The sequence below is a fragment of the Polaribacter sp. KT25b genome (assembly GCF_900105145.1).
GTDB lineage: Bacteria > Bacteroidota > Bacteroidia > Flavobacteriales > Flavobacteriaceae > Polaribacter.
The window spans coordinates 3,203,529-3,261,199 of sequence record NZ_LT629752.1 but is presented as its reverse complement, the minus strand read 5'-3'; the positions used below and the strand labels follow the sequence as shown (position 1 = coordinate 3,261,199).

Genomic DNA, 57,671 nt, shown 5'->3' with positions numbered 1-57,671 from the left:
ATATTTATACCAAATAGTTTGAATTCTAATAACTTAAAAATTAAAAATTCGGTATTTAGAAATAACTACTCTAATGGCTATTTACTTAAAATTAGAAAATTTAATCAAGGATTACTTATTGAAAACACCAAGTTTATTAATAATACAATTGTAAACATGGGATTGGTTTATATACAATCTGATAGTACAAACCGTTATATTTTTACACGTTGGGCAAATGTTTTGGTAGCAGATAACGATATTAATCTTTCAGCACTAGACATTTACAGAGATGATTTTAACAATGGAAATACTTTAGATGTTGTTATAAATAATAGTACTTTTATAAATAACAACTACAATAATACTTTTGGTAATTCTATTTCGGCCTCAGGTGATGGAAGTGTAAACCTTAATATTAATAACTCTATCTTTTGGAAGAATACAATAAATGGTTCAGTGGCAACTAGAGATATTTCTAACGGTATGAATTCTACTTACGATGTGTTTATTAAAAATACTATCGCAGCAGTACCTTCAAACGCTGGAACTTCCGGAACGTTTAGTACAACAAACGTAACGACATTAAATTCCACAACTGATAATTTGAATTTAGATGCGAATTATAAACCAACATCAGCTTCAAATTATATTAAAGATCAAGGAGATAATACGCTTTACAATGTAAATCTATTTGGTAGTTTAGACTTATCTGGGAATGATAGAATTTTTAACACAACCATAGATTTGGGTGTTTACGAGTACAACTCTACCTTAGGAATGGAAGATGAAACTTTTATGTCAGAATTAAAGTTATACCCTAATCCTGTAAGTGATAGGTTGTTTGTTAGCACAATAGATCCGGTTGAAAGTATTGTTATTTATAACATAAACGGGCAATTAGTGAAGCAAGTTAATGTAATAAAGAATGGAGTAGATGTGTCTGAATTACCAGTTGGAGTGTATCTGGTAAAAATACAAACAAATACTAGTAATATTAATCAAAAACTTTTTAAAAAATAGGTTTATAGAATCCTACTTTACAACAAATAGCCCATTGTAAAAAAGTGGGCTATTTTTTATTTTTAAGATTAAAAAAAACTCAAAATTGAATTCAATTTTGAGTTTTTTAACTTAAACACTTTCTGTTATGTTTATAATGAATTTTTTATCAGCCTTCTTTTATTTAAATGTTTAGTTTCTATCCTCTATATCTACTTCTACGTTGTGGTTCAAACTTTTTACCTGAGTTTCCTAAACTATTAAATTTCCAAGTAAAACTTAACATTGCATATTGATTTAAAACAGTACTTGAAGAATCTTGAATATAATCTTCTGTTGCAACTCTTCTAGCATTTGTATTTTGATCTAAAATGTCATAAATCTTTAAACTTATTGCGCCATTATCTTTTAAAATAGAGTAACGCAAAGTTGTGTTCCAGAACCAAGCACTTTTTTGAAAACCATCTGCTATATTTGGATTGTAATTATAATTTACATCATTTAACCATTCAAATTTCTTTAAAAAATTGGTTGAAGTTGCAATTGTAACATCATGATTTGTAAAATCTTTATTACTAAAACTATCTATATCATAGGTGTTTTTACTGAAAGAAATAGTATAAGAAGGTCTTATTTGTAAAATATCATCCCAAGAAAAATCAAAGCCAATATTTGGAGAAATAGATACAATTTTACTAGAATATTGTACATCATTATTAAAGTTGATATTTTTACTATAGTCTGCAAAAACTCTAAATTCTGTTTTTAAGCTTCCAAAATCTTCCCATTTTTTTGTAGAACTATAACTTCCACCAGCTCGAGCGCTTATAAATCCATCTACGTTTGCGTATGTGGTTTCTCTAATTAATGTACTTGTATTAATTGTCGTTTTAGCAACAACTCTATCATTAGTAAAAGAAATGTTAGCGTAAGACCAAAAACCAGTTCTATTTTGCCAGTTAAAATTAGCAGCACCAAATCTTAAACTATGAGTTTTAGAAGGCGATAAAGCAGGGTTACCAGTAACTATATTAAGTGGGTTTGATTCATCTCTAAAAGGTTGTAATTGAGATAGACTAGGAGTTGAATTTCTAAAATTATATCTTAATCTATAGCTATTTGCTCTACTTTTTCTAAATCGAACATTCAAACCATATTCTAAATTATTAAATTCTCTTTCTAAATTTGTTTCAGGTCTTAGATAATCGGTGTTTTCAAGTGTTCTATTATTAAGAGCTATTTCTGTTGATGCAGACCATTTTTCATTTCTAAATTCTAACTCTAGACTTGGTCTACTTATTTTATCAGAATATTTAAAATCTGTACTTAAAAGTTCGCTAAAATCACTATAATCATTAGTGTTATCATCAAAATCGAATGTGCTTCGTTTATTTGTTGTTTTTGTGTTTCCAATAGTATATGCAGCATCTAAAAATAAGTTATTTGCTATAATAGGAAAACGATAGGTAATTTCACTAGCTAGTTCTTTAACGTTAGAACTACCATCTGAATATTGATCTCTTATGATTTGTTCTGAATCTGATCCATAGATATTAGTTTCAGATTTCACAAAATCATCAGTCAATGTTTTACTTAAATTAGCTGTTAATTCTACTCTTAAAAAGGCACCTTTGCTACCAAATCTTTTGGTTAAATTAATTTCATTATTAAAAGTTTCTTTGTCAGAATCTGCTATAGACCCAATTTGAGAATCATTGGTTAAAATTTTACTGTTGTCTAAGGTTTCTGATATGCTATTATATCTATTCGTATTTAAATTTTTATTAAAGTCACTTTCAATATCAATTCTAAAAGTACTATCAATTTCAACTTCAAAATCGATACTAGCATCATGACTATCACTATCGTTTAAAGAAGTGTTTTCTGAATTTCTATAAAAGCTAGTTCCATCAGATAAAAAAGTTTCTCTATCAGAGGTAGATTTATTATCCGAAGAACTGTTTTTGTAAAAATAATCTCCAGAAAACTCAAATATTTTTCCAAATGAATTTATATAGTTTGCGCCATAATTATTAGATGTTACAATACCTTGACCTCCACCAAAACTTCTATTATTACCGCCAAATTGTAATCTTTGATTACCAAAACTAAAACCTGGAGAATTAATATTATTTCCACCGGCTAAAAGTCCTATTCGTTCGCTTTGTTTAAAACGAGTAATCATTCCTGCATATTCATTTCTGTCATCTGTACCAGCGCCTGCAGCAACTTTACCAAAATATCCTTTGTTGTTTTCTTTTTTGATGGTAAGATTTATGGTTTTGTTTTCTCCATCAGAATCTTCTCCAGAAAAAGCTTGTGCGTTTGTTTTTGTATCAGAAATTTGAATTTTCTCAATAATATCTTTCGTTAAATTTCTGGTAGTAATTGTTGGGTCGTTTCCAAAAAAAGGTTTCCCATTTACTAAAATTTTATTAACAGATTTTCCGTTTACAGTAATGGCTCCTTCATCATCTACTTCTACGCCTGGTAATTTTTTAAGTAAATCTTCAACATTTGCATCTGCTTTTGTTTTAAACGATTTTACATTAAATTCTAGAGTGTCTTTTTTAATAGTTATTGGCGCGCTAGATTTTATTACAACACCATCTAAAACATTAGACCCTGTTAAAAGTAAAGAGCCAACATTTTGATTTTTAACATCAATAATTTTCGAGTATGGTTTAAAACCTATAAAAGAAACTACTAGTTTTATTTTAGAGTCTGATGTTTCTCCTTCTAGATTAAAAGCACCTTTTTCATTGCTAATTGTATACGAAACGATGCTACTATCTTTTAATCTTTCTAAGTGAACGGTTGCAGATTCTAGTAGTTCTTTATCGTCTTCGGATTTAATAATACCAGAGATTGTAAATTTTTTAGTTTGCGAAAAAGCAATTGTGCTTATAAATAAACAGCTTAAAAATAAAATTTTCTTCATTGTAAGTTTCATATAGTTAAGAGGTTGTTAAACCATTTTAGCAAAGGTTTAATTAAAAATGAAACCATGAATACCCTTTAACAGAACTTTGTGAATTATTTAACGTGGAATAGAGTTCTCTTTTTTTGTGATATTTTCTGTATAAACATTTTTTTTGTATTAAATTCTAAAAATTAAGTGTATTTTTTTTGGGTATATGTAAAAAAAGAGCATCAATTTTAATTGATGCTCTTTTCGTTGTTTTTAAAGATTAACTTTTATTTAAAATACACTTATGCTGTTTTTCTACATAATGGATCTGCCCCAATTGTGCCAATTAACGTTTCTAAATAAGTATCTGAATTTACATCAGCAAATAACTCTTTTACTTTTTCTAGACGGTCATTAATTTGCATTTCAGAAACTAAAAATTTGTTGTTTGAGTTTGCTATAAAATTTTCTAAATATTTAATTTGATTACCATAAAAAGCAACGTCAATTTGTTGTTTAATTTTTAATCTTTCTTTATACCAATCGCTATTTATAACATAATCTCTATTAAAATATTTACGTAATTCTGGATCACTAATATGTTTTCCTTCATAATTACCATAAGCCATTATGTGTAAAAGAATTTTTAAAGGCGGAATTGCAGCTTCTATACTACCATCTTTAAAGTAGTTTAAAGCAACTTTTTGTTGTGCTTCAACAATGTTTTTAATTCCGTCTACATAATCTTCTAAACCTTGTAATTCTGGTTTTAGCATTCTTTCGCTAAAAACAGCAGTAGGTTCATCAAAAATTCTATTTAAACATCTGTAAGAAAAAGTTTTTGTAATTCTATAACCTAATCTACTTGCTAAAATTGTTTCTCCTTCATATTCGAAGTCTTCAATTTTTTCTAAAGAACCATTTGCAATTAAGTTTGCTGGATTTCTATCTGCAGGTTCTAATCTTGCCCAAATTTCTGGAATTAACAAACTTACATCGTGGTCAATTTTATTTTCTGCACCAACATAACCAGCCGCTGTGCTAAATCCGTTAGATTCTGTTAAAATATGCGATAATAAAGCATTGTTTAAATCTGTTGTTGGCGTTAGCATATTAAAAGGTGCTTTTGTTAATGCACCTTCTGTTCCTGCTCCTGTTGTTGATGGAGATTTACCTGTTAAACTACAGATAAAATCCATAAATAATTCTGGTGCTTCTTGATAGTGAATGGGGTTGTAAACTGCCAAAGGTCTAATTCCTGCAGCTTTATCTACCGGATTATTTCTTCTACCTGGTAAAACAGCATTTACAACATGATGTACAGGTTCGTCTAATTTAATTCTTCTAACCAAACGAACTCCAATATCAGCTAAATAAGTAGCTTCGGTTTCGTTTACATTTAAACTTGGTTCTAAATAACGTGGGTTTTTTGTAGGTTCTCCATCTACAATTCTTGTATGAGAAGGAACTACGAAAAACTCTTCTTCTTTATCGCTTTTAACAATACTTTCTATAAAATCTTTAACAGGTTTTGTGTATTTGTCAAAGTTGATAGTATCTTCATACAATGCAATTGCGTCTGCTTTTTTTAGTAACTCGTAATTTGTTAAAAAACGACCTTCAGTAACCAAATCTAATTCAGCATTTTTATCATAACCTCTAACAACAGCTTCATCTGGTCTTTGAAATAAATGCGCTTCGCAATTGGTTAATAATTTTAAACTTTTATTGGTAAATTCTGGATTTAAATTTGATAATTCTGTTCTTGGCAACGTAATCGAAGCGGTAATATCATCTTCTGTTTGAATTTTTTCTGATGGAGAAAAATCTGAACGTAATTTATTCAACATCCAGTTTCCTTTTTCATTAAACCCAATACGAACATAGCTACCAACAACAGGCGTATTATTATAAAGTAAACCTGTACCTTTTTTACCGTTTATGATTTCTACAGACATGTAATCTTTCCAATTTAAATTACCATGAGCTTGTCTAAATAAACGTTTTACAAACAATACTAAAGAACGTATGTGAACAGGAATGTTGTTTAACATTTCATTAAATTCATCTGAATTTTGATCAGAAGGAGTTAATAATCTTACAGCAGAACTTAAAGTTCTTTCTTCACTTAAAAAAGATCTTGATATTGGTCTGTTTGGGTCTTTAATTTTCCAACGATTAGAATATACAAATTCTATAATTTCGTCTGCTTTTTTAAAATCTTCATCAATATTATGAATGTTAAAACTACTATACGTAATTGCATTCTGCATCGATTTAGAAATTTCAGATTTTCCACCACCAGAAACTGTACAAGGTTTATGGCAAAAAACACCTTCTGCAAACGTTTCTATAATTCGCCATAAATCGATAGATTTATGTTTTTCTAACTTTAATTTACTTCCTGTTGGATGTACATACGTTTTGTAAGGAGAAATCGTTAATTTTTGTTCTTTACCATTATGCATCCAAGTAATACTGTTTGTATTGGTATTTATATATGATGATTCGGGAATATAAATAATGTTTGGATATTTCTTATCTACCGCATAATTTTCTGGTTTTACATCAATTGTATCACCTAAAAGTTCTTTTACACCTTCGAAAGTATGCATAAAGTTATGAAATTCTGAATAATCTTTACCATCTACGGTATCTCCCATAACTCTTCTAGCAAATGCAATTGCGCCACCAGCATGCTCTTCTTCTACTAAACCAAATAAATTTGCAGAATAACTAATTTGAGTTTTAATTTCTTTTTTAGAATATCCGTAGTAATTATCAGCAATTAAAGTAATCACAACACCTCTGTCGTCTCTACATGTAATTTTAAAAGCGCCACCATTATTATATAATTCGTTTTCATCTGTCCAGCACATTCCGTCTGCTTTTTGACGTTCTGTTGCGTCATCAAAATGAGGTAAGCCAACATCTTTCTTTTTTAACTCTTTTAATTGCGGAGCTAAAATGATACATCCTGTGTGTCCTGTCCAATGTTCTGTGTCTAAAGCAGCATCATTATGCGCTAAATTAGGATCGCCGGCATTACCAAAAATAGATTCTACAAAATCTAAATTACTTACTAAATTTCCAGGAACAAAAAAGCGTACTTCCAAGGATTTTTCTGTAACAACACCTTTAACTTCGGGGCAAACTTTAGGTCTTAATAGCATTGAAGCCATTACTTTCGCTTGTTCTTCCTGGCTTGATGTAAATGGTAAAATTTTTAAATCTTCTGATGGATTAAAAGCTGCATTTAAAAAATGAGCAAAAGTTACTTTTGGTACTTCAAATTTATCTAACGGAACAGGTAAGTCGCCTTCCACAATATGAAAAGTTCCTTTTGTAGTTCTTTTATCGTTTAAAGGATTGTTTAAAATTCCTTGTTTTACTCTATTTGTAGTAACTAAATCACTTTTAAAAGAATTACCATCTGGAGGTAAACTAACTTCTCTTGCTTGTCCTTTTTTTGATAAAATTAAAGTGTTATTTGGTAAAACTATTGATTTGTTTATAGAAATATCTTTTAAATAATCATCTATAAATGCTTGTATTCTTGCGTCTACAGGAGAATGGTGATTTGCTAATAATCTCGATTTTTCTTGTAAACTTTTTATAAGTCCGTTTGTTAATTCTTCAAATTTTGGATTTAAAAATTTTTCAGAATTTTCGGGTTTATCTTTAAAAGTAGGTTGCCCTAATGAGGCTAACTGTAAGTTAATAAACTGGATAATGTCATTTCTTGTTTCTTGCATGGTTGTTGTTTTGTTTGGCTATAAAAATAATGTACAATTTTTACAGCTAAGTTGTTGAAATACTACGTATTTACAGTTTGTTAAAAATAGATCGTTTTAGTTAATTTTTGTTATAATTTCAACACTGTTTAAACGTTTAACCAAATGTAAGGAAAATTATTTAAATGCACTTAATCCTGTTACATCAAAACCAGTAATTAATAAATGAATATCGTGTGTGCCTTCGTAGGTAATTACACTTTCTAAATTCATCATGTGGCGCATAATAGAATATTCGCCAGTAATTCCCATTCCGCCTAACATTTGTCTTGCTTCTCTAGCAATATGTATTGCCATATCTACATTATTGCGTTTTGCCATAGAAATTTGTGCAGAAGTAGCTTTGTCTTCATTTCTTAAATTTCCTAATCTCCAAGCTAACAGTTGTGCTTTGGTAATTTCGGTAATCATTTCTGCTAATTTTTTTTGCTGTAATTGAAATTGACCAATAGGTTTGCCAAACTGTTCGCGTTCTTTACAATAACGCAAAGCGGTGTCATAACAATCCATTGCAGCACCAATTGCTCCCCAAGCAATTCCAAAACGAGCAGAATCTAAACATCCTAAAGGTGCACCTAATCCAGATTTATTTGGCAATAAATTTTCTTTTGGCACTTTTACGTTATCAAAAATAAGTTCCCCAGTTGCGGATGCGCGAAGTGACCATTTATTATGAGTTGTTGGTGTTGAGAAACCTTCCATTCCGCGTTCTACAATTAATCCGTGAATTCTACCTTCCTCATTCTTTGCCCAAACTACTGCAATTTGTGCAAAAGGAGCATTTGAAATCCACATTTTTGCGCCGTTTAAAAGATAATGATCTCCCATATCTTTAAACTTAGTTTCCATTCCTGCCGGATTTGAGCCATGATTTGGTTCTGTTAATCCGAAGCAACCCATCCATTCGCCAGAAGCTAATTTAGGTAAGTATTTTTTACGTTGTTCTTCATTTCCATATTTAAAAATTGGGTACATTACTAATGAAGATTGCACAGAAGCAGTTGAGCGAACACCAGAATCTCCACGTTCTATTTCTTGCATAATCAATCCATAGGAAATTTGATCTAAACCTGCGCCACCATATTCTTCTGGAATATAAGGTCCGAAAGCACCAATTTCTGCCAAACCACCAATAATTTGTTTTGGAAATTCTGCTTTTTGAGCATATTCTTCAATTATTGGTGAGACATCACGTTTTACCCAATCACGCGCTGCCTCACGAATTAATTTGTGTTCTTCGGTAAGTAAATCGTCTAAATTATAATAATCTGGAGCTTGAAATAAATCAGGTTTCATATAGTTTGTCTGTTTAAAATTGTTGTTTTTAAAAATTTAGAATCTTTATATTTGTATGATTTTTAACAAATTTATCAAACATTGTTTAATTTTATAACATTGTGTCAATTAAATAAAAGAATTAAATTTTATTAAAAATACATAATTTTTGAAGTTCGGTATGGTAAAGGATAGAAAATTAATTCTTTTCTACTAGATTTGTGGCAATGAAGCATACTTTAGGAAAAGAAGAGCGATTAAAAAGCAGAAAGTTGATTGGAAGGTTATATGCAGAAGGGAATTCTGTAAAAGCTTTTCCGTTAAGAATGATGTATTTGCAAACAGCACATACTTCTAATTTTCCTGCACAGGTTGGAGTTTCTGTTGCTAAAAGAAACTTTAAAAAAGCACCTGATAGAAATCGTTTAAAAAGATTGATGCGAGAAACCTATCGTTTACAAAAAGAAATTGTGTACGATAATCTTGAGAATCCGTATGTTTTTATGATTTCTTATATTGGCAGAGAAGAAAGACCGTATGAAGAACTCTTTACTAAAATGAATAAATTACTACATACATTTATTAAAGAAGTAAAAAATAAATCAGATGAAAAAATTTAAAACTAAAAAGACACTATTTGTAATTTTATTAGTTGGAACGATTTTTTTATCATTTTCATTTCAGTCTAAATTTTTTGAAGTTGCAAAACAAATAGAAATCTACAATACACTTTTTAAGGAATTAAACATGTATTATGTAGATGAAATAAATCCTGCAGAATTAACAACTAAAGCCATAAAAAACACCTTAAAAGATTTAGATCCATATACTAATTTTTACAACGAACAAGATGTAGAAAATGCTAAAATTAGAAGAGAAGGAGAATATGCAGGAATTGGAGTTGGCGTTTATTACACTAAAAACGGAATTGAAATAAGTGAGGTTTACAGAGGGTTTTCTGCGGATAAAGTTGGCTTAAAAGCGGGTGATATTATTGTTTCTGCCGAAGGACAATCGCTTAAAAATATGGAAAGAGATCAACTTTCTATGTTTTTAAAAGGAACTCCTGGTACAAAAATAGCTGTAGAAATTGAACGTCAAGGAAAAATCCTAAAAAAGGAAATTGCAAGAGAAAATGTAGAAATTAATCCGGTGCCTTTTTATGAAATGATTGATGAAGAAACAGGATATATTACCTTAACTCAGTTTAATGAAAAAGCTTCATCCGAAGTAAAAAAAGCATTTAGAGAATTAAAGAAAAAAGGGATGACAAAACTGGTTTTTGATTTACGCTCAAATCCCGGTGGTTCTTTGCAAGAAGCTATTAATATTTCAAACTTTTTTATTCCGAAAGGAAAAGTAATTGTTACCACAAAAGCGAAGATTAAAAAATGGAGTAACACGTATAAAACTGCAAATGAACCTTTAGATTTAGAAATTCCTGTAGTGGTTTTAGTGAATGGACGTTCTGCATCAGCATCCGAAATTGTAAGCGGTTCTTTGCAAGATTACGACAGAGCTGTAATTATGGGGCAACGTTCTTTTGGAAAAGGATTGGTGCAACGTTACAGAACTTTAACTTACGGAACACAATTAAAATTGACAATTTCTAAATATTACACGCCAAGTGGAAGATGTATTCAAGAGTTAGATTACACAAATAGAGACGATAAAACTGGGGTGATTCCTAAATTTTCTGATAAAGGAGTTAATGCTTTTAAAACGGAAAATGGAAGAACTGTTTTTGATGGTGGAGGTGTGTTGCCAGATGTAGAAATTAAAACATCAGAAAAAACAGAAGCTACAGATAATTTACTAAAATCTAAAGCTATTTTTAATTTTGCAATTGATTATTTTTATAAAAATTTAGAAATAGATAAGGTAGAAGATTATCAATTTTCAAATGCTGATTTTAAGAGTTTTACAAATTATTTGAAGATAGATACTACATTTGTTACAAAACAAGAGCGTTTGTTTGATGCTGCATTTTTATCCGCAGAAAATAAAGATATTTCTAAAGAATATCAGAAAATAAAAGAAAAATTATTTGAAGCTAAAATTTCTGAAGTTTCTAAAAATCAAGATATTATAAGTGTATTCTTAGAAGATGAAATTCTTGAAAAATACTATTACAAAGAAGGTGTTTATCAGCATCATTTAAAAAACGATTTAATAATAAAAGAGGCTGTTAAGTTGCTTGAAAACCAAGATAAGTACAAACAGGTTTTATCGGGGAAATAATTTTATATTTGTACTTCAAAAAAAAATATGTTAGAAACCAAAAATATAGAAAGAACAAGAGCGCAAGAGTCTACTAATGCTATAGAAAAATTATACATTTCTATGCGTCATTTATTTAGTAGAGGCTTTTATAAGCCAATGGGAGTTTCTGGTGAAACTTTACGAAAATCTCTTTTACAACTAAGACCAGAAATTTATGGTTCTATTGCAGAAGATAGAACAGAATTAAATGGGTTAGCGTACGTTATAGAAAGGCTTCCGGAAGGAATTGAAGAATGCCAGTTTATAAATTTAACGGCAGATGAAGGGTATAAAAACTCTCATTTTGAAGCAATAATTCCGCCAAAAAGAAGAAGAAATTGCTACAGAATAGACAAAGATCAAATGAATATTGAGATTACTAGAGGAAGATCTGAAATCTATGATATATTAACACATTTAACTTTTTTGTTTATAGAATCGCATAAAATTCAGGCGAGAGTTTCTCTAAATGAAGGAGAAGATTTTATACGAGAATGGAAATATTTAGAGGAAATTGTTCTAAATAAAAAACCAATATCAGAAAAAGATAAAGAGGTTTTAATTGTTCATTTAGGTAATATTTTAGGAAGAACTTTTGATGAAGTAGCTAGAATTTATAATGCTTTTAGTACAGGAACAAATCCACATAAATTTTTTAATTTAATTTATTGGTTAGGTAATTTAGCTATAAAAGAAGTTTTTGAAGACAAGAAAAGAACTGTAACTTTTAGTACTGTTTTAATAGAGGAAATTGGTCATCATATTTATGGAGAAATTTGGGCAAATGAGATTAAAAGCACATTAAAAAAACATAACTTATTAAAAAGACCTATACACATAATTAGTGCAAATATGCATAGTGTATTAAACTCAATTTATGCAAAAGGGGCTTTACCTAAAGAAGCAAAAAACCTTAAAGGTTTTGAATTGTTTCAATTATTAAGTAATGCCGATAGTAAACCATTACAGAAAAAAGTAAAAAATTATGCATCTGATAATGGCTTAATTTATATAGAAGATACATCTGGAACCAATATTAATGTGCAGATTATTGATACTGATAAAATAAATTTTGATGCTTCATCGTTTAAAAAAGAGCATTCTTTAAAAGAACACGCTGTAATTGTAGTGATGGATTATGCCTTTGGTGAACAAGCATATGAAACTATGGACGAATTATTGAAACCTTATGACGCAGAGGATGAGAAAGTTTTTTTAGACGTAAAGTCGGTTTCAGTTATGGGTAAAGCAGGTATTTTAGAAGGTGGCAAAGGAGATATTATGATACCAGATGCACATATTTTTGAAGGAACAGCAGATAATTATCCTTTTAAAAATGAACTTTCTAAAGAAGATTTAGAAGGTTTTGGTGTAAAAGCTTTTGATGGATCGATGATTTCTGTTTTAGGAACTTCATTACAAAACAAAGATCTTTTAAAGTTCTTTCACGATTCTACTTGGCATGTTATAGGTTTAGAAATGGAAGGAGCACATTATCAAAAAGCAATACAATCTGCTTCTAGAATTAGAGGAAATATATCAGAAAACGTAAAAGTACGTTATGCGTATTATGCATCAGATAATCCTTTAGAAACTGGAGCAACTTTAGCTTCTGGAGGTTTAGGGATGACAGGTGTTACACCAACGTATGCTATTACACAAAGAATATTAGAACAAATTTTTTAACAATAATTATTGATTTTTCAACCAAACTAAAATAATGTCAACAAATCATAAGAATAACGAAGAAGAAGTAGATTTAGGCTCCTTATTTGTAATTATAGGAAAAGGTTTTTCTAAGTTTTTTAATTTTATAGGAACTATTATTAAAAGAATATTTGATTTTATAATCTCTACTTTAATTTTCTTAAAGCAAAATATTATAAAAATTAGTATTGCAGGAATCATTGGATTGGTTGCTGGTGTTTTTTTAGAAGTAAAGACTCCAACAAGATTTGGATCTGATTTACTTTTAGAACCAAATTTTAAAAGTGCAAGACAACTTTATAATAATATTAATTATTATAACGATCTTGTTAAGCAAAAAGATACTTTAACACTTCAAAAAACATTTAATATAGATAAAGCTTCAGCAGCTTCTATTAAAAAGTTTGAAATTGTACCTTTAAAAGTAGATGGTGATTTAATCGATGCTTATAATAACTTAATATTATCTGTAGATACATTAACTATAAAAAGTTATGAGTATGCAGATTTTAAAGAAGCCTTTACAGATTATGATTATAAAGTGCATAAAGTAACGGTTATTGCAGAAAAAAATAATGTTTTTGATAAATTAGATAGTGTTATAATTTCTTCTGTTGTTAATAATAAATACTTTAATAGAATTAAAGTTTTAACAAATGAGAATTTAAACAGAACAGATTCTTTATATCGGGAGAATCTAACACAAATAGATTCCTTAAGAAGAGTTTACATGCAAGTTATGGTTGAGGAGGCAAAGAAATCTGTTACAGGAACAAGTATAGATTTAGGTAGTCAAAAAAAAACTACAAAAGAGCTAGAGTTATTTGATACGAATAGAAAAATAAATTATGATCTAGGAGTAATAGCTAATGAAAAATCTCAAAAATATGATGTTATTAATGTAATTTCTAATTTTCAGCCAATAGGATATAAAATAAAAGGGATAACAAAAAATTATGCTTTTTTATTAGCAATTTTAGCAGCAGGATTTATGATATTATTTTTACTTTTAATTAAGTTGAATACATTTCTTGAAAACTATAAAAAATAAAAGCAATGCAAACGGTTCTCATAACTGGAGGCGCAGGTTTTATTGGCTCTAATTTTATTCCTTTTTTTCTTGAAAAAAATCAAGAATTAAAAATTGTAAATTTAGATTTATTAACTTATGCAGGGAATTTATCTAATTTAAAAGAAGTAGAAAATACAGGTAGATACACTTTTGTAAAAGGAGATGTTTGTGATAGAGTTTTAGTAGAACAACTTTTTATTGAACATAATTTCTCTAGTGTTATACATTTTGCAGCAGAATCTCATGTAGACAATTCAATTAAAAATCCTGATACTTTTGTGAGAACAAATGTTTTTGGAACATTTAATTTAATAGATATTGCCAAGAACTATTGGATGAAAGAACCATTCAAATTTAAAAAAGGTTTTGAAACATCTCTGTTTCATCATATTTCTACAGATGAAGTTTATGGTTCTTTAGCAGAAACAGGATTGTTTACAGAGCAAACTTCATATGCACCAAATAGTCCTTATAGTGCATCAAAAGCATCATCAGATTTTTTTGTAAGAAGTTATTTTCATACATACGGATTAAATGTTGTTACTACAAATTGCTCTAATAATTATGGACCAAAACAACATGACGAAAAGTTGATTCCTACAATAATAAGAAAAGCAATTTCTAATGAAAATATTCCTATTTATGGTGATGGGAAAAATATTAGAGATTGGTTATATGTATTAGATCATTGTAAAGGGATTGAATTAGTTTTTAAAAACGGTAAAAAAGGAGAAACTTATAATATTGGAGGTAAAAACGAACGTAATAATTTATATATCGCAAATGTTATTTGCGAAATTTTAGATGAAATAAAACCTAAAGAAAAATCTTACAAAGAACAAATTAACTTTGTAAAAGATAGACCCGGTCACGATTTTAGATATGCTATTGATGCTTCAAAAATAGAAAAACGATTAGGATGGAAAGCAGAAGAAGATTTTGAATCAGGGATTAGAAAAACAATTAAGTGGTATTTAAAAAAATACAAAAAATAATGAAAGGAATAGTTTTAGCAGGTGGTTCTGGTACAAGATTGCATCCACTTACCTTGTCGGTAAGTAAGCAATTAATGCCTGTATATGACAAACCTATGATTTACTATCCTTTATCAACATTGATATCAGCAGGGATTAAAGATATTTTAATTATCTCAACCCCTCAAGATTTACCCTTATTTAAAAAATTATTAGGAAATGGAAATCAGATTGGATGTGATTTTCAATATGAAGTTCAAGAAGACCCAAATGGATTAGCAGAGGCTTTTTTAATTGGAGAGGATTTTATAGGAGATGATAATGTAGCGCTTATTTTGGGTGATAATATTTTTTATGGTTCAGGTTTGTCTAAATTATTAAAAGAAAATAATAATCCAGATGGAGGAATTGTATATGCCTATCATGTAAATGACCCAGAAAGATATGGTGTTGTTGAGTTTGATGAACATCAAAATGCAATTTCTATAGAAGAAAAACCTTTAAGACCAAAATCTAGCTTTGCAGTTCCTGGTATTTATTTTTATGATAATTCTGTGGTTGAAAAAGCTAAAAAATTACAACCAAGTAAAAGAGGAGAATTAGAAATTACCGACATAAATAAAGCTTATTTAAAAGAAAATAAATTATCTGTTAGAATTTTAGATAGAGGAACAGCTTGGCTAGATACGGGAACTTTTAAATCTTTAATGCAAGCAAGTAATTTTGTTGAGGTTATTGAAGAAAGACAGGGCTTAAAAGTAGGTTCTATAGAAGAAGCTGCTTTTTCGAGTGGCTTTATTACTCAAAAAGAATTAAAAGAACTAGCAAAACCATTTTTGAAAAGTGGTTATGGTAAAAACTTATTAGATATTAAATGACAGTAAAAGAAAGTCCTTTAAGAGGTTGTTTTATATTAGAACCAAATATTTTTGCTGATGATAGAGGAAGTTTTTTTGAAAGCTTTAATCAGAAAATATTTGAAGAGAAAATTGGGATGAAAATTAATTTTGTTCAAGATAACCAGTCAATTTCTAATAAAGGTACTTTAAGAGGTTTACATTTTCAAAAAGGTAAGTTTGCACAAACTAAATTAGTGAGAGTAATTCAAGGAAAAGTATTAGACGTTGTAGTTGATGTAAGAAAAGAATCAGAAACCTTTGGGCAAACTTTTTCTTGTATTTTAACTGGAGATAATAATAAACAATTATTTATTCCTAAAGGGTTTTTACATGGTTTTTCTGTGTTAGAGGATCAAACTATTTTTGCTTATAAATGCGACGCTTATTATAATAAAGCATCAGAAGATGGTGTAATTTATAATGATACAGATTTAAATATCGATTGGATGTTAAAAGATAAAGAAGTTGTTTTATCTAAAAAGGATTGTAAATTAAAAACTTTTAAAGAATATTTATGCTTGAAAGAACAGGAATTATAATACAGGCAAGAATTTCATCTACAAGATTGCCTAAAAAAATTATTTTAGAGATAGATGAGCAAATTACTTTTTTAGATATTCTTTTAGGTAAATTAAAAAAATTAAAGACTAATTTTCCTATAATTTTGGCTACTTCTAATTTATCAGTAGATGATGTTTTAGTTGAATTTGCCAGTAAGCATAAAATACAATTTTATAGAGGCTCAGAAGAAAATGTATTAAAAAGGTTTATTGATTGTGCAGAAGAAAATAATCTTAATACTATTGTAAGAGTTTGTTCAGATAATCCTTTTATAGATTTAAATTATATCCAAAAAATTATTACAAATTATAAAGGTGAAGATTATTTATCATATAAAATTAATAACTCACCTTCCATTTTAACACATTTTGGTTTTTTTACTGAGATTGTAAGCTTAAACGCTTTAAAAAAAATAGCTTCTAAAAAAGATAATCAATGTATTGAGCATGTTACAAATTGTATTTATAAAAATCCAAACCATTTTAATGTTCGTTTTTTAGAAGAAAATATTTTGAACAATGATATTAGGTGCACGTTAGATACTAAAGGAGATTTTGAAATACTTAAAGATATTTATTTTAATTTTATAAAAGAAAATCCAAATGCTGGATATTTAGAAATTATTAAATATATAGAAACCAGGAACGATTTGTTAGTTGCAATGAAAAAAATTATAAAAGAAAATACAAAATGACATATATAATTGGTGAAATAGGACAGAATCATAATGGATCTGTAGATTTATGTAAATTACTTGTAGATGTAGCTGCAAGACCTGTAAAAGATGATCTATTTGGTAATGATTTAAAGCAAATGGATGCTGTTAAACTTACTAAAAGAGATTTATCTCAAGAGTTATCTTCTACGCAAATGAAAAGCCTATATAATTCGCCACATTCTTTTGGTGAAACTTATGGGGAACACAGAGCTTTTTTAGAATTAAATGATGAAGAACATTTTGAAGTTTATAAATACACAAAAGAAAAAGGATTAGATTTTGTAGAAACTTTATGTGCTATAGGATGTTTAAGCCTTCTTAAACTTTTTACACCAGATAGGTTAAAAGTTGCCTCTAGAGATTTAACTAATTTACCGCTACTTTCAGCTTTAGCAGAAACTAAAATTCCTATTATTGTTTCTACAGGAATGTCTGGAGTAAAAGAGTTGGATCTTGCTTTGCAAACCATTAATAAATATCATAATAATATCTCGATTTTGCATTGCGTTTCAGAGTATCCTACTAGGTATGAAAATGTTAACTTAAAAACGATAACCTATTTAAAAAAACAATATCCACAGTATTCAATTGGATATTCAGATCATACTATTGGTATTTCTACTCCAATTGCAGCTGTTGCTATGGGAGCAGAAATCATAGAGAAACATATTACATTAGATAGAAATTTAAAAGGAACAGATCAAAAAGGTTCTTTGGCTATTGAAGGTATTTATAGAATGGTTAGAGATATTAGAAATTTAGACGCTTCTATGGGTGAAGAGAAAATGGAAATTGTAAATTCTGTTGAAAGCGCTAGAAACAAATTAGAAAGATCTATAGCTACCAATAAAAACTTAAAAAAAGGAAGCATAATTACAGAAGAAGATATTCATTTATTAAGTCCAGGAAATGGTGTTAAATGGGTTGATAAAAACCATGTTTTAGGAAAAGAGCTGATTAGCGACATTCAAAAAGATGAAATTATTTATTTAAAAAACATAAAATAATATGTTGCCTAAACTTATTTTAACTGATATTGATGGTGTTTGGACAGATTGTGGAATGTACTATGATGAAAAAGGAAATGAGCTTAAAAAATTTAATACCTATGATAGTGCAGGTGTTTTATTCTGCAAACTTTTAGATATTCCTTTTGGTATAATTACAGGAGAAAACGTAAAATCAGTAGAAAGAAGAGCTAAAAAACTAAAAGTAGATTATCTTTTTTTAGGGGCTAATAATAAGTTAGAAATTGTTAAAAAATTGACTAAGGAATTAAATATACAACTATCTGATGTTGCTTATATTGGTGACGATATAAATGATTATTTACTTTTAAAAAGTGTGGGTATTAGTGCTGTGCCCAAAAGTGCGCCAGTTTATATGAAAGAGATTGTAAATTGGCAACTAGAAAAAAAAGGAGGAGAAGGAGTTTTTAGAGAATTTGTTGAAAAAATATTGGCTGAAAATAACATAAATGTAATTGATCTTCTTAAGGAAAGTAATTTTATTAATGAATTTAATCAATAATAAAAGTTTTATTAAATAATGTTTAAAACTAGTCTTTTTTTTAAGCTATTAAATGTTTTTTTAAGAATAGGAGGTATTGGTACAAAGTTTCTGATCATTACTTTAATGTCTAAATATTTTGATGTTGATGTTTTTGGTAATTATGGGTTAATAACATCAATTATTACACTTTTAATATTTATTTTAGGTTTAGATTTTTACAATTTTAGTGTTAGAGATATTTTAAAGACAAATGATAAACAAGAAATTGTAAATAAAGTAATTCTAACATTTATTTTATATATAGTAGTTTATTTACTGTTTATTATATTAGGTTATTTTATTCTTGGTAATTTAAGCTATATAAAACCATATCTTTTTTTAGTGCTTTTTCTAGCTATAACAGAACATTTATCTCAAGAAATTTATAGGTTACTAATTGGTTTTAAAAAAGTATTGTTAGCAAATATTATATTATTCTTTAGAACCGTAAGTTGGAGTGCTATTATTACATTTTATTATTACAATAATAGTTTAATTACTATTGAAAAGATTTTTAATTTATGGTTGATTGCTAATGTTTTAACAATTGTTTATGTGCTTGTTTTTTCAATAGGTAAGAATTATGATAGTATATTAAAATTGAATTTAGATTTTTTTTGGCTTAAAAAAGGCTTAAAAATAAGTTCTGTTTTTTTTATAGCAACAATAAGTCTTAAGTCTATGGAATACGCAAATAGATTTATTGTAGATTTTTTTATGGGCGAAAAACTAGCAGGTATTTTCCTGTTTTATTCTAACATATCAATTTTAATTACAGTGTATGTAAATACAATTGTAATATCTTTTGAGTTGCCAGAACTTATTAAATCTATACGTTTACCTAATATAGATTTGCTTCTGAAAAAATTTAAGAAATCGCTGATAATACATGTTTTTATTTCATCTTTATTTATACTTTTAATTATTAAGCCATTATTATTATGGCAAAATAAGGTTGAGTTTGAAAACTATTTGCCGCTAATCTATTTTTTAATAATTGGTGCTGGATTGATGAATTACTCCTTACTTTATCACTTTAAACTTTATATTTATCATAAAGACAAAGCATTGTTAAAATCAATGGTTATTTCGGCTGTTTTAAGTTTGTTATTAACCATTAGTTTAACGTACTTTTACGGCATTTATGGAACAGCAACAGCTTTTGTAATTTCATCAATTATATTATTTTATATGAGATATTATGAAGCAAAAAAAATGAAATATGATTAATATTTATATAGGTTTGTCTAAAAATCAAATTTCTTCTTACGAATCAATTATAAGAGAAAAAAAAAAGACAAACTGTCAAAATATCTTAATATCTAATAAAACATTAAACAATGATGTAGAATGTTGGGATAAAGTTGTGTACGCAAAAGAATCATTCAATAATCAATCTTCTGGAAAATTATCCGCATTTACCAACATAACTCTTAAGATAAAACAATATAAAGAAATTATAAAAGAACTTACAATTTACAAAACAGAACAAAATATTACTTTATATTTTACCTACATAGAGGATATTTTAACCAATTTTTTACTTTTTTCTTTTAATAAAAATATGAGAGGTATTGTAGTAGAAGATGGTACTTTAAACTATTATCCTCATACAATAAAGTCTTTGTCACAAAAAAAAGTGATTTTAAAATGGATGTTGAGTAATTTATATAATGTTAGATTTAAATTTTATAAAGGGCATTCAAGTGGAATAGAATACGAAAATGTTGTAAAACAATATGTTAGGGTTCCTGAATTATCTCAGTTTCCAGAAAAATCTGTAAAACTAATTTATCCAACTAGAAAATTAAATGTAACAGATACCATTTTAATTATTGGCCAAGAAGGTTATATAAACCAATTAGGAGAAAGTAGATATATCAATAATTTAAAAGATTTAGGGAAGTTAATTCAATCAAAAAAATATTATTCTCAAATTGAAAAAATATATTACAAGCCTCATCGAAATGGAAAAAGAATAGATTTAGAACAATTAAAATCTCTTTTTTTAACTAAACAAGTAATTTATTTAGAGTCAGATGAGCCTTTAGAAGATTTGTATTTTAATAAATTAGGATCCAAATACATTTATTCATTTGATTCTAGTGCATTAATAAATATATATTTAGAATCAGAAGATGTTATTAAAAAGGAACTTAATTTTAATGTACTTTTAAGATATAATAATTTATTGAAACCTATTTTTCAAAAATTTAATTTTAATATTTATAAATGATTATTGCTTTTAACATACTAATTACACTTATAGCAATAATTATAATGTTATATCTTCTAGAAAAAGATCTCGGTCTTTTTTTATTGTCGATAATGATATTTGTTCAATATATTTGGATGTTTTTTTCATTAACAGTTATAGAATCTGGTATACATGTAGTTGAGCAAGGTAGAAACGGATACTTTGTTTTTAGTACTTTGGTTTTGTTGCTTTTTTTTATTACAACAATAATATCTTTAGTCTTTTTTAAAAAAATATTTACTCAATTATTTAAGAAAATTAACATTACTAAAATTAAATATGGAAAAATAAAAGAGCATCAAATAACAAGAGTAATTATAGGTTTTGTTCTTTTTCTTGCTTTTTTAAACCTATTTCTATCTCCTATACCTGTTTTTTCAGATAGTGTAACAAAGTTTAACTTTTGGGAATATGCAAAATTTCCTTTTTTAAAATCTATAGTTGGTAATGTAATGGCTTTTGTAGCCTTTGGGTCTGCTATTTTATATAGATATTATAAAAAAACCTCTATTTTTTTCTTTTTTCTTTATATTGTTTACTTATTGTTAATTGGACAAAAGTTTACAGGGTTTTTTATTGGTATTTCAGGAGCTTTAATTGCCTTTTATTTTTCATCAGAAGATAAAATAAAATTTAAACTGAAATGGATTTTTAATAAATATTTATGGATTTTTATTGGGGTTATATTTTTTTTAGCTTTATATAAGTATAGTATTGATAATCCTTTTAGAAATTTAAAAATGACTGCTTTAGAGGCAGTTTTTTATCGATTTTTTGGGTTACAAGGTCATGTTTTTTGGGGTGTAACAGATCAGTATATTTATCAGGGTAAAGCCAATACTTGGAATGTTTTAGAACTTTGGAAAGGAATGCATCATTTAATGTTAGAATTTTGGCCATGGAGATATCAAGACTTTATTTCTGTAACGACAAGAGGTGTAAGTTGGACAAATGCTTATCCATCAATTTTAATTAGAATTTTTCCTTTACCCTTAGCACTTTTTGCAAATTTTATTTTGATGTCTTTTGTTGCTCTCATGCAAACTTTGTTAACAGTTTTTATTAAAAGAAAATCCTTATTTGTAAGTCTTATTTTATTTCAGTTATTAATCTGGACGAGTTATGCATACACCATGGCGTATTTTAGTAAACTAACAATACCTGTTTTTTTTATTTTAGCCTTTTTTACATATAAATATTTGGTAATGAGAACAAAAAATGAGCAACAATGAAAAAAGAATTGATTTTAAAATTATCAAGTTATTTTTATTTTTTAATGATGTTTTTTTTACCAATATCATTATTATTGGATAATATTTTTTTAGGCTTATTGTTTCTAAGTGTTATATTAAATTCAAAAAAAACAATAAAAAACAATATCTTATATTACCTGTTTGCTTTTTTTACATTTACTGTTTTAAATGGTGTTTTAAATAGTTTTTTTGTAGTTGAAAAAGAAAATTATTTAAGATTATTGCCTTTGTTACTTATTCCTTTTAGTTTAGGAAATATCGATAATACTACAAAGTTAAAAGGACTTTTTTTTCTATCACTTGGCATTGTAATTATTCAATTAAACTCGGTTTATGGTATAATTAATTATTATTATTTTACCGAAGGTAAAAAATATGCTTTAAGAAATTATTATAAAGTTAATGAAATATTAAATTACGAAAGACCTTACCTTGGTTTCTTTTCTGCAATCAATATTATTATCTGTTTACATTATTTTGTTACTTATAAAAGAAAAATTTTAAGCATTGTAGTAGCGTTATTTTCTTTAATATTGATTATCGTTATTTCTGCAAGACTTGCTATTATTGTTGTAGCTTTAACAGGTTTAATAACAGTTTTTAAAATTTTTAAAACAAAAAATATTATAAAACCGTTACTTATTTTATTCGGAATACTATTTTTAGTACTCTTGAGTAAGAGTTCGTTAAAATATAGGTTTTTACAAATAACAAAAGATGCTAGACTTGTTACCTGGACAGGAGCTTCGGATATTTTTTTTAAAAATTCGTATTATATTTTTGGCTCTGGAAGCGAACAACAAACAAGAGATAATCTTTTAGAGCATTATAAAGATTATGATGGTTTTGATAGTGAGGCAGAACAAAACAGGTTTATTACTAAAAATTACAATACTCATAACCAATATATAAATGAATTATTACGAGGCGGGTTCGTTGGTTTATTTTTATTAGTAATTCCTCAAGTAATACTTTTGTACTCTAATTTTAAAAAAAATAATGATATTGCATTAATGTTCCTTTTTGCTATTATAAGTTTTAGTTTTGTAGAAAATATTTTAGATAGACAGGTAGGGGTTTATTTATATGCTTTACTTTTGTGCTTAACAGGAATTAATTACAAAGTAAAAGAATAAATGGTAAAAATTTTACATATTGCAAGACCTATTGCAGGTATAGGTGTTTATGTTTCTTTGCTTTCTAAATATTTAGATAGCTCAAAATTTTCAAATACTATTATATGTAATACTAATGAAGATATCATTGATATTGTTAATGACAATGGTGTAAAAATTGATCATTTTCATTGCGAGCTAAAAAGAGAGATTCGTTTTATATATGATATAAAATGCTTGATTGGGATTTTTAAAATTGTAAAGAAATTAAAGCCAGATATTATTCATTGTCATAGCTCTAAAAGTGGTATTTTAGGAAGAATTATAGGTTTTATCACAAATACTAAAACTTTATACACACCAAATGCATATTCTTATTTAAGTGCAGACGCAAAAAGTAAACGCTTTTTATTAAAAAGTATTGAACGTTTTTTTGGTCTTTTACCTGTTAAAACTCTAGCTTGTTCAACATCAGAATTAAATAGAGCTATTGTTGATTTATCAATAAAAAAAGATAACGTTACACTTTGGAATAACTCTATAGAAAATGAAATAATAACAAAAAATAGCGAATATTTATCTAAGCTTCCAAAAGATTTTATTTGTTCTATCGGAAGGCCTTCATATCAGAAACATACAGAACTCTTAATTAAAGCTGTTTTAAAAATTAAAGAAACTCAAAAAAACATTCATTTGGTTATTTTAGGAGTTGGATTTTATTCGCCAACATTAAATAAAATAAAGAAAAGCATTCTTTCAAATAATCTTTCCGAAAATATTACGTTAGTACCTTGGTTAGAAAGAAGTGAAGGTTTGGGGATATTAGATAAAAGTTTAATTTTTGTTTCTTCCTCAAGGTATGAAGGTTTACCTTATGCTGTTTTAGAAGCTTTGTCTTTAAGTAAACCATGCGTTTTAACAAATGTTGATGGAAATAAAGATCTTGTAAAAAATAATTATAATGGATTTTTAGTTGATGAAAATGCAGATGAACTAGCCCAAAAAATTGATAAGATTTTATCTGACACTGTTTTAAGAAAAGATATGGAAAAAAATGCTAGAAAAGAATTTGAAAGTTTTTATGATATTAAAAAAAATATAAAAACACTAGAAAAAATATATCTCTCTTTTATAAAGTAATTCTAAAAAAAAATAAAATTCATAAAATGATTTTGTAATTTTTTTGAATAATGCAATATATTTGCCTCCACAATAAAAAAAAGTTTGAAAAAAAGATATTCCTACTTAATAAAACCTTTCCAATTAATTATAGATTTAATAATCATTAACTTGGTTTTTTATTTTATTTATGATGCAGAATATCTAAACCTATTTTTTTTAGTTTATATATCATTTTTTTGGATAATTTCTTCTTATTTATTAGGTTTCTATAAAGTATTTAGATTTACCAGACTTTTAAGAGTGTTGAGTCTTTTAGTTAAACAATTTTTTGTTTTTATATTAGGGTATTTTGCTTTTTTTGGAATCTTTAGAGAAGGTCAAGTTGTAGATTATCAGTTTTTAGTTTTAGTAAGTATAATTATAAGTATATCAGTCATTAAGATACTTTGGCTGTTTCTGTTAAAAAAATATAGATCTTTTGGAAACAATCTAAGAACAACTATAGTTTTAGGATTTGATCAATCAGCTAAAAATATTATTAAACTATTTAAGAGTAAATCTAATTTAGGATATAATTATCTTGGTTTTTTTTCAAACAAAGAATACAAGAACAAAGAATATTTAGGTGATTTAGAAGATGTTTTTATTTATGCAAAGAAAAATGAAGTTGATGAGATTTATTGCTCTTTACCAGTTTTAACAAAAGAGCAAATTAAAAAAATAAATAAGTTTGCGACAGAACAAAATATAACATTAAAGTTAATTCCAGATTCAATAGAATTATATTCAAAAAACCAGAGTGTAGAGTATTATGATGATGCTTTAATGGTTTTAAATGTAAACAGACTTCCTTTCGAGTTTTCAGAAAATTTTTATATTAAAAGGATATTTGATATAATATTTTCTTTACTTGTGTCTATACTAATACTCTCTTGGTTAATACCAATTCTTTGGGTTTTAGTAAAATTAGAATCTAAAGGTCCATTAATTTTTAAACAAGACAGAGAAGGCTTAAATGGAGATCATTTTATATGTTATAAATTTAGGTCTATGAGAATTAATGATTTATCTCATAAGGTACACGCAACAAAAAATGATGAAAGAGTAACCAAAATTGGTGCATTTTTAAGAAAAACAAGTATGGATGAGTTGCCTCAATTCTTTAATGTTTTACTTGGTAATATGAGTGTAGTTGGGCCTAGACCACACATAGAAAGTCTTTCTTTAGAATATCAAAAGGAAGTAGAAGATTATTTAAAAAGGCATATTGTAAAGCCAGGTATAACTGGTTTAGCGCAAATTAGTGGTTATAGAGGAGAGGTGCAAAAAAGATCAGATATTAAAAACAGAGTGCGTTTAGATATTTTTTATATAGAAAACTGGTCTTTTCTTTTAGATATTAAAATAATTATTAAAACAATACTTAACGCTTTTAAAGGAGATGAAAAGGCATATTAATAAATGAAAGAAATACTCGATTTATCAGCGTCAATTGTATTATACAATGAGAATTTAGAAGAACTAACAAGTACTATTAATGCTTTTTTAAATGTGCCATTAAAAAAGAAACTCTACTTAATAGATAACACAAATAAAAAGCGTTTTCAAAATATTTTTAATCAAAAGGATGTAGAATATATTGCTGTTGGTAAAAATATTGGTTTCGGTGCAGGTCATAATATAGTTATAGATAGAATTAAAAATAATTCAAATTATCACTTAGTATTAAATCCTGATGTTAATTTTGAGAAAACTGTTATCCCTAATTTAATTTTAGAATTAAGTAAAGATGAAAGTCTTTCAATGATTGCCCCAAAAGTTTTGTTTCCAAGCGGAGAACATCAATATTCATGTAGAAGATATCCTCATTTTTTAGAATTGGTAGCTAGAAGATTTCCTTTTGTAAAGCCATTGTTTAAGCCAGCTGTTTTTAAGGGTCAATATAAAGATAAAGATTTAACAAATTCATTTTTTGCCGAGTACCTTGCTGGTTGTTTCCAACTATATAGAACCGACGATTTTGTTAAAATAAAAGGATTTGATGAACGTTATTTTTTATACATGGAAGATGTAGATATTTGTAGAAAAATTGATCAATTAGATAAAAAGAAACTTTACTATCCAGAGGAAGTAATTTTTCATGTTTTAAAACAAGGTTCAGCAAAAGACTTAAAATTATTTTTAAGACATTCTTCATCAGTAATTAAATATTTTGTTAAGTGGGGTTTTTAGCTTTTTTATTGTACAAAATAATTACTTAATTTTAAATAAAAAAGAATTTAGTAGCTTCAATTTTACATTTTAAGCCTTTATTTGTCTTAAAATAAAAGGAAAACATATTTTTAATTATTCTTTAAATAATTTCGAACTCATATTGGGTTTTTCTAATTTGGATGTAATTATAATACGTGTTTTTGTTGTTGGTTTTATCATTTTCTCTAAAATTTGGTGAATAATTTTATAGATTATTTTTTATTTCACTTTATAATTCTCATATTAGTAGTCTGTTTAACAGAAACATTTCTTTTGCTATGAAGAAAAGTTTCTAGTAGTTTTTATTACTATTTAGAAAAGAAAGAATTTTGAATTTGAAACATAAAAAATCCATATTTATAAGAGCTTTAATAATCTTAATTGATTTGCTAGTACTTAATGTTGTAGTATATTCAGTTTCTGATGAAAAGTATTTAAATTTTTCTTTTCTTCTTTATATTTCAATTTCTTGGTTAATAATATCTTATTACACTAAATTTTATAAAGTTTATAGATATACGCAGACAAGTAAGTTATTTTCGCTTTTGCTCTCACAATTTTTTGTTTTTTCACTAGCCTATTTAAGTTATTTTACAGTTTTTGAAGAAGGAGAATTGGTAGGGAATCAAATTTTAATTTTCTCGTTAACTATAATTCTTATTACATTCTTTAAAGTTTTAATTTTCTTTTTACGCAGAAACTATAGATCTAAAGGTAATAATTATAGAAACGTTGTTCATTTTGGTGAAATTTATTCTTCAAAAAAATTAGAAAACCTATTTCATTTTAAAAATGATTTTGGTTATAGATATATTGGTTTTTTTTCATCTAAAGAATATGAGTCAAAATACTATTTAGGTCATATAAAAACAGGTTTTAAATATATTGAAGAAAATGATATAGATGAAATATATTGTGATCCGGCAGAGATTAGTACAAGTATGTTAATTAAAATAAGCAAATATGCTGAGGAAAATGATTTGGAATTAAGATTGATGCCAGAAAATAATGCTATTTATAGTAAAGAACTTGTTCTAGAATATTTTGGAACTGTTCCAATTTTAAAACCGAAACCATTACCTTTTGAAAAAATTGAGACACATATTGTTAAAAGAGTTTTGGATATTTTTTGTTCTGCTTTCGTTTGTATATTTGTTTTAACTTGGATGCTTCCTCTTTTATGGTTAGTTATTAGATTAGACTCTAAAGGACCTTTGTTTTTTAAACAAAAAAGAGAAGGTATAGATGGTACTCAATTTTTATGTTATAAGTTAAGATCCATGAAAGTTAATAATGATGCAGATAAAGTATCAGCAACAAAAAATGATAAAAGAATAACAAAAGTTGGTGCATTTTTAAGAAAAACAAGTTTGGATGAGTTTCCGCAATTTTTTAATGTTTTGTTAGGAGATATGAGCATTGTAGGTCCAAGACCTCACATGAATCTTCATTCAAAAAAATTTATAAATGAAGTTGATAATTATTTATTAAGAAACTCCGTTAAGCCAGGTATAACTGGTTTGGCTCAAATTAGTGGTTATAGAGGAGAAGTGGTCAAAAAATCAGATATTAAAAACAGAGTGCGTTTAGATATTTTTTATATAGAAAATTGGTCGTTTTTTTTAGATATTAAAATAATTGCTCAAACTTTTTTTAAAGTTTTCATCAAAGAAGAAAAAGCATATTAAGTTACTGTATTTTAATCTTTAACACACTACATCTGTAGTTATGTGTTTTTAAAAATGGTAATTTTAATTAAAAATCTAAATTGACTTTCCTATTAAATTGAGTATCCAAAGAATTTAAAATATATTTGCAATCATAACAACACAACACACATGAATGTACTTATTTTAGGTTCTGGAGGTAGAGAACATGCCTTTACTTTAAAACTACTAAAAAGCAACAAGATTAATCAAATATTTGTGGCTCCTGGAAATGCAGGAACTCACAAAATTGCAACAAATATTAATATTAGTGTTTCTGATTTTATAGCGATTAAAAAAACTGTTTTAGAGAACGATATTAAAATGGTTGTTGTTGGTCCAGAAGTGCCTTTGGTAGAAGGTGTTCACGATTTCTTTTTAGAAGATAATGAGTTGAAAAACATTCCGGTTATTGGTCCAAAAAAAGACGGTGCTTTGTTAGAGGGTTCAAAAGATTTTTCTAAACAATTTATGCAAAAACATGGTGTGCCAACTGCAAGGTATCAATCATTTACAAAAGATAATTTAACGCAAGGTTTTGCTTTTTTAGAAACTTTAGATCCGCCTTTCGTTTTAAAAGCAGATGGTTTAGCAGCAGGAAAAGGTGTTTTAATTATAAATTCTTTGGATGAAGCTAAAACAGAATTAGAAGAAATGGTTTCTAATCAGAAATTTGGAGAAGCATCAACAACAGTTGTTATTGAAGAGTTTTTAAAAGGAATAGAATTGTCTGTGTTTGTCTTAACAGATGGAAAAAACTATAAAATTTTACCATCAGCAAAAGATTATAAAAGAATTGGAGAAGGAGATACTGGTTTAAATACTGGTGGAATGGGAGCTATTTCTCCAGTGCCATTTGCTGATAAAGCTTTTTTGGATAAAGTAGAAGAATTAGTAGTAAAACCAACAATTGACGGTTTACAAAAAGATGGAATTGATTATAGAGGTTTTATTTTTATCGGATTAATGAATGATAATGGAAATCCTTCTGTAGTTGAATATAATGTAAGAATGGGAGATCCAGAAACCGAAGTTGTTTTGCCTAGAATCGAGTCTGATTTATTTGAGTTATTTGAAGGTGTTGCAAATCAAACTTTAGATAAAAAATCTTTTTCTGTAACGGATAAAACAGCAACTACAATTATGTTAGTTTCTGGCGGATATCCTGAAGCGTATGAAAAAAACAAAGAAATTACTGGTTTTGATACTGTTGATGAATCTATTGTTTTTCATGCGGGCACAACTATTAAAGACGATAAAGTTGTAACAAGCGGAGGTAGAGTTATGGCAATTACTTCTTTTGGAAATACTATAGAAGAAGCTTTAGAAAAAAGTTATAATAGCATTGATAAAATTCATTTTGATAAAATGAATTTTAGAAAAGATATTGGTTTTGATTTAGTTTAAGATTTAAAACTATCTCGCTTTTTCTATTGTAAAAGAAAACTCAGAACCTTTGCCGTAGGTGCTTTTTAGAAAGATGTTTTCATTATGAGCTTCTATAATATGTTTAACAATAGAAAGCCCTAAACCAGAACCGCCTTGTTCTCTAGATCTACTTTGGTCTACTCTGTAGAAACGTTCAAATAAACGTGGAAGGTGTATTTTTTTTACGCCTTCTCCGTCGTCTATTACTTTTACAATAAATTTTTTATTATTATAGCTTTCTACACCAACGATTGTTGTTCCGTTTGGTTTTCCATATTTTATGGAGTTAACAACAAGGTTAATAAGTACTTGTTCTATTTTTTCTGAATCTGCTTTTACAAAAACAGGGAACTCATAAATTTTATCAAATTGAAGTGTGATGTTTCTTTTTTTTGCCTTCATCTCAAACAAATCAAATACATTTTGAATGAGTTCAAGAATATTAAAAACTTCAAAATTTATTTTCATGCCATCATTTTCCAATTTAGTAATCATGTCTAAATCTTTAATAACAGCCACCAATCTTTCTACGCCCTTATTAGCTCTGTCTAAATACTTCATGCGTATTTGTTTGTCATTAACAGCGCCTTCTATTAGCGTTAAAATATAACCTTGTACAGTAAAAAGTGGTGTTTTTAGCTCGTGGGCAACATTACCTAAAAAATCACGTCTAAAAGAATCTATTTCGGTTAGATTTTTTATTTCTAGTCGTTTACCTTCTACAAATTTTTCCATTTTTCTAGAAAGTATTTCAATGTCTGTTGTAGCACTTTCTTTTTTTAAATCCTTTACATTTAAAAATGAAATATCTTCATATATTTTTTTTAAACGTCTGTAGATAAAGTGTTCTGTTCTATATTGAATAATTAAAAAAGAAATAAAGAAAAGAGAAAGAATAGAAATAATAATAGTAAAAACATTAGAATGTGAGCTTATAAAAAAATAGCATATAGCTGTTATAATTACAGAAAGCAATGTTAAATACACTGCAGACCAAAGAGCATACGAATATGTTTTTTTTGTTTTCAAATTATGTTTGTTATTCTGCGCCTTCTAAAACAAACTTATAACCAACTCCTTTTACAGTTTTAAAATGGTCATCACCAATTTTTTCACGAAGTTTTCTAATATGAACATCAATTGTTCTTCCGCCAACAACAACTTCGTTTCCCCAAACGGTATCTAAAATAACTTCTCTTTTAAAAACTTTTCCTGGTTTAGAAGTTAGCAAAGAAAAAAGTTCAAATTCTTTTCTTGGAAGCGAAATTTTAGTTCCTGCTTTATAAACAACATATTCATCTCTATCAATAACAATGTCTCCCACTTTAAAAGTTTCATCACTTTCCTCTTCATTTTTTAGTCTTCTTAATAAAGATTTTACCTTGCTTACTAAAACTTTTGGTTTAATAGGTTTTGTAATGTAGTCGTCTGCACCAGCTTCAAAACCAGCAACTTGAGAGTAGTCTTCTCCTCTAGCTGTTAAAAATGAAATAATTACATTTTCTAATGATTTTATTTTTCTAATTTTTTCACAAGCTTCAATCCCATCCATTTCTGGCATCATGATATCTAATAAAATTAAATGAGGGGTATTTTTTTTTGCAGCTTTAATTGCTTGTAGGCCATTTTCGGCAGTAAAAACTTGATATCCTTCATTTTTAAGATTATACCCAACAATCTCTAAGATATCTGGTTCATCATCAACTAATAAGATTTTAATATCACTTTTATTCATAATCTTTTTGAAAATTAAATATCAAAAATACAGATAATTCTATTATAAAGACAAGTTCTTAACAATCATTTAATCTTAAATTTTTTTAGTTACTTTTTAATAACATTGAGGTATTCTGAAAAAAATATAATAACTTTTATTAAATTAACAATCAATTAATGTTTTGTTAATCAATGTAAAAGTCAATTATTTATTATATTTACGGCTAATTCAAAAACAAATCACACATGAAAAAAAATTACATTTTTACTTTATTAATTACGCTTTGTTTAACCGCAGTTTCTTTTGGGCAAGAAATGATTTTAAACGGAGGTTTAGAAAATTGGGATGATGATACTACACCAACAAGTTGGACTAAAGCAGAGGTTTTAACAAAATCTACGGATGCACATTCTGGTTCTTTTTCTGCAGTTAGAGATGGAGGTTCTGGAACAAAAGATTTAAGTCAAACAATATCAGGTGTTATTCCTGGTAATAGCTATACTATTAGTTTTTGGTATAAAGTTACTGCTGGAGATGAAGAAGATGTTAGAATTTGGTCAAATTGGAAGTCTGGAGACACTTTTGTTTACCATGTAGGAGATGTAAATGATCGTTCAAATGATCCATTAAGAGGTCCAGAGGATGGTTATTTAGATGATGGTGATGGTGTTTGGACTAAGCATGAGGTTACAGTAACTGCTCCCGCAGATGTAGATTCTTTTTACTTTGAAGTAAGATCTTATTCTAATTCTACTACTTATTGGGATGATTTATCATTTGTAAATAATGGTACAGCATCAGTAAAAGATAATTCTATTGAAGGTTTTGCAACATATCCAAACCCAGTTACAAATAATAAATTTACAGTAACTAGTTCTAGTTCTAATAGAAAAGAAATCGCAATATTTAATGTTTTAGGAGGTAAAGTGTTTTCTTCAACTGTTTCAGGAGTGAAATCTACAGTTGACGTTTCTTCAATTTCATCAGGAATTTATATTTTAAAGGTTACTGAAGATGGTAAAACAGCTACCAAAAAATTAGTTTTAAAATAGACTTTAATTATTCTTAATAGAGTTTTTTTACTCTAAAAGCTCCAAATTAATTTTTGGAGCTTTTTTATTTTTGTATCTTTAGCTTGAAAGAGAAAAAAATAATTAGCTATGAATCTTACGTATAATATAAATGATATCCTTTTTCTAGATATTGAAACCGTTCCTGAAGAAGAAAGTTGGAATTCACTTTCTAAGACAACTCAAGAATTATTTGAAAAGAAAACACAATATCAGCGTAAAGAAGAATTTACTGCAGCCCAGTTTTATGAACGCGCAGGAATTTGGGCAGAATTCGGAAAAATAATATGTATTTCCGTTGGCTATTTTGTAGATGTAAAAGAAGTGAAACAATTTAGAATTACCTCTTTTTTTGGTGATGATGAACACCAGCTTTTAACTGATTTTAAAGTTTTATTAGATAAGCATTTTACTAAAAAAGCAAATATTTTATGTGCTCACAATGGTAAAGAATTCGATTTTCCTTTTATAGCAAGAAGAATGATTGTACATCAAATAGAATTGCCTAAAAAACTAAATTTATTTGGTAAAAAACCATGGGAAATTCCGCATTTAGATACCTTAGAATTATGGAAATTTGGCGATTATAAACACTATACTTCATTAAAGTTGCTTACATCAATTTTAGGAATTCCTTCTCCAAAAGACGATATTGATGGTAGCGAAGTTGCGAGCGTCTATTACAAAGAAAAAAATATTGACAGAATTGTTACGTATTGCGAAAAAGACACCATTGCCGTTGCTCAAATTTTATTGCGTTTTAATAATGAAGTTTTATTAAAAGAAGAAAATATTGTTAGCGTTTAGTTTTTGATTTAAGATTTATCCAAAGAAATATTATTTTTTACAAAGGTAAAATTAGAATACTTTAAGTAATTCGGTGTATCAAGTTATTCTTCCATTTTCATAGAAAGCTCAAACCAACGTTCTTCTTTTGCGTCTATTTCGTTTATAATTTCTTGTAATTCTTCAGATTTTTTTGCGATATCATCTGGTGCAATTTCTACATTTAAAAACTGATTTTCTATAGTTGCTTTTCTTTTTTGAAGTCTTTCTATTTCAATTTCCAAAGCTCCAAATTCTCTCTTTTCATTAAAAGATAAAGTGTTTTTTGTTGCTTTTTTTTCAGTTTCTTTTAGTGCTATTTCTACTGGTTTTTCTTCAATTGTTTCATCAGAATCAGAACTATCATACGCTCTAAAATCAGAATAATTTCCAGGAAAATTTTCTACAACACCTTCTCCTCTAAAAACAAATAAAGCATCAACAATTTTATCCATAAAATATCTATCATGAGAAACAACTATTAAGTTTCCAGGATAATCTAGTAAGAAATTTTCTAATACATTTAGCGTTACAACATCTAAATCGTTTGTTGGCTCATCTAAAATTAAAAAGTTAGGATTCTGAATTAAAACTGCACATAAATACAAACGTTTTTGTTCTCCTCCGGATAGTTTTTCAACAAAATCGTATTGTTTCTTTTTGTCAAACAAAAAGCGTTCTAAAAGCTGAGACGCAGAAATTTTTCTTCCTTTTGTTAAAGGAATAAACTCTCCAAATTCTTTTATAACTTCAATTACTTTTTGTCCTTCTTTAATGTTGATTCCAGATTGCGTGTAATATCCAAATTTAACAGTTTCACCCACTACAACTTTACCTGCATCAACTTCGTTTTTTTGAGTAATGATATTTAAAAAAGAAGATTTTCCTGTTCCGTTTTTACCAATAATTCCTATACGTTCTCCGCGTTTAAAAACGTAATCAAATCCGTCTAAAATCTTTTTATCGCCATAAGATTTGTATAATTTATGAAGCTCTAAAATTTTGCTTCCTAAACGTTCCATATTAATTTCTAATTGTACTTTATGGTCGTTTCTACGTTGATGAGCTTTTTCTTTTATTTGATAAAAATCATCAATTCTAGATTTCGATTTTGTAGTTCTAGCTTTTGGCTGTTTACGCATCCAAGCTAATTCTTTTTTAAAAAGATTTTTTGCTTTATCAGTTGTAACTTGTTCAAGTTGAATTCGTTCTTCTCTTTTTTCTAAATAATAAGAATAATTTCCTTTGTATTTATAGATTTTACCTTCGTCTAGTTCTAAGATTTCGTTACAAACACGTTCTAGAAAATAACGATCGTGCGTAACCATAAATAATGTTATTTTTTCGCTTGCAAAAAATGATTCTAACCATTCTATCATTTCTAAATCTAAATGATTTGTTGGCTCATCTAAAATTAAAAAATCGGGTTTACTAATTAAAACAATTGCTAACGATAATCGCTTTTTTTGACCTCCAGAAAGTGTAGAAATTTTTAACGATAAATCGTCTAATTTTAATTTTGATAATATTTGTGTGTATTGTGTTTCAAAATCCCAAGCATTATATTGTTCCATCAACTCAAAAGCTTTTTGATATGCTTCTGTGTCATCAAGATTTTTTAATGCTTTTTCGTATTTATTAATTACAGAAAGGATAATATTATCCGTAGCAAAAATGGTTTCTTCGATGGTTAAATCAGGATTTAATTCATCATTTTGAGCTAAGTATGCAATAGAAATATCTTTTCTTTTTACTACTTGCCCAGTATCTGGCACATCTAAACCTGCAATAATATTAAGAATTGATGTTTTTCCTGTTCCGTTTTTAGCAACAAAGGCAACTTTTTGGTCTTTATTTATTCCAAAAGAAATGTCTTGAAACAAAATACGTTCACCATAAGATTTAGAAATGTTTTCTACTGAAAGATAATTCACAAGTATTATTTTTTGCAAAGAAACAAAATCAATAGCTAATTTTAAGGTTTTAAAAAAATCATTTTTAAAGTCTTATTATATGTTAAGATAGTAGTGTTTTTGTTTTGAAACTATTTTAAAGGTCTGTTAATTAATAGTATCTTGCGTTTACTAAATTGAAATAAAAGTATATGAAAATTATAGTGCCAATGGCAGGAATTGGGTCTCGTTTAAGACCTCACACACTTACAGTACCAAAGCCTTTAACAGTTATTGCAGGGAAACCAATTGTACAACGTTTGGTAGAAGATATTGCTTCTGTAATAGATGAAAAAATAGATGAAATTGCTTTTGTTATTGGTACAGCTGCTAAAGGTTTTCCAAGTGATACAGAAGAAAAATTACTAAAAATTGCGCAAAAATTAGGCGCAAAAGGTTCTGTTTATGTGCAACATGAAGCTTTAGGAACTGCGCATGCAATTTATATGGCAAAAGAATCTTTAAGTGGCCCTTGTGTTGTTGCTTATGCAGATACTTTGTTTAAAGCAGATTTTACGTTAGATGTGAATGCAGATGGCGCAATTTGGGTTAGTAAAGTTAAAAATCCTAGTGCATTTGGTGTTGTGAAATTAGAAGACGGAATTATTACAGATTTTATAGAAAAACCAAAAGATTTTGTTTCTGATTTAGCGATTATTGGAATTTATTATTTTAAAAGTGGAGATAAATTATTAGAAGAAATTCAATATTTAATTGATAATGATTTAAAAGAAAATAATGAATATCAATTAACAAATGTATTAGAATCTTTAAAACAACAAGGCGCAAAATTTATTCCAGGAACAGTAAGTGCTTGGATGGATTGTGGTAAAAAAGACCCAACAGTAGATACCAATAAACAAACTTTAGGTTTTGAATATGCTGCAGGAAATAATTTAGTTTCTGCGGATGTAGTTTTGAATAATTCAGAAATAATTCAACCTTGTTATGTTGGTAAGAATGTTGTTTTAAATAACACCAAAATTGGCCCTTATGTTTCTATTGGAGAAAATAGTGTTGTAGATAATTCTATCATTGTAAATTCATTAATACAAACTAATGTAGCAATTTCTAATGCAGATTTAAACAATGCTATGATAGGTAATTATGCAAAATATAATGCACAATATACATCTGTAAGTATTGGCGATTATACAGAATTAACGTAAATGATAATTAGAGAAAAAAATAAAGATAAAAGAATAAGGAGAATATTTGTTTCTAAAAGAAGCTTTCTATTCTCTTTGTTCTTTATGCTACTCTCTACAAATTTTTTCTCGCAAGATAGTATTCCAGAAAAAGAAGATTTAACAGAAGAAACAGAATTAAAGTTTCAGCAATTTTTTTTTAGAGCTTTATCAGAAAAATCGATAGGAAATTATAAAAAAGCCATTGAAAATTTAGAAAGTTGCAATCAAATTTTATCAAACGATGTTGCAGTTTTTTTTGAATTTTCTAAAAATTATCTTTTTTTAAAAAATACATTATTAGCAAAAGAATATATCGAAAGATCTTTAGCAAAAGAACCTAATAATATATGGATGCTTACGCATTTAGTGCAAATTTATATAAAAGACAGAAATTTTGAAGAAGCAATTAATACACAACACAAAATTGTTGCTATAAATCCGAAGAAAAGAGAGTTTTTAGTTAGATTGTATGTGTATAATAGTCAAATTAGAGAAGCATTTTCTTTAATGGATTCTTTAGAAAAAGAGAATGTATTATCATCCTCTTTGAAAAGATTAAGAAATAGGTTAGAGGTTAGAAAAGAGTATTTAACTAAGAAAAATCTAGTTCAAAAAGATGTAAAAGAAGAAGGTTCTTCTATAGGTTTAAATGAGTTAATTAATCAATTTAAAACTGATAAATCTTATAAAATTTTAGAAGATATTTTAAATAAATCAACAGGAAATTATAAGAATTTATTAAAATTTAGTGAAGAAGGAATTGCGCTTTTTCCTGCTCAACCTTTTCTATATCTTATAAATGGAAAAGTTTTAAATGATACCAAAAATCACAAAAATGCGTTACCAGTATTACAAAGTGGTATTGATTTTGTTATAGACAATGAAATGGAGGTAGATTTTTACTTAGAAATTGCAAAAGCTTTTAAAGGCTTAGGAAATGATAAAGAAAAAATAAAATACCTGCAAAAAGCTAAAAATTTGAAAAATAAATAAATGAAGTTTTTAAAATACATGCTATTTTTAACGATTGTTTTAACTTCTTGTAAAGCAAAAAAAAATATGATTGATGCCAATGCAATTGCTAAAGATTTTTCTGCAAAAAAAGTAGCAAAAAAACATGTTGCAGCCAATTTTGATAAAAAAACAATAGACTCTAAATTAAAAGTAAACTATAATAATGGTAAAACAAATCAAAGTTTAACGGTTAATTTACAGATAGATAAAGACAAGGTTATTTATTTAAAAGGAACCAAATTTATAACTGTTTTTAAAGCTAAAATTACACCAACTTCTATAAGTTATTATTCGCCTTTTGCTAAAAATTATTTTGAAGGAGATTTCTCGATGATTAAAAAATTATTAGGCGTAGAAATTAATTTTGAACAATTACAAAATCTATTTTTAGGTCAATCTTTACTTAATGTAAGAGAAGAAGATCAAACAGTAGAAATTGTAAATAATAGGTATATTTTATCGCCAGAAGAGCAAGCAGAATTGTTTGATATTTTCTTTGTAATTAATCCTTCGCATTTTAAATTAGATGAACAATCTATTGTAAATGTTTCTAAGAATTTACGATTAGATGTAAAATATCCTTCGTATAATTTAATTGATAAAACTGTTTTTCCATCAGAAATTAATTTAAAAGCCAAGAAACCTGGTTCTTTTACGGATATTGATATTATCTACAAATCTGTTGAATTTAATAAGAATTTAAGAATAAATTTTGATATACCAAGTGGTTATAAACGTTTAGAAATTTAATGAAAAATCGTAGTTTTTATATCTTTTTATTTTCAGTTTTTCTGATAAATAGTGCTGTTTTTAGTCAAACTAGAAAAGAGTTAGAATTTCAACGCATTAAATATAAAACAGTAATTGCTCAATTAAATACGTTGCTCTTTAATGAAAAGGAAAAAGAAAAAAACGCTTTAGATGATTTAAGAGATCTTCAATTAAAAATTGATGCTAGAAATAAGTTAATTGAAACTATAAATTTAGAAACAAAACTTTTATCAAGAGAAATTGTGGCAAATCAAAAGGAAATAAATAAACTTGATAAAAAACTTACAGATTTAAAAACAGATTATGGAGACATGATTTTTAAATCGTACAAAAGTAAATCGCAACAAAGTAGAATGATGTTTATATTGTCTTCGCAAAACTTTTATCAAGCTTACAAACGTTTAGAGTATATGAAACAATATACTGCTTTTAGAAAAAAACAAGGCGAAGAAATTATTGTTCAAACAACTATTATTAAAGGTTTAAAGGATTCTTTATTAGGTCAGAAGAAAATAAAAGATGCTTTACTTTTATCAGAAATAAATGAGAAAAAAGAAATTGAAAAAGATAAAAGCAGGCAAGAAGGATTAATAAACGAGATAAAAAGAAAAGAAGGTAAGTACAAACGAGAATTGCAAAATAATATAAAAGAAGACAAAAAAATTGCTGCAAAGATTGATAAAATTATCAAAGATGAAATTGATAAAGCAAACAGATTGGCGTTGGCAAAAGCTAAAAAAAATAATGTTGCTGCACCTGTAACTACCAAAAAAAATGAGTTTATTTTAACTCCCGAAGCAAAAGCATTAGCAGCCGAATTTGAGCAAAACAAGGGTAAGTTGCCTTGGCCGGTTAGACAAGGTTTGGTAGTTAGAAGATTTGGAGAACAACCGCACCCAACTTTTCCTGGAATATCTATAAACGGAACAGGTTTGCACATTGTTACTAGTAAAGCTAGTAGTGCAGAAGCTATTTTTAATGGAGAAGTTTTAAATATTTTATTAGGTTCTGGAGGTACAAAAAATGTATTAATTAGACACGGAAATTATATTACTTCTTATAATAATTTAGAAAATACTTTTGTTAAAAAAGGAGATAGAGTTGTTACTGGGCAAGAAATAGGTAAAATTTTTACAGATAAAGTTACTGGGAAAACTACCTTGATTTTTGTCCTTTTTAAAAATACCACGCGTTTAAATCCGGCTTCTTGGATGTTACGAAGATAATAAGCTTTTCTTTATTTTAAGAATTAGTATCTTGAGGATAGTATTTAATGTTTTTTTGAAGAATAATTGAATTAGGAACTGTAATTAATTCGTTTTCGGCTGTTTTTAAAGTGATAAAAAAAGCACCAATATCTCTTATTTCTCCACTCACTTCATTATCTTTTTCTAAAATTGTAATTGTATCTCCAATTTTTACGGGGTAGTTTACAAATAAAATTAGGCCAGCTGTAATGTTTGATAAAATTGACCATTGAGCAAAAAAAGCAATTCCTAAAATGGTTAAAAAAGAAGAAATATAGATTAACAATTGTTTCTCGTCTACACCCCAAATAAAAGAAACAATTACAATTATTAAAACATAAATAAGTATTGTTATTATCTTATTTGTTAGCATAATTCTAGCTTGTTGAAAGCCAAATTTTAATTGAATTTTCCCCAATGATTTTGTAATTAAGAAACGTAGAGTAAATGCAGCTATAATAACTATAAAAGTTTCTATAATTTTAAAATGATTTAAGAATTCCATTTTTTTAGGTATTAATTAAATAAAGATTTTAAAGCTGTAGCATCGTGAGGATTTAATTTACCTGCTAAAACTAAACTTAATTGTTTGCGTCTTAAAGCACCTTCAAAACGTTTTTTTTCTAAAGCTGTTTCTGGTATAATTTGAGGAACTACAACAGGTTTTCCTGTTTCATCTACAGCAACAAAAGTATAAATACCTTCATTTACTTTTGTTCTGTGTCCAGATTGTCTATCTTCTGTCCAAACATCAACATAAATTTCCATTGAAGATTTAAAGGCTCTAGAAATTTTTGCTTCTATATTAACAACACTTCCAACAGGAATTGCTTTGTTAAATGCAACATGATTTACAGAAGCTGTAACCACTATTCTTCTAGAATGACGTCTAGCAGCAATACTACAAGCTCTGTCCATTCTTGCCAATAACTCTCCTCCAAAAAGGTTGTCTAAATAATTAGTTTCTCCAGGTAAAACTAAATCAGTAAGTATTGTTAATGAATCTTTAGGTGTTTTTGCTTCCATTTAAAAAAAATTTCTGCAAATATAGGCATAGACTCTAAATAAAGGTTACTTTTTTACCAATAACCAGGCGTCTGCAGAAATTGTTTTTTGTATTTTATACAAACTATTAATTGCATCATTTTTATCAGCAAAGCTATTAAAAGAAACTTCTGTTAAACCCCATTTATTAATACCAATAATTTTAGCATTATAACCTAGTTCTTTAAGTTGATTTACTTTTTTCTCAGCATTTTCTGTAAACTGAAAAGCACCAGCTACCACATGATAAGGTTTTACAATTTCTACTTCTTTAACAACATTTAATTCTATAGTTGGTAAAGGATTTGCAATTACAAAAGTAGCAGATTGTATTTTTTTCTCTAAAGCTTTTTCTTGATTAGCTAAAATAGTTTTTTGTTTATTTTGTTGATAAACATTGTTGCCAACAAAACTTAACGTTAATAAAATAGCCGCAGTTGCAGCATATTTTATAAAAGTAGGAATCCCTTTTTTACTTTCGGTATTCGTAATAGGAATTAAAGGTTTTACTTGTTCTTGATATCTTTTTACAGATGTAGATTCTAAAGAAGATAAACCAAAAGAAGTTGAAAGGTAATTAACTTTTGCATTTGGTTCAAAAATAATTTGTCCTTCTTCATTTAATGATAAAACACCAATAGAACCAATTTGTAAAGATTCAGTTTGTATTTTGTTTTTCCAATCAGAAACCGCTAAATCAATTGCATTAGAAGCTTTTTCAAAAGAAATATTTTCTGATGTTGCAATGTAATTAGCCAATAAACCGTCATTCTTTTTTAAATGACTGTTAAAGGTAATTTGCTTTTTTGGCGGATAAAAAGTATGCGTAGCTTCATCTATTGTTGCACCAATTTTATTGGTTACAAAACCTCCAAAATTAGGCACAATTATACAATTATATCTATATAATAAGTCGTTGATGTAGTTCGCTAAATTCATATAAACAAATATAGAAATTTTGATGTTTTGAAAAACGAATTCTCATTAATTTTATCAACAAATATTTTATATCTTGGTACTCAAATTGTTAAATATTGAAAGAAGAAAAATTACTTGCAATTCTGCGATTGCAAAAAAGCAAAGCTATTGGCGATATTTTAGCCAAGAAGCTAATAGCTAATGTTGGTGATGTAGAAAATATCTTTAAAGAAAAATCAACTAGTTTGCTAAAAATTAACGGAATAGGAAATCACGCAATTAATCATTTGTTTGATAAGAAAAATATAGAACTTGCAGAACAAGAACTTTTTTACATCCAAAAAAATAAAATAGCCTATTCTTATTTTTTAGAGGATGATTATCCTAAAAACCTTCATAATTGTATTGATAGCCCAATATTATTATTTAAAGATGGTAATATCAACCTAAATAATGATAAAATAATTTCTATTGTTGGCACAAGAAATATGAGCTCTTATGGGCGTGATTTTTGTAATAAATTAATAGAAGAAATTGCTGAATTTAATCCAATAATTGTAAGTGGTTTTGCTTACGGAGTTGATATTTGTGCACATAAAGCTGCTGTAAAAAATAAGTTGCAAACAATTGCTGTTTTAGCGCATGGTTTTGAGCAAATTTATCCAAAAGTGCATAAAAAATATATCAATCAAGTAAATGAAAATGGTGGTTTTTTTACTGAGTTTTGGCACGAAGAAGATCCTTTGAGAGAAAATTTTCTAAAAAGAAATAGAATTGTTGCTGGTATTTCTAAAGCAACAATTGTGATTGAAAGTGCAGCAAAAGGTGGCTCTTTAGTTACTGCGGATATTGCCAATTCATATAATAGAGATGTATTTGCGTTGCCAGGTAGAGCAACAGATATTTATAGCAAAGGCTGTAATAATTTAATTAAATACAATCAAGCAAATTTGCTAACATCCTCTAAAGATATTATTAAAATGATGAATTGGGATTTATCAGAAAAACCTAAAAAAGCAATTCAAAAGCAATTATTTGTTGAGTTAAATACCACCGAACAAATTATTTATGATTATCTGTTAAAAGAAGGAAAACAATTATTAGATGTTATTGCCATAGATTGTAATATTCCATTGTTTAAATTATCATCAATCTTATTGCAAATGGAATTAAAAGGAATTATAAATCCTCTGCCAGGCAAGATGTTTGAAATTGTTTAAGAGGAAAATCTATGCAATTATTAATAAAAAGTTTTTTTTGGTAGATTTGTGTTTTTAACTAAGATTGTCTTTAGATAAGAAACACTAATCTCTTAATAAATAAGCTATGTCTGAATTTTTAAAAACTAAAAAAAAAATTAATACTATTAGGGATAATGTATTTTCCGTTTTCAATAGGTATTAGTGTAGTTCATTATTTTGGATTAGGTGATGATTTACTAATATTTTCAACTTTATTCTTATCGATTATTCTAGTTAATATACAAGGTCTAAGAGTATTTAATCCAAACAATAAAAAGTTAAAATTTATATTATTTTCATTGCTGCCTTTAGTTCTTTATTTGTTGTTTTTAATTATTTACAAAGAAAATTATTTTATACTATACAAAGTTTTAATAGTAATTCCTTGCCTATTTAGTCTCTTTCAAATTTTTAAAAATTTTAAGTTTGGTAACAATTAATTTTTCGTGCTCTTAAAAATTCCAAGAAAAGTAAACTTTTTTAATTGATTTTTTTGTTTTCTGAAAAATACCCATAAAAATATATAAGAATTAAAAATTTATGATTATCATCCATTTTATTACAAAAGGAATTATAAATCCTTTGCCAGGAAAGATGTTTGAACTTGTTTAATTATGCTTATTTTTGAAACTATGAAGTCGGAAAGAAAATTAATGTCTAAAAAGAAACCAACTTTTCCTATTAATGGAATGTTGAATGAGTATTTAAAAAAGTATAAAAGAAACGTAAAAATTCCTATTTTTTATGATGATTTATTGCGTTTTCAAGGCTCTGTTACGGTGTATGATAAAAATGATGAAGACACACTTTGGGTTCGTACATATTATTCTGAGTGGGATAGAGTAGAAATAGATAATAGTTTAAAAAAAATATACATGATGTTGCTTTCTGATGGAAGCGACGAAACCTTACCGTTTTTAAATGTAGATGCAATAGATTATTGTACGTTTGGTAATTCTAAGCCTTTTAGAGTAAAAGTTAGAAATATTTTAAATGATAATTATACTTATTTCTATGTAAAGAAAGCAGATGCTTCTCGTGTTTATGGTTTAGAATTAGAGCATATATTATCTCCACATAATATTAATTTTTTAGTGTACAAAGACACATTAATAGAAGAACATATTGTAGGGATTCCAGGAGATGATTTTATAAAAAATTTCTTACCAAAATGTACAGAATCAGAGAAATCTCAAATAGCAAAAGAATTTGTAAAATTTAAAGAACGTTGTTTAGTTCGCTTATTAGGTGATATGCGTTCTTATAACTATGTAGTTACACCAACACACGACTTTTATCATATTGTTTATAAAATTAGAGCCATAGATTTTGATCAACAATCTTTTGAAGGAAACTTAAAAGTTTACAATCTTCAGTTTATGAAAGAGAATTTTAAAATGGTAGAAATGGTTAGTAAAAAACTGCAAAATAGTTCTATTAATCAATACAAAATAGAAGAACGTTCTTTTATGGCAAAGCGTATGATTACTGCGCCAAGAAGAACTGAGTGGCTTTTAAACTGCATGAAAAATGATACCATTTCTTATCCAGAAAATGTAGCTTTATTAAAAAATCAACTTATAAAATATGTTGGTGATGTTAAGTTTAAAGAATGTACAAATATGGGAGAGATTTTAGAAGTTATTTTATCTTTTGTGAAACGAAATTACTTAGATATTAGAAATAAAGATTTGTTTTAGAATACAGGTTTTTAATATATCATGCTTTCTCTATTTAATTTTTCTGTTATACTTAATAGAGATGTGATTTTAAAAAAAAAATTACTTTTTACTCCTAATACTCTCAATAATAACTGTTGATAAAATTAAGCCACCACCAATAAAAGTATTAAAACTAGGAATTTCATTTACAAAAATATAGGCAATTATAATTCCGAAAATTGGCTGAACACTACTAATAATACTAGCTGTAGCAACAGAAAAATGTTTTAGAGAATTTACCATCATTGTGTGGCCAATTGCTGTAGTTAGTAATGCTACTAATATTAAAAGAGGAATTTGACTTTGTAGGTTTGTAAAATCACTAAAAAATAAAACAGGAATTAATAAAACAGCAACTACAATCATCTGATGCAACATTAACATGCTTCCGTTATAATCTTTTACGTGTTTTTTAATGGTTAAATTTCTAAGCGCATAACAGAATGCAGAAAATATCCCAAATAAAACACCTTTTAATTGATCGTTTTCTATAGACAAATCTGGTACAAGAATATATACGCCTATTAACACTAAAATAGCAAGAAAAATATGAATAGGATTTAACTTTTGCTTTGTAAAAAAAGGTTCTAACAGGGCTGTAATTACAGGAAATGTAAATAAAGTAAGCATCCCTAAAGCTACATTAGATAGTTTTAAAGCAATAAAGTAAGTAACCCAATGTGCTGCCATAAAAAAGCCGCTAATTACAAAAGAGTAAAAATCTTTTCTAGATTTTATTTTTAAATCTACTTTTTTAATTCTGCAAAAAGTATACATAAAAATACTTGCTAAAATTGCTCTAGAAAAAATAATTGCTTCAGCTGGTAAAGCAATATATTTTCCTAAAACACCAGAAGTACTTACAAAAAGGGTTCCTAAAAGTAAAATTGATAAGTTTTTATTATGTGAATTTTCCATTAAATTTTATTTCTTTTTTTTCTAATAAGAAAAGCAATAACCATATAAATAAATCCAGGAAGTACAATCCAAGTAACTTCACTACGAATAACTAGCATGCCTCTTTCACTAAAAAAACGTGTAATGCCAAGTGGTGAAGCTTTTATTGGTCTCCAAGGAAAAAAATAACGAGTATTATTAAAAGGGGTAAAAAAAGCAACTCCATTTCCGCCATCGGTAAAAGCATCTAAAATTGAGTGAAAAGCTCCACATAAAAAGAAAAACAATATTAAAATAATTCCTTTTTTACTAAAAAAAAGTTTCTTGTAAAAAATAGCAGTTACTAATATTGCTAATAATAAAGCAAAAAATAACGAATGCGTAAACCCTCTATGCCCCCAAAAACTATTATACGGAATGCCAAATTGAAAGCCAATTACATCTATATCTTGAATTATTGCGCAAACAATTGCTATTAAAATTAATTTCCAATTTCTACGGTTTCTAGAAAAACTTTTTCCTAAAGCGATAGAGGTAAATGCGTGCCCAATTAGTGAAGCCATTCTATATTTTATTCAATATTGATAATGCAGTTTTTACAGAATCGATTCTTATAAATGTAATTAATAAACGTAAACCATTTTTAGTTTCTTTCTCTTTCATTACACAGCTTTTAGGGTTTTGTTGAACGTATTTTAGCATTCTAGAAAAAGCTTCTGTTTGATAAAAATCACTTTGTTGATTAGATACAAAATAACCAATCATTCTTTTTTGTTTTAAGATAATTTTTTCTAAACCTAAATCTTTTGCCAACCATTTTATTCTTACAGAATCTAATAAATCTTCTACTTGCGTAGGAATTTCGCCAAATCTGTCTATGATTTCAGTTTCAAAAATTTGCAACTCATTTTCGTTGTTTAAGTCGCCTAATTTAGAGTATAAAGCCAATCTTTCTGTTATTGAATTGATATAATCATCAGGAAATAAAATTTCGAAATCAGTATCAATTTGTACTTCTTTTACAAATTCTTTTGGTTTAGAATTGTCGTTAGGGTAGAGTTCTTTAAATTCATTTTCTTTTAACTCTTCAATCGCTTCTTGTAATATTTTTTGATAGGTATCAAAACCAATGTCATTGATAAAACCACTTTGTTCGCCACCTAATAAATCTCCTGCTCCACGAATTTCTAAATCTTTCATGGCAATATTAATTCCGCTTCCTAAATCAGAAAATAAAACCAACGCTTCAATACGTTTTCTAGCATCATCTGTCATCATATGATAAGGAGGTGTTATAAAATAACAGAAGGCTTTTTTGTTGGAACGCCCAACCCTACCACGCATTTGATGTAAATCTGACAAACCAAAATTATTGGCATTATTGATAAAAATTGTGTTAGCATTTGGCACATCCAATCCACTTTCTATAATTGTAGTAGAAACTAAAACATCAAAATCTCCGTTCATAAAACCAAACATTAATTCTTCTAGTTTTTTACCTTCCATTTGACCGTGACCAATACCAACTTTTGCAGAAGGAACCAGTCTTTGTATTAAGCCAGCAACTTCTTTGATATTTTCTATTCGGTTATGAATAAAGAAAACTTGTCCGCCACGAGAAACTTCGTAAGAAACAGCATCTCTTATTGTTTCTTCGCTAAAGCGGATGACATTACTTTCTATTGGATGTCTGTTTGGAGGAGGTGTTTTTATTACGGATAAATCTCTTGCAGCCATTAAACTAAACTGTAAGGTTCTTGGTATTGGCGTTGCAGTTAAAGTTAATGTATCTACATTTTCTTTTAAAGTTTTTAACTTATCTTTTACAGCAACCCCAAATTTTTGTTCTTCATCAATAATTAATAAACCTAAATTTTTAAATTGTAAACGTTTATTTGTAAGTTGATGTGTACCAATTATAATATCTACAGAACCATCATTTACACCATCTATGGCAGCAGTTTTTTGTTTAGCGGTTCTAAAACGGTTTAAATAATCGATTCTAACAGGAAAATCTTTTAATCTTTCTGAAAATGTTTGATAATGTTGAAAAGCCAAAATAGTGGTTGGTACTAAAATGGCAACTTGTTTGCCGTTATCTACCGCTTTAAATGCAGCTCTTACGGCAACTTCTGTTTTTCCAAAACCAACATCACCACAAACCAATCTGTCCATTGGTTGTTCTTTTTCCATATCTAATTTTACATCTTGCGTAGCTGTAAATTGATCAGGTGTATCTTCGTACATAAAACTACCTTCTAGCTCATGCTGAATGTGTGTGTCTGGTCCGTATGCAAAACCTTTTTGCAGTTTTCTTTTGGCATACAATTGAATTAAATTATATGCAATATGTTTAACTCTTGCTTTGGTTTTTTGCTTTACTTTTTTCCATGCACCAGAACCTAATTTATATATTTTAGGTGCTTTACCATCTTTACCATTGAATTTAGAAATTTTGTGTAGCGAGTGAATACTTACATACAAAATATCTCTTTCTCCGTACACTAATTTAATAGCTTCTTGTTTTTTACCCTGAACATCAATTTTTTGTAAACCACCAAATTTTCCAATTCCATGATCCATATGAGTTACATAATCGCCAATTTCTAATTTGTTGATTTCTTGTAAAGTAATGGCTTGCTTTTTAGCATAACCGTTTTTTAATCGGAATTTATGATAGCGTTCAAAAATTTCGTGATCTGTATAACAAACCAATTTATTGTCTACATCTACAAAACCTTTGTATAAAGGAAAAACAACAGTTTCGTAATGTACTTCTTGTTCTGCATCATCAAAAATATCATGAAAACGTTTTGCTTGTTGTTCGTTGGCGCAAAAAATATAATTTGTAAATTTTGCTTTATGGTATTCTTCTAAATTATCAATTAATAAATTAAATTGTTTATTAAAAGAAGGTTGGGCAATGGTGTTGAATTCAATTTTTGTGTTTTCAGATTTCTGGTTCCCAAAATTAACTAATGTAAAATCTTGTAATTGATTTTTGATAAAAGCTCCATCACAAAATAATTCTGACGGTTTTGCATGTTTTATTTCTTTAGATAAATCTAAAAAAGCTTCTTCAGCTTTGTTAAAAAACTTGTCTAAATTACCAACGATTAAATCAATATTTTTATAAAAAATGACTGTTTTAGATGATATGTATTTTAAGAAACTTTCTCTATTTTCTTCGAGCGTTTTGTTTTCTACATTGGGCATTATAGAAACTTTGTTTAGTTTCTCTTTCGATAATTGAGTTTCTACATCAAAAGTTCTAATACTATCAATTTCATCACCAAAAAATTCGATTCTGTAAGGTTCATCATTAGAAAAAGAAAAAACATCTATGATTCCACCTCTAACCGAAAAATCACCAGGTTCTGTAACAAAATCTACGCGTTTAAATTTGTATTCAAATAAAACTTCGTTTACAAAATCTAAAGATAAATTTTCACCAACAGCAACTTTTAATGTGCTTTTGTCTAATTCTTTTTTGGTAACAACTTTTTCAAATAAAGCAGTTGGATAGGTAACAATTACTGCTGGTTTTTTACGCGAATTAATTCGGTTTAAAACTTCTGATCGCAATAAAACATTGGCGTTATCTGTTTCTTCTATTTGATAAGGTCTTCGGTAAGAACCGGGATAAAAAAGTACATTTTTTTCACCTAGTAGTTGTTCTAAATCATTTAAATAATAAGCTGCTTCTTCTTTATCATTAAAAATTAAAAGGTATGGTTTTTCTGATTTTTTAAAAGTTTCAGAAATAACAAAAGACAATGAAGAACCAATCAAATTCGATATTTGAAAATGATTTTTGTCTTGTTGAAGGGCTTTATTTAACTGCGCAACATTCGCAGATTTTTGATATTGATTTACAATTTGCTGCTTACTCAACGTAAAATATTTTAAGCAAATGTACTATGTAATTGTATAAAAAGCCAAATTACTGACTTAATTTTCAATTAATGTATAAGTTTTCTGGAGATAAATTTAAAAGTCAGTTTTCTCATTTATACACTTCTATTGGTTTATAGTTTTAAATCAAGAAATATGAATAGAAGATTATGGAATATGAAACATTAATATTCCATTGTATAGAAAAATTAATTTATGTTTTCTGTGTAAAAACACTCTAAATTAATAGATTATCTTCATGTTCTTGTTTAAAAATGGTTTTTTTAAGTTTATAATATGATTATTTTTAATATTAATTTTTATTGAATTGATTGTTTTTGCGCCTTGTTTTGTTTGTTAATTATTTTATTTTCAATAGTTTATGATTTTTGTTAAAATGTCTATTGATAATTTTTATTTCACTAAGAATACAATATATTTGTTGTGAAAACGCTTATACTTTAAGTAGTTTTTAATATTCTTCTTAACCTCTAAGAATGACAACATGAAAAAGAAACTAAAAAACAAATATTTTTTTATTTTATTTATATTTTTTACAATAGTTATACAAAGTCAAGATATCAATAACAAATGGGTTATAGGTATTGGAGCAGGAGGTGTACTCTATTCTGAAGCAGATGGACCCTCAATAGGATATAGATATTCAGAACAGTTTCCCAGGCTTTCTATTGCAAGATATATGTTTAAAAATGTAACTTTTGCAGGTGCAATTTCAACACATATAGATGTTAATAGAAAATATACAACATTTGATGGTGAAGCAAGATATGATTTTGGTACATCAGAAAATAGACTTTCTCCTTACGTTTTGGTAGGAGGTAGTTTTATTGATCAGAAATATCTTCTTCCTGTTATTAATTTTGGAATTGGTGGAACGCTTTGGATTTCTGATAGATTTGGTTTAAACGGGCAACTAATGTATAAGGTTAATCATTTAGGATTTCAAAGTCAAGGTTCTCATATATATGGTTCTGGAAATCTTGTATATCGATTTGATTTTGGCAGTGGAACCAGCAGAAAAAGAGGTAATAGACGAAGGTTGTGGGAGAGAAAACACTAATTTTTATTTATTTTTAAATATTTATTTAAAATACTTTTCATCTTTTTACTGTTGATAAAACTATCAATTTGTAAATCGATTTCTAATTTTGGATTTAAAATTGTGGTTGTTGGGTAACTAATTTTTCCATCAATAGAAGCTAATGCAATAGCTAATTCATGAATTCCTGTATTATTTCCAGATGGTTTGTAAACAAATGTTTTTCCTAAAAAAGTGATGTCTTCTTTTTGCTCTGCATTAAATTTCACGAAGTAGAATTTATCATTTAAAAGGTTAATTATTTCCTTGTTTTTAAACGTTTTCTTTTTCATGCCAAGGCAAATTTTGCACCAATCTGTATACGTAAAAACAACAATTGGTTTTGGTTTTTGCTGATGTAATTTTTCAACTTCAGAAAAAGTATAGGTATTTAGTGTCTTTTTTTCTGATTGTGCATTTGTTGAAAAATAGCCAAATAATAAAAATAAAAGTAAGAATTTTTTCATTTAAAAAAGTGTGTATCTTAAACCAATAAATGCTCTAATTCCTTGATTTGAAGCATATACATAACTTGGGTCAAAAGCTAATTCTGGGTTTGCTTCTGTGTCAACACCAACATCAAAAGGATTATTTGCGCTGTTAATACTGTTTGCTGCGGGTGTAAAGTTTAATAAGTTTTTTACACCTCCATAGATTTCCCAACTATTTGTAAATTTTTTAATTAATTGAATATTTTGAACGCTGTACCAAGGCGAATATTCTGCTCTTGTGTCATTTTCACCTAATAAAGGTAAACGCATTGGTCCATATAGATTTCCTGTATAATCAACCGTAAAATCATTATTAAATTTATAGGATACAGACCAAACTCCACTAAAACTTTCAGTTAATAATTGTTTCGTTTTAATATTATTTTCGGTCACAGAAACATCCATTAAAGTTGCACCTGCATTTATAGCTAAACCACTGGTAAATAAAATATCTGCATTTAAAGAAATTCCTTGGGAAACCGAATGTCCATTTAAGTTTGCGTAAATAATTTTGTTAGAATCAGTTTCGTAATCTGGTAAAATTCTATTGTCAAAATAGGTGTAAAAAGCACTTGCATCTAAAGTAATAAAAGAGTTTTCTGTGTTAATTTTTTTCACATAATTCAAGTTTGCGTTCCAAGAAGTTTCTGGGTCTAATTCGCCATTAAATTCTACTTCTCTAGCCCCAGTTAAAGCTGCATGATCTTCCGTAAAAATATTGGCAACTCTAAAACCATTTCCTATACTTGCTCTAAAAATATTAGAATTATCTCTAGAGTTCCATTTATAATTTATCCTTGGAGAAAAAATATTTCCATGAGCACTATTGTAATCCCATCTTGCACCTAGCAACAGTTTTTTTCTTTTATTTAAACTGATTTCATCCTGAAGAAATACACCTGGCAAATGAGTTTTTGAAGGTTGATTTATAGCTCCATTTTTATCAATAGTTGCAAAAGTATTGTCATCATAAAAAGTATATCTGTAGGCAATACCTACTAATAAATCATGTTTTTCTTTAATTTGCTTGTTGTAAACAAACTGCCCAAAAGCAATTAGTTGTTCTGCATCATAAGCATCTGTTCCGTAAAAAGAATCTTGATAATGTCCATTTGCACTAAATTGAAAATTAATATTTTCTGATGTTGGTAATTGATACGTTCCAAAAGTTTCCCATCTATTGGTATAAATACTTTCACCATATTTTATATCACTTCCTCTAAATTCGCGTTCCCAATCCATTTCTCCTCCCCAACGATCTTCATAAACATATCTACCAGCAATTGTAAATACTTTATTGCTTTCTCTTTCAATATTGATTTTATTGAATAATGATATTCTATTTTGCAGTGTTAAATCTGTAAAACCATCATTATTGTTGTCAATTCTATTCTGATAATTAAAATAATTAATTCCTAGTAAACCTTGTGTTTTTTCTGATAATTTATAGCGTAAACCAATATCAGTATTAATTTCTCCCCAAGAACTTGCAAAAGTATCTGTTGTTAATTTTGGTGAATTTGATGGTTTTTTTGTGATGATATTTATTATTCCTCCAACAGCTTCAGATCCATATAAAGTAGACGCAGGTCCTTTAACAACTTCTACTCTTTCTATTAAAGCTTGCGGAATTCCTGTTAAACCATAAACCGTAGAAAGTCCGCTAACAATAGGCATTCCATCAATTAAAACAAATGTGTAAGGGCCTTCTAATCCGTTGATGTGAATATCACCAGTATTACAAACATTGCAGTTTAGTTGTGGCCTAACTCCGTTTACATTTTGCAAAGATTCAAAGATTGACGGAGTAGGATTTTTCTTAAAAAATGTTTTGCTATAAACTTCTACAGGTACAGGACTGTTTGTTTTAGATACAGGTTTTAAAGTTCCAGAAATAACAATTTCATCTAAAGAATTGTCTTCTGATAAAGAGAAATTTCTAATTATTTTTTGATTATTTAAAACTGATATTTTTACAGATTTTGTTTTATAACCAATGCTGCTAATTATAAGCGTATAGTTTCCTTTTGGGATATTTTTTAATTCATAATAACCGTTTTCATCAGAAGCTACTCCGATTTTAGTTTTCTTTAAATATATATTTACATAAGGTAAGGCTTCTGCATTGTTAGAAATTTTACCAGAAATAGAATTTTCTTGAGAAAAAAGAGAATTTAAACCGAAAAGAGCTATAGATAAAATGAATATTTTTAGCTTCATGTAATTGTATTTTTATGCAAATATAGAAATATTTTTAGATAAGACTAAAAAATTAATTAATTAAGTCAAAATTATGTATCTTTGTATTTTAATTTATGAGATGTTTAGTCAATCGGAAGAAAATTATTTAAAAGCAATCTATCATTTAAGTTTAATTTCTAATAAGGGAATTAGCACAAACTCAATTGCAAAAAAGTTAGAAACAAAAGCTTCTTCTGTTACTGATATGATAAAAAAATTATCAGATAAAGAAGTGGTTGTTTATAAAAAATATCAAGGAGTAGCTTTAACCGATTTTGGAAGAAAAGAAGCTGCTAGCATTGTAAGGAAACATCGATTGTGGGAGGTTTTTTTAGTTGAAAATTTAAATTTTTCTTGGGATGAAGTGCATGATGTTGCAGAACAATTAGAACATATAAAATCACCAAAATTAGTAAAACAGCTAGATGCTTTTTTAGGTTTTCCTACGCATGATCCTCATGGAGATCCAATTCCTGATGAAGAAGGGAATTTAAAAATTGTTAAAAAAAGTCTATTATCAACTTTGTTAAAAAATGAAGCAGGAGTTTGTGTTGGTGTAAATGATTCTTCATCAGATTTTTTACAATTTTTAGACAAAAAAGGCATAACTTTAGGCAAGCAAATAACGGTTTTAGAGAAAGAAGATTTTGATGATTCTTTGTCAATTATGATTGAAGATAAAAAATTATCAATATCACATAAAATAGCTAACAATTTATATATTCAAAAAATATGAACACCTACAATCCTACAGTAGCTCTTTTAGTGTTTTTTGGCGTCATTTTAGTTTTATTTTTTATTTTTAATCCTAAAAACGGGCTTTTTTTTAAATACTTAAAAGCGCGTAAAGAAAGTGAGAAAACAGCTATAGAAGATGTTTTAAAACTACTTTATCACGATTCAAATATATCAAAAAACACCATTTTTAATGAATTAGATTTCAGTCACGGTTTGTTAATGGAAAGCATTGAAACAATGATAGAAACTGGGTTAGTGAAAAAAGAAAATGAACTTTTTTCGTTAACGAAAGACGGACATGAATATGCGTTAAGAATTATAAGAGCGCATCGTTTATGGGAAAAATATTTATCAGAAAAAACAGGTTTTCATAAAGAAGAATGGCATAAAAGAGCAGAACGAAAAGAGCATGAACTTTCTAGTGAAGAAGTAGAAGATTTATCAACACTTTTAGGAAACCCAAGATATGATCCTCATGGAGATCCAATACCTACAAAAACAGGTAAAATTCATGAGAAAAAAGGGATTTTGCTATCAGATTTACCAGTTTTTAATTTTGGTAAAATTATTCATATAGAAGATGAGCCTATTGCAATTTATAAGGAAATATTAGCAAAAAATATCCATTTAGATTCTCAGGTTTATGTGAAAGAAAAAAGTAAAAATCGTCTTGTTTTTGAATCAGAAGGAGAACAGTTTGCTTTAACACCAATCGTTGCAAAAAACATTACAGTTATTTCTTTAGATAAAGTAGATGTTATTGAAAAAGATACCATGCGTTTGTCTAATTTAGAAAGTAACCAAAAAGCAATTATTATTGGTATTTCTAAAGAATGTAGAGGAGAAAATAGAAGAAGATTATTAGATTTAGGTTTTGTAAAGGGAGCAACGGTTAGTATTGATTTGTTAAATCCGCTAGGAGATCCAAAAGCATTTTTAATTAAAGGAACAGCAATTGCATTGAGAAATGATCAGGCTGTGAAAATTTTAATTACGAAAACATAAAAAAATGACAGCTACAAAATCAGCTTGTGACACTTGTGCACATCATAGTTTAGAAGGAGTTAAGAAATTAGGAGTAGACACTTCAAATGTCGACTTTGTAATTGCGTTGGCAGGAAACCCAAATACAGGAAAAAGTACTGTTTTTAATGCTTTAACGGGTTTAAGACAACATACAGGAAATTGGCCTGGAAAAACAGTTACCAGAGCAGAAGGAGCATTTGAATATCAGCAAAAAAAATATAAATTAATAGATTTACCAGGTACATATTCTTTAATGTCTCGATCAGAAGACGAGGAGGTTGCAAGAAACTTTATTCTTTTTGGCAAACCAACATTAACGGTTATTGTTGTTGATGCAAGTAGGTTAGAGCGTAATTTAAATTTGGTTTTACAGATTTTAGAAATTACTTCAAATGCTATTTTGTGCTTGAATTTAATTGATGAAGCCGAAAAAAATAATATAAGTATTGATTATAGAAGTTTATCAAAAGAATTGGGAATTCCTGTTGTGCCAACAAGTGCAAGATCTAAAGAGGGAATTCCAGAATTAATTGCCACAATTGGTGATTTGGCAAACGGGAAAATCGTTTGCAAGCCACACAAAATAAAAAGTATTCCTAAACATGTAGAAGAGGCAGTAAAAAAAATGAGTGATGCTATTAAAAAAGAATATCCAAATGTTGCAAATAGCAGATGGTTAGCTTTTAGGGTTTTGGAAGGAGATACACATATTTTGGAAGCTTTAAAAACAGGTGCTTTTATTTAATTTTTAAGAAATGGAAACAAATAACATTGATAAAATTATAGAGTTGTCAAACGAATTACGTTGGCAAATTGGCGATGATTTTCATGATGATTTAACAGAAGCAATTTATGCTGATGCTTCAAAAATTGTAGAGAAAACAGTTGTAAAAGACGGTAATAAAGGCGCTTCTTATTTAAATGCAAAAATAGATAAAATAGTAACTAGTAAGATTTGGGGTTTTCCAATTATGCTTTTATTATTAGGTTTGGTGCTTTGGTTAACGATTATTGGTGCAAATTATCCATCATCAATGTTAGCTAGTTTGTTATTAGATACTGTACATCCGCTTTTAAAAGAAGGAGCAGCATTCTTGAATTTTCCTTGGTGGTTGTCTGGTTTTTTAATTGATGGTGTTTATTTGGCAGTTGCTTGGGTAATTGCGGTAATGTTGCCACCAATGGCAATCTTTTTTCCGTTATTTACGTTGTTAGAAGATTTTGGTTATTTGCCTAGAGTTGCTTTTAATATGGATGCACTTTTCAAAAAATCTGGAGCACATGGTAAGCAAGCTTTAACAATGACAATGGGTTTTGGTTGTAATGCTGCAGGTGTTGTTGCTACTAGAATTATTGATAGTAAAAGAGAAAGATTAATAGCAATTATAACTAATAATTTTTCATTATGTAATGGTCGTTGGCCAACACAAATTTTATTAGCTACCATATTTGTTGGAGCTGTTGTGCCATCTGCATATTCAAGTTTAATTTCTTTGGTTGCTGTTGTAGGAATTGCCGTTTTAGGAATCTTTTTTATGTTTTTCTTTTCTTGGGCTTTGTCTAAAACAGTTTTAAAAGGAGAGGTTTCTACCTTTAATTTAGAGCTTCCGCCATATAGAACTCCAATGTTTTGGAAAACCATTTATACTTCTTTAATTGATAGAACATTAATTGTTTTATGGAGAGCAATTGTTTTTGCAGCGCCAGCAGGAGCAGTAATATGGTTGGTTTCTAATATTTTTATTGGGGATGAAAGTATTGCTGTACATTTAATTCATTTTTTTGATGGATTTGGATTTTTAATTGGGTTAAATGGTGTTATTTTATTAGCATATATTGTTGCAATTCCGGCGAATGAAATTGTAATTCCGTCTATATTAATGTTAACGGTAATGGTAACAGGAGCGGTTGGTGGTGCTGGAGCAGGGGTTATGTTTGAGTTGGATTCTGTTACTGCAACTGGCGATATTTTAAGAGCTGGTGGTTGGACACTCTTAACAGCAATAAATGTGATGTTATTTAGTTTGTTACACAATCCTTGTAGTACAACAATTTATACCATTTATAAAGAAACTAAAAGTGTAAAATGGACTGTAGTTGCATCTGTTTTACCATTAATTGCAGGTTTTATCGTTATCTTTTTAGTTACTCAAATTTGGCGAATTATAGCGTAATTGTAAAAATAAAACGAATAATTAAGTCAAATTTAAACGCTTAATTTTTGTATTTTGCAATAAAATAAATTGTGCAAGAATTATCAACTTTTCATGTTTATAACGCTTCTGCTGGAAGCGGAAAAACATTTACACTCGTAAAAGAATACTTAAAAGTTTTACTAGATTCTGAAGATATTTTTAAATTTCAGAAAGTATTAGCAATTACATTTACCAACAAAGCTGCTGGTGAAATGAAAGAGCGAGTGCTGTCTAATTTAGAAGATTTTGCTGATGGAAAAGAGAATGATTTATTCAAGATTATTATCAATGAAATTGCAGTTGATAAACCTACAATTCAAATCCGAAGTAAAAAGATTTTAGAAGTAATTTTACAAAATTATTCAGCTTTTTCTATTACTACTATTGATAGTTTTACACATAAAATTATTAAAAGTTTTGCATATGATTTAGGTTTACCACTTAATTTTGAAGTAGAAATGGATGCAGTTTCTTTGTTAAATGAAGCTGTAGATATATTGATTTCAAAAATTGGAACTGATAGAAAACTTACCAAACTTTT

At 27.7% G+C, this 57,671-nt stretch carries 46 protein-coding genes and 1 pseudogene (2 of these 47 cut by a window edge); 33 read left to right on the top strand and 14 right to left on the bottom strand.

Features of this window, described 5'->3' with window-relative positions; all coding sequences use genetic code 11:
• Positions 1 to 1,002: the final stretch of a T9SS type A sorting domain-containing protein gene (locus BLT70_RS14085; RefSeq protein WP_091895661.1), read on the top strand. The gene continues 1,533 nt to the left of window position 1, outside the view; only the last 1,002 of its 2,535 coding nucleotides appear in the window; its start codon lies beyond the left edge, outside the window; the stop codon is at positions 1,000 to 1,002.
• 178 nt (positions 1,003 to 1,180) lie between these two features.
• Here BLT70_RS14085 and BLT70_RS14080 read toward each other — a convergent pair whose 3' ends face one another.
• The 3 genes from BLT70_RS14080 to BLT70_RS14070 form a co-directional block, all read right to left on the bottom strand.
• Positions 1,181 to 3,922, bottom strand: a complete 2,742-nt coding sequence (locus BLT70_RS14080; RefSeq protein ID WP_091897719.1) for an outer membrane beta-barrel protein — start codon at positions 3,920 to 3,922, stop codon at positions 1,181 to 1,183.
• A gap of 272 nt (positions 3,923 to 4,194) precedes the next feature.
• Positions 4,195 to 7,647, bottom strand: a complete 3,453-nt coding sequence (locus tag BLT70_RS14075) for a hypothetical protein (protein ID WP_091895658.1) — start codon at positions 7,645 to 7,647, stop codon at positions 4,195 to 4,197.
• Positions 7,648 to 7,803: 156 nt separating this feature from the next.
• Entirely contained in the window at positions 7,804 to 8,982 is a 1,179-nt protein-coding gene (locus BLT70_RS14070; RefSeq protein ID WP_091895655.1) for an acyl-CoA dehydrogenase family protein, read from the bottom strand.
• A 206-nt stretch (positions 8,983 to 9,188) separates the two neighbouring features.
• Here BLT70_RS14070 and rnpA point away from each other — a divergent pair, with 206 nt between their 5' ends.
• The 19 genes from rnpA to purD all read left to right on the top strand — a co-directional run bounded on the left by rnpA (position 9,189) and on the right by purD (position 29,818).
• Entirely contained in the window at positions 9,189 to 9,581 is a 393-nt protein-coding gene (rnpA, locus tag BLT70_RS14065) for a ribonuclease P protein component (protein ID WP_091895652.1), read from the top strand.
• A complete protein-coding gene (locus tag BLT70_RS14060; RefSeq protein ID WP_091895649.1) occupies positions 9,568 to 11,202 on the top strand; it encodes a S41 family peptidase in 1,635 nt (544 codons plus the stop codon). The genes rnpA and BLT70_RS14060 overlap by 14 nt, the downstream gene beginning before the upstream one ends.
• Positions 11,203 to 11,229: 27 nt before the next feature.
• The gene (locus tag BLT70_RS14055) at positions 11,230 to 12,909 is read left to right on the top strand and encodes a hypothetical protein (RefSeq protein ID WP_091895646.1); all 1,680 of its coding nucleotides are present in this window, start codon (positions 11,230 to 11,232) and stop codon (positions 12,907 to 12,909) included.
• Between the two features lie 34 nt (positions 12,910 to 12,943).
• Complete coding sequence (locus BLT70_RS14050; RefSeq protein WP_091895643.1) at positions 12,944 to 13,981, top strand: hypothetical protein; 1,038 nt, start codon at positions 12,944 to 12,946, stop codon at positions 13,979 to 13,981.
• Between the two features lie 5 nt (positions 13,982 to 13,986).
• Positions 13,987 to 14,997 carry a dTDP-glucose 4,6-dehydratase gene (gene rfbB, locus BLT70_RS14045; RefSeq protein WP_091895641.1) on the top strand — a complete coding sequence of 337 codons (1,011 nt, stop codon included), beginning with the start codon at positions 13,987 to 13,989 and terminating at the stop codon, positions 14,995 to 14,997.
• The gene (gene rfbA, locus BLT70_RS14040) at positions 14,997 to 15,854 is read left to right on the top strand and encodes a glucose-1-phosphate thymidylyltransferase RfbA (protein ID WP_091897716.1); all 858 of its coding nucleotides are present in this window, start codon (positions 14,997 to 14,999) and stop codon (positions 15,852 to 15,854) included. Before rfbB ends, rfbA begins: the two co-directional genes overlap by 1 nt.
• On the top strand, positions 15,851 to 16,414 hold the full coding sequence (gene rfbC, locus BLT70_RS14035) for a dTDP-4-dehydrorhamnose 3,5-epimerase (RefSeq protein ID WP_091895638.1): 564 nt from the start codon (positions 15,851 to 15,853) through the stop codon (positions 16,412 to 16,414). The genes rfbA and rfbC overlap by 4 nt, the downstream gene beginning before the upstream one ends.
• The gene (locus BLT70_RS14030; protein WP_091895636.1) at positions 16,390 to 17,130 is read left to right on the top strand and encodes a hypothetical protein; all 741 of its coding nucleotides are present in this window, start codon (positions 16,390 to 16,392) and stop codon (positions 17,128 to 17,130) included. Before rfbC ends, BLT70_RS14030 begins: the two co-directional genes overlap by 25 nt.
• Entirely contained in the window at positions 17,127 to 18,161 is a 1,035-nt protein-coding gene (locus tag BLT70_RS14025) for an N-acetylneuraminate synthase family protein (protein WP_091895614.1), read from the top strand. The genes BLT70_RS14030 and BLT70_RS14025 overlap by 4 nt, the downstream gene beginning before the upstream one ends.
• A gap of 1 nt (position 18,162) precedes the next feature.
• Positions 18,163 to 18,684, top strand: coding sequence for an HAD family hydrolase (locus BLT70_RS14020; RefSeq protein ID WP_091895611.1), 522 nt, complete (start codon positions 18,163 to 18,165; stop codon positions 18,682 to 18,684).
• An 18-nt stretch (positions 18,685 to 18,702) separates the two neighbouring features.
• Positions 18,703 to 19,935 carry a polysaccharide biosynthesis C-terminal domain-containing protein gene (locus BLT70_RS14015; RefSeq protein WP_091895608.1) on the top strand — a complete coding sequence of 411 codons (1,233 nt, stop codon included), beginning with the start codon at positions 18,703 to 18,705 and terminating at the stop codon, positions 19,933 to 19,935.
• A complete protein-coding gene (locus tag BLT70_RS14010; protein ID WP_091895605.1) occupies positions 19,928 to 20,941 on the top strand; it encodes a hypothetical protein in 1,014 nt (337 codons plus the stop codon). Before BLT70_RS14015 ends, BLT70_RS14010 begins: the two co-directional genes overlap by 8 nt.
• A 116-nt stretch (positions 20,942 to 21,057) precedes the next feature.
• Entirely contained in the window at positions 21,058 to 22,194 is a 1,137-nt protein-coding gene (locus BLT70_RS14005) for a DUF6418 domain-containing protein (RefSeq protein ID WP_091895602.1), read from the top strand.
• The gene (locus tag BLT70_RS14000) at positions 22,191 to 23,351 is read left to right on the top strand and encodes an O-antigen ligase family protein (RefSeq protein WP_091895600.1); all 1,161 of its coding nucleotides are present in this window, start codon (positions 22,191 to 22,193) and stop codon (positions 23,349 to 23,351) included. Before BLT70_RS14005 ends, BLT70_RS14000 begins: the two co-directional genes overlap by 4 nt.
• Positions 23,352 to 24,470 (top strand): glycosyltransferase, encoded by a 1,119-nt coding sequence (locus tag BLT70_RS13995; RefSeq protein ID WP_091895598.1) that lies wholly within the window; start codon positions 23,352 to 23,354, stop codon positions 24,468 to 24,470. It abuts the gene before it with no gap.
• An 84-nt stretch (positions 24,471 to 24,554) separates the two neighbouring features.
• Complete coding sequence (locus tag BLT70_RS13990) at positions 24,555 to 25,910, top strand: undecaprenyl-phosphate glucose phosphotransferase (protein ID WP_091895596.1); 1,356 nt, start codon at positions 24,555 to 24,557, stop codon at positions 25,908 to 25,910.
• A 3-nt stretch (positions 25,911 to 25,913) separates the two neighbouring features.
• A complete protein-coding gene (locus BLT70_RS13985) occupies positions 25,914 to 26,684 on the top strand; it encodes a glycosyltransferase family 2 protein (RefSeq protein WP_091895594.1) in 771 nt (256 codons plus the stop codon).
• Positions 26,685 to 27,034: 350 nt separating this feature from the next.
• Positions 27,035 to 28,393, top strand: a complete 1,359-nt coding sequence (locus BLT70_RS13980; protein WP_368086339.1) for an exopolysaccharide biosynthesis polyprenyl glycosylphosphotransferase — start codon at positions 27,035 to 27,037, stop codon at positions 28,391 to 28,393.
• 150 nt (positions 28,394 to 28,543) lie between these two features.
• Complete coding sequence (gene purD / locus BLT70_RS13975) at positions 28,544 to 29,818, top strand: phosphoribosylamine--glycine ligase (protein ID WP_091895591.1); 1,275 nt, start codon at positions 28,544 to 28,546, stop codon at positions 29,816 to 29,818.
• A gap of 9 nt (positions 29,819 to 29,827) precedes the next feature.
• On the opposite strand, the gene BLT70_RS13970 is transcribed toward purD, so the two are convergent.
• Together BLT70_RS13970 and BLT70_RS13965 are read right to left on the bottom strand one after the other, a co-directional pair.
• Complete coding sequence (locus tag BLT70_RS13970; RefSeq protein WP_091895589.1) at positions 29,828 to 30,868, bottom strand: cell wall metabolism sensor histidine kinase WalK; 1,041 nt, start codon at positions 30,866 to 30,868, stop codon at positions 29,828 to 29,830.
• A gap of 10 nt (positions 30,869 to 30,878) precedes the next feature.
• Positions 30,879 to 31,574, bottom strand: coding sequence for a response regulator transcription factor (locus tag BLT70_RS13965; protein ID WP_091895587.1), 696 nt, complete (start codon positions 31,572 to 31,574; stop codon positions 30,879 to 30,881).
• A gap of 227 nt (positions 31,575 to 31,801) precedes the next feature.
• Between BLT70_RS13965 and BLT70_RS13960 the strand changes: the two genes are divergently transcribed.
• Together BLT70_RS13960 and BLT70_RS13955 are read left to right on the top strand one after the other, a co-directional pair.
• On the top strand, positions 31,802 to 32,608 hold the full coding sequence (locus tag BLT70_RS13960; protein WP_091895585.1) for a T9SS type A sorting domain-containing protein: 807 nt from the start codon (positions 31,802 to 31,804) through the stop codon (positions 32,606 to 32,608).
• Between the two features lie 108 nt (positions 32,609 to 32,716).
• The gene (locus BLT70_RS13955; RefSeq protein WP_091895583.1) at positions 32,717 to 33,433 is read left to right on the top strand and encodes a 3'-5' exonuclease; all 717 of its coding nucleotides are present in this window, start codon (positions 32,717 to 32,719) and stop codon (positions 33,431 to 33,433) included.
• Positions 33,434 to 33,516: 83 nt separating this feature from the next.
• Here the strand turns inward: BLT70_RS13955 and BLT70_RS13950 are convergent, their stop codons facing one another.
• Complete coding sequence (locus tag BLT70_RS13950) at positions 33,517 to 35,385, bottom strand: ABC-F family ATP-binding cassette domain-containing protein (RefSeq protein ID WP_091895581.1); 1,869 nt, start codon at positions 35,383 to 35,385, stop codon at positions 33,517 to 33,519.
• A 170-nt stretch (positions 35,386 to 35,555) separates the two neighbouring features.
• On the opposite strand from BLT70_RS13950, the gene BLT70_RS13945 reads away from it, so the two are divergent.
• Genes BLT70_RS13945 through BLT70_RS13930 form a run of 4 tightly spaced genes read left to right on the top strand, consistent with a single transcriptional unit; the run spans position 35,556 to position 39,604 of the window.
• Complete coding sequence (locus BLT70_RS13945; protein WP_091895579.1) at positions 35,556 to 36,572, top strand: sugar phosphate nucleotidyltransferase; 1,017 nt, start codon at positions 35,556 to 35,558, stop codon at positions 36,570 to 36,572.
• A complete protein-coding gene (locus tag BLT70_RS13940) occupies positions 36,573 to 37,586 on the top strand; it encodes a lipopolysaccharide assembly protein LapB (protein ID WP_157691912.1) in 1,014 nt (337 codons plus the stop codon).
• Positions 37,587 to 38,357 carry a DUF4292 domain-containing protein gene (locus BLT70_RS13935; RefSeq protein WP_091895574.1) on the top strand — a complete coding sequence of 257 codons (771 nt, stop codon included), beginning with the start codon at positions 37,587 to 37,589 and terminating at the stop codon, positions 38,355 to 38,357.
• Positions 38,357 to 39,604: a murein hydrolase activator EnvC gene (locus BLT70_RS13930; protein ID WP_091895572.1), complete on the top strand. Its 1,248-nt coding sequence runs from the start codon at positions 38,357 to 38,359 to the stop codon at positions 39,602 to 39,604. The genes BLT70_RS13935 and BLT70_RS13930 overlap by 1 nt, the downstream gene beginning before the upstream one ends.
• Before the next feature lie 16 nt (positions 39,605 to 39,620).
• Here BLT70_RS13930 and BLT70_RS13925 read toward each other — a convergent pair whose 3' ends face one another.
• From BLT70_RS13925 to BLT70_RS13915, 3 genes are read right to left on the bottom strand one after another with little or no spacing between them, the layout of a single operon-like run.
• Positions 39,621 to 40,130 carry a mechanosensitive ion channel domain-containing protein gene (locus BLT70_RS13925; RefSeq protein WP_091895570.1) on the bottom strand — a complete coding sequence of 170 codons (510 nt, stop codon included), beginning with the start codon at positions 40,128 to 40,130 and terminating at the stop codon, positions 39,621 to 39,623.
• An 11-nt stretch (positions 40,131 to 40,141) separates the two neighbouring features.
• Complete coding sequence (locus BLT70_RS13920) at positions 40,142 to 40,651, bottom strand: acyl-CoA thioesterase (protein ID WP_091895568.1); 510 nt, start codon at positions 40,649 to 40,651, stop codon at positions 40,142 to 40,144.
• Between the two features lie 45 nt (positions 40,652 to 40,696).
• Positions 40,697 to 41,608, bottom strand: a complete 912-nt coding sequence (locus tag BLT70_RS13915) for an SPOR domain-containing protein (protein ID WP_091895566.1) — start codon at positions 41,606 to 41,608, stop codon at positions 40,697 to 40,699.
• 95 nt (positions 41,609 to 41,703) lie between these two features.
• Here BLT70_RS13915 and dprA point away from each other — a divergent pair, with 95 nt between their 5' ends.
• Together dprA and BLT70_RS13905 are read left to right on the top strand one after the other, a co-directional pair.
• The gene (gene dprA, locus BLT70_RS13910) at positions 41,704 to 42,807 is read left to right on the top strand and encodes a DNA-processing protein DprA (protein ID WP_091895564.1); all 1,104 of its coding nucleotides are present in this window, start codon (positions 41,704 to 41,706) and stop codon (positions 42,805 to 42,807) included.
• A gap of 653 nt (positions 42,808 to 43,460) precedes the next feature.
• Positions 43,461 to 44,528, top strand: a complete 1,068-nt coding sequence (locus BLT70_RS13905; RefSeq protein ID WP_091897713.1) for a hypothetical protein — start codon at positions 43,461 to 43,463, stop codon at positions 44,526 to 44,528.
• Between the two features lie 81 nt (positions 44,529 to 44,609).
• On the opposite strand, the gene BLT70_RS13900 is transcribed toward BLT70_RS13905, so the two are convergent.
• The 3 genes from BLT70_RS13900 to mfd are packed head-to-tail and all read right to left on the bottom strand — an operon-like array spanning position 44,610 to position 49,340.
• The gene (locus BLT70_RS13900; RefSeq protein ID WP_091895562.1) at positions 44,610 to 45,467 is read right to left on the bottom strand and encodes a DMT family transporter; all 858 of its coding nucleotides are present in this window, start codon (positions 45,465 to 45,467) and stop codon (positions 44,610 to 44,612) included.
• Positions 45,467 to 46,009: a metal-dependent hydrolase gene (locus BLT70_RS13895; protein WP_091895560.1), complete on the bottom strand. Its 543-nt coding sequence runs from the start codon at positions 46,007 to 46,009 to the stop codon at positions 45,467 to 45,469. Before BLT70_RS13895 ends, BLT70_RS13900 begins: the two co-directional genes overlap by 1 nt.
• Before the next feature lies 1 nt (position 46,010).
• Positions 46,011 to 49,340, bottom strand: a complete 3,330-nt coding sequence (gene mfd / locus BLT70_RS13890) for a transcription-repair coupling factor (RefSeq protein ID WP_091895558.1) — start codon at positions 49,338 to 49,340, stop codon at positions 46,011 to 46,013.
• 505 nt (positions 49,341 to 49,845) lie between these two features.
• Between mfd and BLT70_RS13885 the strand changes: the two genes are divergently transcribed.
• Positions 49,846 to 50,421 carry a hypothetical protein gene (locus tag BLT70_RS13885; protein ID WP_091895556.1) on the top strand — a complete coding sequence of 192 codons (576 nt, stop codon included), beginning with the start codon at positions 49,846 to 49,848 and terminating at the stop codon, positions 50,419 to 50,421.
• On the opposite strand, the gene BLT70_RS13880 is transcribed toward BLT70_RS13885, so the two are convergent.
• Positions 50,418 to 50,906 (bottom strand): DUF255 domain-containing protein, encoded by a 489-nt coding sequence (locus BLT70_RS13880; protein ID WP_091895554.1) that lies wholly within the window; start codon positions 50,904 to 50,906, stop codon positions 50,418 to 50,420. The genes BLT70_RS13885 and BLT70_RS13880 overlap by 4 nt on opposite strands.
• The gene (locus BLT70_RS13875) at positions 50,907 to 53,150 is read right to left on the bottom strand and encodes a TonB-dependent receptor (RefSeq protein WP_091895553.1); all 2,244 of its coding nucleotides are present in this window, start codon (positions 53,148 to 53,150) and stop codon (positions 50,907 to 50,909) included.
• Between the two features lie 100 nt (positions 53,151 to 53,250).
• On the opposite strand from BLT70_RS13875, the gene BLT70_RS13870 reads away from it, so the two are divergent.
• From BLT70_RS13870 to BLT70_RS13850, 4 genes and pseudogenes are all read left to right on the top strand, one after another.
• Entirely contained in the window at positions 53,251 to 53,907 is a 657-nt protein-coding gene (locus BLT70_RS13870) for a metal-dependent transcriptional regulator (RefSeq protein WP_091895551.1), read from the top strand.
• Positions 53,904 to 54,914, top strand: coding sequence for a metal-dependent transcriptional regulator (locus BLT70_RS13865; RefSeq protein ID WP_091895549.1), 1,011 nt, complete (start codon positions 53,904 to 53,906; stop codon positions 54,912 to 54,914). The genes BLT70_RS13870 and BLT70_RS13865 overlap by 4 nt, the downstream gene beginning before the upstream one ends.
• A gap of 4 nt (positions 54,915 to 54,918) precedes the next feature.
• Positions 54,919 to 57,109, top strand: a pseudogene (gene feoB, locus BLT70_RS17350) (ferrous iron transport protein B).
• 71 nt (positions 57,110 to 57,180) lie between these two features.
• Positions 57,181 to 57,671, top strand: the 5' end (the start) of a protein-coding gene (locus BLT70_RS13850; RefSeq protein WP_091895543.1) for an exodeoxyribonuclease V subunit beta. It continues 2,638 nt past the right edge of the window; the window shows 491 of its 3,129 coding nt (coding positions 1–491); its start codon is at positions 57,181 to 57,183; the stop codon falls past the right edge of the window.

Coding starts and splice junctions, on each gene's coding strand:
- BLT70_RS14080 (WP_091897719.1), bottom strand. CDS start 3,922: ATGAAGAAAATTTTATTTTTAAGCTGTTTATTTATAAGCACAATTGCT.
- BLT70_RS14075 (WP_091895658.1), bottom strand. CDS start 7,647: ATGCAAGAAACAAGAAATGACATTATCCAGTTTATTAACTTACAGTTA.
- BLT70_RS14070 (WP_091895655.1), bottom strand. CDS start 8,982: ATGAAACCTGATTTATTTCAAGCTCCAGATTATTATAATTTAGACGAT.
- rnpA (WP_091895652.1), top strand. CDS start 9,189: ATGAAGCATACTTTAGGAAAAGAAGAGCGATTAAAAAGCAGAAAGTTG.
- BLT70_RS14060 (WP_091895649.1), top strand. CDS start 9,568: ATGAAAAAATTTAAAACTAAAAAGACACTATTTGTAATTTTATTAGTT.
- BLT70_RS14055 (WP_091895646.1), top strand. CDS start 11,230: ATGTTAGAAACCAAAAATATAGAAAGAACAAGAGCGCAAGAGTCTACT.
- BLT70_RS14050 (WP_091895643.1), top strand. CDS start 12,944: ATGTCAACAAATCATAAGAATAACGAAGAAGAAGTAGATTTAGGCTCC.
- rfbB (WP_091895641.1), top strand. CDS start 13,987: ATGCAAACGGTTCTCATAACTGGAGGCGCAGGTTTTATTGGCTCTAAT.
- rfbA (WP_091897716.1), top strand. CDS start 14,997: ATGAAAGGAATAGTTTTAGCAGGTGGTTCTGGTACAAGATTGCATCCA.
- rfbC (WP_091895638.1), top strand. CDS start 15,851: ATGACAGTAAAAGAAAGTCCTTTAAGAGGTTGTTTTATATTAGAACCA.
- BLT70_RS14030 (WP_091895636.1), top strand. CDS start 16,390: ATGCTTGAAAGAACAGGAATTATAATACAGGCAAGAATTTCATCTACA.
- BLT70_RS14025 (WP_091895614.1), top strand. CDS start 17,127: ATGACATATATAATTGGTGAAATAGGACAGAATCATAATGGATCTGTA.
- BLT70_RS14020 (WP_091895611.1), top strand. CDS start 18,163: ATGTTGCCTAAACTTATTTTAACTGATATTGATGGTGTTTGGACAGAT.
- BLT70_RS14015 (WP_091895608.1), top strand. CDS start 18,703: ATGTTTAAAACTAGTCTTTTTTTTAAGCTATTAAATGTTTTTTTAAGA.
- BLT70_RS14010 (WP_091895605.1), top strand. CDS start 19,928: ATGATTAATATTTATATAGGTTTGTCTAAAAATCAAATTTCTTCTTAC.
- BLT70_RS14005 (WP_091895602.1), top strand. CDS start 21,058: ATGTTTTTTTCATTAACAGTTATAGAATCTGGTATACATGTAGTTGAG.
- BLT70_RS14000 (WP_091895600.1), top strand. CDS start 22,191: ATGAAAAAAGAATTGATTTTAAAATTATCAAGTTATTTTTATTTTTTA.
- BLT70_RS13995 (WP_091895598.1), top strand. CDS start 23,352: ATGGTAAAAATTTTACATATTGCAAGACCTATTGCAGGTATAGGTGTT.
- BLT70_RS13985 (WP_091895594.1), top strand. CDS start 25,914: ATGAAAGAAATACTCGATTTATCAGCGTCAATTGTATTATACAATGAG.
- purD (WP_091895591.1), top strand. CDS start 28,544: ATGAATGTACTTATTTTAGGTTCTGGAGGTAGAGAACATGCCTTTACT.
- BLT70_RS13965 (WP_091895587.1), bottom strand. CDS start 31,574: ATGAATAAAAGTGATATTAAAATCTTATTAGTTGATGATGAACCAGAT.
- BLT70_RS13960 (WP_091895585.1), top strand. CDS start 31,802: ATGAAAAAAAATTACATTTTTACTTTATTAATTACGCTTTGTTTAACC.
- BLT70_RS13955 (WP_091895583.1), top strand. CDS start 32,717: ATGAATCTTACGTATAATATAAATGATATCCTTTTTCTAGATATTGAA.
- BLT70_RS13945 (WP_091895579.1), top strand. CDS start 35,556: ATGAAAATTATAGTGCCAATGGCAGGAATTGGGTCTCGTTTAAGACCT.
- BLT70_RS13940 (WP_157691912.1), top strand. CDS start 36,573: ATGATAATTAGAGAAAAAAATAAAGATAAAAGAATAAGGAGAATATTT.
- BLT70_RS13935 (WP_091895574.1), top strand. CDS start 37,587: ATGAAGTTTTTAAAATACATGCTATTTTTAACGATTGTTTTAACTTCT.
- BLT70_RS13930 (WP_091895572.1), top strand. CDS start 38,357: ATGAAAAATCGTAGTTTTTATATCTTTTTATTTTCAGTTTTTCTGATA.
- BLT70_RS13925 (WP_091895570.1), bottom strand. CDS start 40,130: ATGGAATTCTTAAATCATTTTAAAATTATAGAAACTTTTATAGTTATT.
- BLT70_RS13920 (WP_091895568.1), bottom strand. CDS start 40,651: ATGGAAGCAAAAACACCTAAAGATTCATTAACAATACTTACTGATTTA.
- BLT70_RS13915 (WP_091895566.1), bottom strand. CDS start 41,608: ATGAATTTAGCGAACTACATCAACGACTTATTATATAGATATAATTGT.
- BLT70_RS13905 (WP_091897713.1), top strand. CDS start 43,461: ATGAAGTCGGAAAGAAAATTAATGTCTAAAAAGAAACCAACTTTTCCT.
- BLT70_RS13900 (WP_091895562.1), bottom strand. CDS start 45,467: ATGGAAAATTCACATAATAAAAACTTATCAATTTTACTTTTAGGAACC.
- BLT70_RS13895 (WP_091895560.1), bottom strand. CDS start 46,009: ATGGCTTCACTAATTGGGCACGCATTTACCTCTATCGCTTTAGGAAAA.
- BLT70_RS13885 (WP_091895556.1), top strand. CDS start 49,846: ATGAAAAAGAAACTAAAAAACAAATATTTTTTTATTTTATTTATATTT.
- BLT70_RS13880 (WP_091895554.1), bottom strand. CDS start 50,906: ATGAAAAAATTCTTACTTTTATTTTTATTATTTGGCTATTTTTCAACA.
- BLT70_RS13875 (WP_091895553.1), bottom strand. CDS start 53,150: ATGAAGCTAAAAATATTCATTTTATCTATAGCTCTTTTCGGTTTAAAT.
- BLT70_RS13870 (WP_091895551.1), top strand. CDS start 53,251: ATGTTTAGTCAATCGGAAGAAAATTATTTAAAAGCAATCTATCATTTA.
- BLT70_RS13865 (WP_091895549.1), top strand. CDS start 53,904: ATGAACACCTACAATCCTACAGTAGCTCTTTTAGTGTTTTTTGGCGTC.